The organism is Ruegeria sp. AM5 (assembly GCF_056540645.1).
Genome location: NZ_JBQFXC010000015.1, coordinates 1 through 57,196 on the forward strand (window position 1 = coordinate 1; position 57,196 = coordinate 57,196).

The following is a 57,196-nucleotide window of genomic DNA, read 5'->3' on the forward strand; positions in this document are numbered from 1 at the left end:
CGAGAACACAGCCGATCCGATCGCTGATGAGGATGGGTCCTACACGCCTGTCAATTTTGCGCCTGATGCGGTGGATGACGGGCTGGTGACACCGGTGGGCGCGGCGCTTGTGATCGATGCTGCTGCGGACCTGCTGGCCAATGACAGCGATCCGAACGGGGATGCGCTGACCCTGACCGGCGTGACGCAGCCTGCCAACGGAACCCTGACAGACAACGGAAACGGAACCTATACATATACTCCAAATGCCGGCTTCAGCGGCACCGACAGCTTCGACTACACGGTGTCGGACGGAGAATTCGCCGATACAGGGACCCTAGCTATTGCCGTCGGCAATCCAATCGATGTTTGGTACGGACTCAATCAGAGCTTTGGTGGACCCGGCGAAGGGCAAGAGGCAATCAACATCCTAGGCAATGTAGGAGGCAATGTTCAGACGCTGACCTATTCCCTGAATGGTGGACCAGAGCAGGTTCTGTTGATAGGAGCTGATACTCGACGTTTACATAATGACGGGGATTTCAACGTCGAGATCGACTTTTCGGAACTCGACGGATCAAGTACTGATGATGTTGTCACCATTACTGCCACGTTAGCCGGCGGTGCCGTCGTGAAGCGAGATGTGGTTGTAGATTATGAATCCGGCACTGCTTGGAATCCTAATTACAGCATCGACTGGGATGCGGTGACCGATGCTCAGGATGTTTTACAAATTGTTGATGGCACTTGGTCTTGGGATTCAGACGGTATCCGACCGGTCGATCTGGGATATGATCGTCTTCTGGTTCTGGGCGATGATAGTTGGGACAATTATGAGCTCAATATAGCCATCACCATGCACGACATAAACGTTAATGACCCCGTCGGGGTATCCGAGGCTTTTGCGGTTGGGTTACTGTGGGGCGGGCATACCTACGGCTCAGGCGACACTCAGCTAAGTACTGGATATGAACCCGGTGCATCGTTTACGTATACGCATCTGTTCCGGAATACGAGCTATCATAAGTTTTCTGAATTGGTAGGTGTGCAGAACTTTGATTTACAAGAAGGCTTGACCTACAACTTCACCGTTCGGGTCGAACAGATCGGTATCTATGACCGGCTTTATAGCCTCAAGGTCTGGGAAGAGGGCGCGGCTGAGCCGGCGGACTGGACCCTGCAATCCGTGGAGACCTTCAGCTTGGACGAGGCTCCGGCGACTGGGGGCATTTACCTCAACGCACATTATTATGACGTCACCTTCGGCGATCTGACTGTCACCGAGATCACCGGCAGCGATATCATTCAGGGCGACGACAGCGCTGAGGTTCAGGTCGCCGTCGATACCGGGAGCGTCACGCCAGGCCAGAGCGAGGTGGATGTATTTGTCGGTGCTGGCGGTGCGGATGTCTTTGTCTTCGGGGATGCGAACGGCACCTATTACGACGACGGGGTCGGGGCTGATGCGGGCGAGGATGATTATGGCTTTGTCTATGATTTCATCTCGGGCACCGATCAGGTGCAGTTGGCGGGCGTTGCCGCGGATTATGTGCTCAGCACGGATGCGCCGGGCCTTTCGCCGGGCACCGCGATCTGGCGGGTGGGCGAAAATGGTGATGCTGACGAGCTTGTCGGCCTTCTGAACAGCGTCTACGGGCTGGATCTCAACAGCGATGATTTCATCTTCACGGATACGCTTTTGGTCTGAGAAAGGTGTAAAATCACCATGTTTCCGCTAATTGGGATACGGTATCGAGTAAAATATTGTCAGTTTCCGGAGGAATGCCTCATTTCATAAAATTGGCCTATTTCTTTGCCAGAGTCTCTTTGGCAAGCTTACGATTACATTTGTGTTAACGGAGAATTTCCATGAAAGTTGCAATTCTCGCCGGGGGCAAGGGAACGCGTCTGGCAGAGGAGACCTCGGTCAGGCCCAAGCCAATGGTCGAGATCGGAGGTATGCCCATCCTGTGGCATATCATGATGACCTATTCTCATTACGGGTATAACGATTTTGCCGTCGCCCTTGGCTATATGGGCAATTACATCAAGCGTTACTTTGCGGAATACGGGACGCTGGCGGGCAATATCACGGTCAATATGGGACATCCTGAACCGGTGGTGCGCCACGATCAGGATCACGCGCCCTGGACCGTCGATCTGATCGAAACCGGTGGAGAGACCCTGACCGGAGGGCGCGTCAAGCGACTGCAGCCTTATATGGGCGACGGAACTTTCATGCTGACCTGGGGCGATGGCGTATCGGATGTGGACCTGCACAAGCTGCTTGCCTTTCACCGCAGCCACGGCAAGCTGGCGACGATCACTGCGGTGCGTCCGCCCGCGCGCTACGGTCATATGCGCTTTGAGGGCAACCAGGTTGTTGCGTTCGAGGAAAAGCCGCAGACAGCCGAGGGTCGGATCAACGGTGCTTTTTTCATCCTCGAGCCGCAGGTCTTTGACTACATCGAAGGCGACATGGTCATGTTCGAACATGCGCCACTGGAGAATCTCGCCAAGGATGGTCAGCTGATGGCATATCCTCATGATGGTTTCTGGGCGGCGATGGACACCCTGCGCGACAAGCACAATCTGCAAAAGCTGTGGGATTCCGGTGAACGCCCCTGGGCGGTTTGGGAGAAATAATATGCGTGTATTGGTAACTGGTCACCGTGGGTATATCGGTGTGGTGCTGACCCCCATGCTGGAGGCAGCCGGACATGAAGTTGCGGGTATCGACAGCGACCTGTATGAGCGCTGCACTTTCGCTCCGGGCGGAGAGATGCCGCAAGTACCGACGATCCTGAAAGATATCCGCGATATTGAGGCAGCAGATTTGCTGGGCTTTGACGCCGTCCTGCATCTGGCCGCACTGTCGAACGATCCGCTAGGCGATTTTCGACCCGAAACCACTTATGAGATCAATTTTGAGGGCACGATGAGTGTAGCCCGCGCCGCCAAGGCAGCCGGGGTGTCGCGGTTTGTGTTCTCGTCCTCCTGCTCGAACTATGGCGCGTCGGGCGCGGATTTCATCGACGAGAACGGAGCCTTCAACCCGGTCACACCTTATGGCGAAAGCAAGGTCAAATCCGAGCTGGCGCTGGCCGAGATGGCGGATGATACCTTCTGCCCGACCTTCTTGCGTTCGGCCACGGCCTATGGGGTCAGCCCGCGCATCCGTTTTGATCTGGTGCTGAACAACCTCGTCGCCTGGGCGGTGACCACGGGCAATATCCATATGAAATCCGATGGCACGCCCTGGCGGCCGATCACCCATATCGAAGATATCAGCCGCGCGTTTCTGGCGACGCTGGACACACCGGTCGAAAAGATCCGCAACGAGGCCTTCAATGTCGGCGTGACCGAGCACAATTACCAGATCCGCGAATTGGCCGAGATCGTGGCCGATGTGGTACCGGGTTGCGAGGTGACCTTTGCTGATGATGCTGGCCCCGACAAACGGTCCTATCGGGTGAACTGCGACAAGATCCAACGGGTGATGCCGCATTTCAAACCGCAATGGGATGCCCGCAAGGGCGCGCAATCGCTGTATGAATCCTATCTGGCGCAGGACCTAACGCTGGAAGAATTCGAAGGCCCCCGCTATCAGCGGATCGGCCATATCAAAAAGCTGATCGCCGATGATGTCATTGATGTGGCCCTGAAGCACACCAAAAACGGAGTGTCTTCGCGCACCCCTGAAAACGTGCAGGAGGCCGACCCTTCGGATTTCGTGGCCGACAGCGCCAAAGTCTGCTGCATATCCTGCGGCCATAAGGGGTTGTCACCCATTCTCGACCTCGGTCTGATGCCCCGTTCGGACGGTCTGCTGGAAGAAAGTGGGCTGACGCATAAAGAGTCATTGGTCCCGCTGCGTTTGGGCTATTGTCCCGATTGCACTCTGGTTCAGCTGCTGGAAACCCGCCCGCCGGAAGAAATGTTCGGTGACGACTACGTCTATTTCTCGTCCTACTCCGAAGATCTGCTGAAGCATTCCCGCGAAAACGCGCTGGAACTGATCGAGAAACGCAAGCTCGGACCGGATAATCTGGTGGTCGAGATCGCGTCGAATGACGGCTATATGCTGCAGAACTTCAAAGGCGAAGGCATCAACGTTCTGGGCATCGATCCGGCCTCGCAACCCGCCACGGCAGCGCGCGAAAAGGGTATCGACACGGTGATCGACTTCTTCGGCACCCGCGTGGCCGGCGAATTGCGCGCACAAGGCAAACGGGCCGATATCATCATCGCCAACAACGTGGTGGCGCATGTGGCCGACCAGAATGATCTGGTGGCAGGCATGGCCGAGCTGCTGGCCGATGACGGGCAGGTTGTGGTCGAATTTCCCTATGTCCGCGACATGATCGATTTCATCGAGTTCGACACGATCTATCACGAGCATCTGTGCTATTTCTCGGTAGGGTCGGCCAAAACGCTGTTTGAACGGCACGGGCTGTATCTGAACGATATGCGCCGGGTGGCGATCCATGGCGGGTCTCTGCGGCTGTTCTTTGGCAAGGCCGCAGCGCCCACGCAGGCTGTTGCGGATATCTTGGCCGAAGAACATGAACTGGGTCTAGACCGCTTTGATTACTACAAGACCTTCGGGGCCCGTGTCCGGGCCTTCCGCGATCAGGCGCGCAAGCTGGTGGGCAATCTGAAAGCCGATGGCAAGCGCATCGCAGCCTATGGCGCGGCGGCCAAGGGCACGATCATGCTGAACTTCCTACAGCTCAACGACCGGACCATTGAATACGCGGTGGATAAGAACATCCACAAGCAGGGCAAATACATGCCCGGCGTGCGTATCCGCATCGATGAGCCCGAAAGATTGATGGATGATAATCCGGATTATGTAATAATTCTGCCCTGGAACTTCCGCGACGAGATCATTCGCCAGCAGCAGGCCTTCCTGCAGGCCGGCGGCAAGTTCGTTGTACCGATCCCGGAACTGGAAATCGTCGAATCCTGACGGCGGAGGGCATATTTATGACTGAACTGACCTCTTGCCCGGCCTGTGCTGGGCAGACCCTGTCAGAGATTTACCGGCTGGACGCCATCCCGGTGCAAAGCTGCATTCTGCTGGACACCGAGGATGAGGCGCGCAATTTCCCGCGCCATCCGCTGGTTCTGAAATTCTGTGACGATTGCGGCTTTGTCTTCAATTCCGTTTTCGATCTGTCCAAGGTCGATTACGCCTCGACCACCGAGGAAAGTCAGCATTTTTCCGGCACTTTCAACCGTTTTGCCCGTGATCTGGCGGCCGAGGTGGCCTCGCTTTACGATCTGAAAGGCAAGCGCACGCTTGAGATCGGCTGCGGCAAGGGTGAATTTCTACAGGAACTGGCGGATCAGACCGGCACGATCGGTCTGGGTGTTGATCCCGGTTTCATCCCCGAACGCCTGCCCGGCGCGGATGGGCACGAAATCACCTTTCAGCGCGAATATTTCGACCCTGCCACCATCGCCGAGGCCCCTGATTTCGTCGCCTGCCGCCACACGCTGGAACATATCCCCGAGGTCGGCCGGTTCATGGACGAGATCGCGCAGGTGATCGGCGAACGCTCGGATGTGGGTGTCTTCTTCGAGACCCCGGATGTGTACAGGGTGCTTGCGGAAGGCGCGTTCTGGGACATCTATTTCGAACATTGCTCGTATTTCACCCTGGGTAGCCACGCCCGGCTGTTCCGGCGGGCCGGGTTCGATGTGACTAAGCTGTATCTGGCGTATGACGATCAATATATCATCCAGTACGCGGAACCGGCGGCGGGCCGTCCGGTGTTGGCGCATGAGGATGATCTGGACGCGGTGCGCGCCCTGGCCGCGGCCTTCCCGCAGAAAGTGGCCGAGATCCGCGCCCACTGGACCGATTTCGTGCGATCGCGCCATGGTGCGGGCAAGCGGGTGGCCATCTGGGGCGGTGGCTCGAAGGGCGTGTCTTTCCTGACCACCAATGATCTGGGGGCTGAGGTGGCGCAGGTCATCGACATCAACCCGTTCAAGCAGGGCAAATACTTACCGGGCACTGGGCATCTGGTTTCCAGCCCTGAAAGCCTGAAAGACGCCCCGCCCGACACGGTGATCGTGATGAACCCAATCTACCTGCCTGAAATTGGCGCGCAACTGGCCGATATGGGCCTGAACCCGGAGCTTGTGGCGGTATGACCATAACCTTTCCCCTCTGCACTGCGGAGAACGCGCAAGATATCTTTCGGTTGGATCAGGTGCCGGTCATCTGCAACCAGCTCTGGCCTGATGCCGATGCCGCCCGCGCTGCCCCTGCCGGAACGGTGGATCTGAAGCTCTGCCCCGAAACCGGGTTCATCTGGAACGGTGCTTTTGATCCCGCGCGCATGGTCTATGCGCCGGGCTATGAGAACGCGCTGCATTTCTCGCCCAAATTCCAGGCCTTTGCCGAAGAGCTGGCCGCCGGTCTGGTGGACCGTCACGGCCTGACAGGCAAACATGTGGTCGAGATCGGCTGCGGCGACGGGCATATGCTGGACCTGATGGCCAAAAACGGCGTGGCCACCGCCACCGGGTTCGACCCCTCGATGGACGGTCAGCAGACCCCCTTTACCGCCCGAGACAATGTCGAGATCGTGGGTGAATATTTCCGCTCGGATCAGCTGGACCGGCCCTTTGATGCCATCCTCTGCCGTCATGTGCTGGAACATGTGGATGCGCCGGTGCCGCTGATGACCGATATCCGCCGCGCCATCGGGGATCGCGATGTACTGATCTATTTCGAGGTACCCAATGCCGGGTGGATGTTGGATGCGGTGTCCATGTGGGACGTGATCTATGAACATGTGGGCTATTGGAGCGCGCCTGCCATCACCGCCCTGTTCCGCCGCACCGGGTTCGAGCCGATCTCGGTCAGCGCCGGATATGGTGAGCAGTTCCTGATGGTCGAGGCCAGACCCACCGCGCCCCAGCCCGAGTATCTGGATCCCGGGGCTGCCGACATCGCCCGCGCCGCCCATGCCTTTGGCCAGGCCGCCACTGCGGAACTGGATCGCTGGCGCGACCGGCTGTCCGGGTTCGAGGGCAATGTGGTCATCTGGGGCGCGGGGTCCAAGGGGATCACATTCGCCAACGCCTTGGGCAACGCGGCCCGACCGCTGGCGGCGCTGGTCGATCTGAACACGCGCAAACACGGGCTGGTGGCTCCCGGCGTCGCCCTGCCGGTGATCGCCCCCGAGGCCCTGCCCGGTGTCAGCCCCGATCTGGTCCTGATCTCAAACGCGCTTTACGAGGCCGAGATCACCGAACAGGTGCGCAGCATGGGCCTGAACCCGGATTTCGCCGTCATCGCGGGATAGGACATGGCGGTCGAGCACAAGAATATCGCCATTTCCAAAAAACTGGTCGCGATCAATTCCCTCAGCTCGGTGGCCGCCAAAATCGTGAACTTCCTGGTGCTGATGTGGGTCTATCAGTACCTTTTGGCGCGCCTGCCTGCTGCGGAATTCGCGGTTCTGCCGGTGGTCACTTCGCTGATGGTCTTTGCGCCGCTGTTCTTCTCCTTCTTTTCGGGCGGGATCAGCCGCTACATTCTGGACGCCTATTCCAAGGGCGATTTCACCGAGGTTCGGCGGATCGTATCATCTCTGTTCCCGACATTGCTGCTGGCCAGCGCGGTTTTTGTGCCGGCCGGGCTGATCTTTGCCGCCAATATCGAAAAGGTCTTCAATATCATCCCCGAGATGGTCTGGGATGCGCGCCTGATGCTAACCCTGCTGGTCACCAGCTTTGCGGCGCAGATGGTCATCATCCCGTTCAGCACCGCCTATCTGGTGCGGCAGCGCTATGTTGAGCTGAAATCGCTTGAGATCGCCCGTGATCTGCTGCGTGCGGCGCTGGTCGTGGTGCTGCTGTTGATGATCGATGCCTCGGTGCTGTGGGTTGTGGTGTCGACATTCGTGTCCGAAGTGGCCTTTACAACGGTTGTGCTGCTGCGGTCGCTGAAACTGGTTCCCGAATTGCGGATGCAACGTGGACTGTTCAGCCTAGCCAAAGCGCGCGAGCTGATTTCCTTTGGCATGTGGACCACGGTCGGGCGGCTGGGGGCGATCATGTATACCAACGCAGCCACGCTGCTGCTGAACCTTTATGGCACCCCGGTCGGAGTCACCAGCTATCACATTGGTGCAACCATATTCCGGCAGATGCAAAGCACGGTCAGCCTAGCTGCTTCGCCGCTGCAACCTGCCATCACGGCGATGAATGCGCTGGAAGACCGGCAGAGGTTGGCTTCGACCGTATTGCGGGGCGGGCGCTATGCGCTTTGGGCCTCAATGGCCATTGCTACGCCCCTGTCAATTTATGCAGATATTTTTATAAATCTCTATCTCGGACCCGAATATGCTGAAGCTGGCCTGATCATCATACTCTTCATGATCATTTTTCCATTCTCACACGCCACTGCATTGCTTCCGATCACCTCGACGGCAATGGCCAAGGTGCGTGAATTCTGCCTTCCAGCCTTTCTGTTCCAGTTAGCCGGCCTAGTCTTGATGCTGATCTTTCTCAGGGTTTTCGGCTTAGGGGCCGTTGGCGCGGTGGCGGCTCTGACACTCATCACCATAATTGCCCAACTGAGTTATTTCTGGGGTTTTTCCCTGAAGCTAATCAATGTCCCACTCGGGCAGTTTGCCCAGAGCGTGCTGATGCGCGGCCTGATGCCCGCCGCCTGTGGCGCGGTTGTCTGGGCGGGATTGAGATTGATCCGGGCACCCGAGGGCTGGCTTGAACTGTTTTCCTACTGTTTCGCAGGTGGGGTGGTGTATCTAATCATATTGTACAGTTGGGGGTTAGACCAAACAGAACGCCAACAATTGGGAAAGCTTCATCAACGCTCGTGATGATGCCATAATCTGGATTTAAAAGAGTAACCAAGATAGCTTCTGCACAAGACGGCTTCTAGGAGAAAATGTTATGAGTACAGTTTTTATTGGATTGCCCGTCTATAACGGCGAGGATTTTCTCGAGACTGCTCTACAGAGTCTCGTGGATCAGACTTATTCCGATTTTAAGATACTGATTTCCGACAATGCCTCGACCGACGGAACACAAGGGATCTGTGAGCGCTTTGCTAACAGCGATTCTCGGATTACCTATCACCGACAAGAGAAAAATCTGGGTGCGGCGGGAAATTTCAACTTCTGTGTCGAACAGGCCCGGGGCAAATATTTCAAATGGATGGCTCATGATGACGGGTGCGAACCGGAATATCTTGAGCGATGCGTCGAGATGCTGGAACAGGATGACGAGATCGTTATGGCTCAGGCACGTGCCAAATGTATTGATGACACCGGGACTGTCACCGGCAACTATGAGCGGGAGTGGGACTTTAGTCACTCCGACCCAGTGGTCCGATTTTCGCGAGCAATGGCACTCAATCATTCTTGCGTAACTGTGTTCGGCGTAATGCGGTTAGATGTGTTGAAAAAAACTCCAGCAATTGCTCCATTTGTTGGATCAGACCGCGCCCTGCTGGCGGAACTAGCATTGAATGGTCACCTGAAATATGTGCATGATGAGCTTTTTCTATGGCGAGACCACAAGAACCGCTCGGTACGGCTTGGCAACCGTAAGCGCTTAGCAGAATGGTTCGATTCCAACACGACAAGCATATTTCCAGCATTGTATATTCAACAATTCTGGGCAAACCAGAAAGCAATATCTCGCGCAAATTTACCATTACTGACCAAAGCAAGAGCTGTCGCGTCGACACTTCGTTGGGCACTACAAAATCGTCAAATCTGGATTATAGATCTGCGTTCTCTAGGAGGAGCAATAATACGTCGTAACGCTTAGTGCATGAGGCAGTGAATTTGAGAACTAATATGAGCATTAGTGTGTCGGAAAAACGAACCAACTTCACAACTAGTGTGGTCGGTAAATCCCAAGTTCGTCTCCCATGGCCGATCCTAATATTTCTAATATCTCTAGTTTTCCCGTTTTTCTTCCAAGTGGGACCAATTCTCCTTACTCCATATAGAGTAGTACTAATAATATTTTTTTTCCCATGCCTTTCGATGTGGCTTAGGGGTAAAGCTGGGCCGGTTCGCATCGCTGATATTGCTCTTTTCTGCATGTGCCTATGGTCTGCCCTAAGTTTTTTTAAGCTCCACGGAACTGGCGTTGCAGTAGAGGCCGGAGGAATTGCACTCGTCGAAACAATGAGCGCTTATTTACTCGCTCGCTGCTTTATTCGCCAAGCAGACGATTTCTATGCATTAGTGCGTTTTTTGTTTTATCTTATTGCTTTATTGTTGCCATTTGCATTGTATGAAACACTCACATCCAAAAATATATTATTGGAACTAGCCAACAAAATAGGTAATGCGCATGACACTGTCTTTAAAGAGCCGCGCTGGGGGTTTGATCGCGTCCAAACAGTATTTTCGCACCCAATCTTATTTGGTATTTTTTGCGGCGGCGCCCCTGCATTGGTCTTTTATGTCCTCGGGTACAATACTACAATTACGCGGCGACTTTTTAAAACAACATTGGTAACATTCACCGCTCTACTATCATTGTCATCAGGGCCAATGACCTCTCTTGTAGCACAGCTTTTACTAATTAGTTGGGACAGAACTTTAAAATCTATAAAAAGAAGGTGGTATATCTTATCTAGCGGTATATTGTCTATTGTTGTAGCAATCGAAATTGCAGCTAATCGATCTACGCCGGAAATTTTTATCTCCTACTTTGCGTTCAACTCACATACCGCATCGAATAGAATAAGAATATGGCAATTCGGCACGATGTCCGTCGAAAACAATCCACTTTTTGGAATTGGCCGCAATGAGTGGGTGCGTCCATATTGGATGAGCGGCAGTATGGATATGTTCTGGCTGGTGCCCGCCGTAATTCATGGCCTTCCTTCAGCAATTTTTTTACAGTTATCATTTTGGGCTCTATTTCTCTCGATCGCATTAAAGAAAGATTTGGGAGATAGAGAATCTAGTTATAGAAAGGGATATCTAATTTGTATGGTTGGCTTCTTTCTAGGAGGCTGGACAGTACACTACTGGAAATCGATTTACGTGACATTTATTTTTCTTCTCGGGAGCGGTGCGTGGATACTCGACGCAAGCAGACCAAAAAAAGCGTTCGAATCCAGTGGCTCAATTGCGTCCGAAGTGCTTCCTGAAACAATCACTAGCCAGGGTGAAGACTCGGACAACCCGAAGAAACTTATAGCATCAGCAAGAAATACCAGTACTAAAGTAGAACGTAAAAAAAATAGAAATAGATATACAAGGTTTCCCAGGGTAACGAAATGACTTACATTCAAATTATCGCCTCACAATTGAAAGCAAGTGTGCCTTATCTTTATCAACGCCTTACGCTACAACAGATCTTAATATTCTCGTTACCTCGAAGCAAATAGAGGGTCCGTTATTGAGTGTTCCTTTGTAGCTTAGGGAGATGCATGGTAATGCACGTTTCAGTAATTTTGCCAACTTACAATCGAGCGAGAGTCCTTAGACCAGCTTGTGAGAGTGTTTTATTCCAATCTTTTAGGGACCTAGAGCTAATTGTTGTCGACGATGCGTCTACCGAAGACATACGGTCAGTAATTGAATCTTTAAACGATGTTCGGGTGCGTTATGTCAGGCACGAATCAAATCAGGGAGCATCCGTAGCCCGAAATACAGGCTTACAATTGGCGCAAGGAAACTTTATCGCATTTCAAGATAGTGATGATCTTTGGTTGCCGGGTAAACTTGAGCGCCAACTTTCGTTTTTCGAAAGTTTACCAGAAAATGTTGGAGTGGTGTTCGGATCCAAAATACTATATGGTAGAGATGCTTATCACAATTATGGTTCTGGACATGTGACGTGTGCGCCGCCTCCAAAACAGCGTCTTAGCTTACAAGAAGATCAAGTAAGACGTTTTTTAGACGGTAATCGGATCAGCTTACAAAATGCGATATTTCGCAGAGATTGCTTCCCTACCAAGAGGTGGTTCGACCCGTGTGCTAAAGCAAATGCAGACTGGGAGTTTACATCACGATTGGCGCAACACACTAAAATTTTTGAAGACATCGAACCAGTGGTGATAGCTTTTATTTCCGGAGATAGCATTTCAACTAGTTTTCGGAAAAAAGGTCTGGGGCTCATAAGAATATTAAAGAAAAACAGAAGTATCCTCGAAGAAAATCCAGATATCTATGCAAAGAATTTGATTAGACTATCCAGCATAATGTGGCGCCTTAAAAAGAAGCGTATCGCCAGACGTCTAGTTTTACTTTCCGTTTCTAAAGATCCCGTCACTAGTTTACCCATAATTTCAAAAACTATTGCTAAGAAATTGATTTACCTCCTCCCGAGATTAACCAGGCATCTTAGCGATACACTGATAAAAAAAAGGCGCTGATTTTAATAGATTCAAAACTCTAAAAATTAATGCTGTACTGCGTGCTTTATGACTCAAAACGGACCAATAACACATCTGATCTTGCTAGTTCTCTGGCTCCAGTTCTGAAATTAGCTGTTCAAGCCCAACAAAATGGGAAACATCAACTGGCAAAACTACATCTGCCGTCATAGGATCTGCAATTCCTTCGAAACGCGCGCAATTAAAGGTTTGCGTGTCGCATGACAAAAGCATTTCATTGTAAGGTTCAAACCAAAACAGGCGGTTGTTTATTGTATTACCTAATATTAACGGATCCTGCGATTTATATAAACCTTCCAGCGTATTAGGTTGCAACTCACTGGTAATAGATCCGACTATATCAGGAAAGCGATGCGATCCAATAAAAAACTTATGTTTTTCCTTTATTCCAGACGGATGCAAAATAATTAGAGGGAGCCAATTCAACATAACTTGATCTTGTAATCTGCTTAAGTAGGGAAGCTCCCTCGATTCATCCGAGGTTATTATTACCACGGTGTTTTTTAATAGCCCCCGATTCGAGAGTCCGTCAAGCAAATCTCCTATCGCTGCATCGAGGTATGCGAGAGCGCGACGACGTGAAGACGGTTCGGTGGTCATGAAATCATCTGGGACATTGTATGGACTGTGTGTACCAGTCGTAAGAACCGAGACGAACCAGCGTTTATTTGGAGGAATACTGTCTAAGTAATCCAGTGTGTGTTCAAAAAGTGCCTTGTCGTCTATCCCCCACGCATTCGACGAATACCCAGTACTTAAAGTAGACCCGCCAAGCGATTCAGAAAAGCCGATTCTCGGCAATATGTCTCCCTTTGACATAAAATCCAAAGGTGCGCTTTGTAAAAATGCTGTGTGATACCCTGCTTCAGAAAACTTAAAAGGTAACGCGTTATGTGCAATTTTTGATCCCGGCTTCACTTCGAGCCATTTTAACTTTCCAGATACAAAATATGGAAAATCTCCGGTTAGAGTCGTATATAATCCATTAGCGGTTATCAGCTGATTTGCCGCATATCTCTCAAATGATATATTGTCGTCAGCTAATTTGCGAAGGTTTTTCATCCCTCCCAAATCCAAGCTTCTAAATGATAGTCCCTCAAGATATAAAATTAAAATATTATTCTCAGCAGCCTCCATTGTGATTGCTGGGGTCTTTTTAAACGCAGATGCAGGGAACTTTCGAAAATCCGGTTCAGGGGAGCCTGATATCTCATTTGGAAGGAGTGGATGAGATTGAACCCAAGGTGGGTGTAAAAAGCTGAAACTCGGTATTATTATAATAGAAACGATGAGGATAGGTGGCACTAAAATAAGGCCCACCCGTCTAAATGGCCGTACACTCAATAAGAAATAAGCAGAGATCCCTGCCGTCAACAAAATCGCCACTCTCAGTAATAGCTCAGCTGTTGTTTGCCCTTTAATAAAAGTTGCACTCATGGCGTTGTGTGCAGTTGTCAAGTCAATGTGAGCGAAGTTGTATTTTATGTGCTCTACATTGATTGAGAAATAAATTGCGAGCACTGCGATCGTTAATATGTGTACTCTTCTACCAATAATTGGAAGGCACATAAGCGCAGCCAGTAAAAAGGAAAAAATTATATCAAAGCATATCCCCCTCAATAAGCTAGAGCCGAAAGATGACAATAAAATTTTCATACCATCTAATTTGTCTAATGGCATATACAACGGCACGAATGTATCACGGTAATAAGATAATAGAGCAAGAAATCTTTGACTTAAGCACAGTAATGCAACCGCAAAAAAAACAGGAATAAATTTTTTAATAAGTCTATTCGTATTATCTTTCTCAGACATCCGAACCCAATCTCAATCACATACCAAGAACATACTTGAACGACTAAAAATATCATGTTCTAGGACGTTATGACAATATCGAACTCCACACCCTTGAGTTCAGGGCTTAAAAATTACAGTTTTGTGAAAGTGATTGTAACTTTTGTCTCGACAATGGTCGCACTTTTGGGTTGTTTTGCGCGGCCCCCAAGTAGGGAGCACGCCTTTTCTCTTCAAACCTTCTTTGAACTGATTGGCGTTGCAGTTCCAGTCTCTGGACCTTCAATCCATGTTTAGCAGGCTTCCAGGTCCCGCTTTAGCCCTCATCCTGTCTGTTAGAAGAGCACTGTGCCAAAAAGTTTCTACTCGGTTCAGGTCAGTTTCAGGGGCAAGGCTGCTATAATACTGTATGCTCTGGACATAAGATGTCAGATTAGGTCAAGTTCTTTTTGAATTAGGTAAAAGAAACGGGAGCCTTTCGCTTAATGATTGGTGTAGTTATTGTGACGTTTCGATCCGCGGATGTGATTGAGGCTTGTTTAGACAGTCTAAAATCGAACCATTTCGATCTACGAATTGTAATCTGTGACAACAACTCACCGGATCAGACTGTCGATGTGATCCGTAGCTGGGCGGATCAAAACGCACTTCACTTGGCGGAAATGACACCTTCTAGTGTAGGCGCGCATGATTCCGTTACCTTATTACATACAGGTGGTAATCTTGGTTTCGCAGGCGGTGTTAATGCGGGGTTGAGTTTCCTCATGAAAGATCCTGACATTGATCTGTTTTGGATACTCAACCCAGATTGTGAGGCGCTTCCTCACACCGCTGAGCATTATGCACAATGTGCTTCCAAAATTGGTTCATTCTCAATTATGGGTGGACGTATTTTTTACCACGGATCAAGTCCGCGGCGCATTCAGTCTGATGGCGGTCGTATCTCTCGTTGGTCGGGGGTTTGTCATAACGTCAACGCAGGAAAGCTAGAAGATGAAGCCGAATTTCCGTGCGTAGAGGATATTGATTACATCTCGGGAGCTAACATGTTGGTTTCCCGCGCCTTTGTACATCAAGCGGGCCTATTGGAAGAAGATTATTTTCTTTACTATGAGGAAGTGGATTGGGCAGCGCGCCGCGGAAATCTTCCTTTGGCTTTATGCCCCGAGGCTACAGTCCTCCATCATGGTGGCACCTCCATTGGATCAGGTACATTGACACGGCGACCGACCCCATTTTCAGAGTACTTTAACAACCGCAATCGAGTACGTTTTATGCGCCGGTTTCGGCATATAATGCTGCCAATCTCCTGGTTAATTTCGATGTTGCGCATAGGAAAATTGATTCTGATTGGTTCAAAACAGGAAGCTTGGGCCGCATTTTGCGGCTTGAATGGTCTGACCCCCCCGAGGGATATAAAATGCACTATTGCGCTGGATGACCAAGAACGTGCATTTTCCAAGACTCGAGCTCACTGACATTTTCTAAGCAAGTTTCTGTTCCAAGATTTTAGTGATCGGCGTTCATAGCTTTGTTGCAGAGTTTTGTACACGCCGAGTTGTTTGGCGATCACAATTCCGCTTCTGACGACGGGTTCTGTTGCGAAGTTTCTGATTGAACGAAGAGTTGACACCGAACCTGCGGCTTATGCCGCCAGTTCTGCAAATTGACGAAATGGACAGATTCCGGGCGTGAGTTGACCTTTGCGGATCATGTTCACGACTTCAATTCCATTCAACGTCGCCGTTGCCGAAGAAAAGGTTTTGAACCCCATCATCGGACGAGTCCGTCGCTTAATGAAGCGGTGATCCTGTTCCACGATGTTGTTCAGGAACTTTCGCCTCACCATCTCAATTGGGATTGGGCAGCCAAAGCCCTTGAGTATCTTGTTGATCGCCTTGATGCCTGCGGTGTTGGCCCCACTTTTGTCGATGACAATCTTTCTGGGAAGGCCGTTTACCTCCATCATTCGAGCGAAGAACCTCGTGGCTGCTGGCTTGTTTCGGCGCTGCGAAAGCATGAAATCAAGCGTTTTACCGTGCTTATCGACTGCCCGGTACAGATAAACCCAAATGCCCTTCACCTTGATGTAGGTCTCATCCATTCTCCAAGAAGGGTCGCAGGTCGCTTTTCGGCGACGCGCAGTTTCAGCAATGGCGCAAGAGTATCGCGTGACCCAACGGTTCAGTGTGGTGTGATCAACTGATACACCGCGTTCCGCCATGATTTCTTCCAGATCCCGATAGGAGACACCGTGTCGAACATAGAAAAACACTGCGAATAGGATCACTTCTTTTGGATACTGAGCACCTTTGTAAGAAACCATGGACCAACCTTAAACTGGATAATGCCGTTCCCCACACAGGCGCTAACGCCACAAAGGTCAATGGTCAAATGTTTGCAACAGAGCCTTCTGGGGCCGCTGGTGGCGTGTCGATTATGCAGTGGTCGAATTGTGCCTTGGCCGCGTCTAGTGTGGCTCGTAGCGCATGTGGGGCCGGGTCGCGGTCCAGCATCGCCGGGGTTTCAGCTTCGCGGCTTTCCCACCATCCTCTGAGTGAGCCTTGTGGATCCAGATCGAGGCAAAGCACCTTCTGGCCATCCAAGGCAGCGGCCACGGATAGATTTCTACAAAGCGTTGTCTTGCCTGCTCCGCCTTTCTGGGCGGCTATTAGTACCGTTTTCATAGTTCGGGACGCTATCGCAAATGTGCGAGGCCGCAAACGCATAAATTCATAGCCACGCATTTGCGTGAATACGTAAATGCAAACATATGTATAAAAACATAACGGACGTAGGGTTGTTATACACCCTAAGATTACCCCTAGGATCGAGAGGCCCACGCTATGAAATTCGTCACTTACCTTCGCGTATTCACCGAACGCCAGGGCCAGAGCGGTTTGGGGCTGGAAGCGCAACGCGCAGCGGTGGCGGCGCACGTCCTGGACCGGGGCGAGGTCGTGGCAGAATTTGTCGAGGTGGAAAGCGGCAAGCGTGCAGATCGTCCTGAGTTGGCGCGTGCGCTGGCAGAGGCAAAACGGGCAAGGGCCGTGTTGCTCATTGCGAAGCTGGATCGTCTCGCTCGCAATGTGGCTTTCGTTGTAAACCTTTTGGAAAGCGGGGTCGAGGTCACGGCGGCGGATATGCCTGAGGCGAACCGCTTTGTGCTGCACATCATGGCCGCAGTCGCAGAACAAGAGGGCCGCGCAATCTCAGAGCGGACCAAGGCGGCGCTGGCGGCGGCAAAAGCGCGGGGGGTCAAACTAGGCTGGTCGATACCTGAGAGGGCTTCTGAACAGCGTCAGGCGGCACGCAAGGGGGCAGCAGTGAACAAGGCGCGTGCCCTGGCCTATGCTGAGAACGTGTTGCCAGTGGTCGAGCAGATTAGGGCAGGCGGCGCATCCCTTCGCCAGATCGCGGCAGAATTGAACGCGCGGGGGATCAAAACCGCACGGGGCGGCAAATGGCACGCGACCACGGTGCGGAACATAATAACGGCGCATCCAATCCCTTACGCGCGTGGTTTGGTGCAGGATGTCGCCCTTCGTCGCGACCGATGCAGAGGTCTAACGCCGCTCTAACGCTGTGCCGAGGATGTTCATCGTCGGCCCAAGCGCCCGTGCACCATTCACGGTCAGGTGGGCGGCGTCGAAATAGATGAAGGCACCGTCCCGCATCGTTTGGCAGATCCCGTCAGGGCAGATCTGGTCCGAGAGCCGCACCACACGATAGTCTTCTGCGATCTGGTCAATGAAGCGCGATGTGATCCGAGTGATCTCGGCCACGTCCTCGAGGGCGAAATCACACACAGATGGGTCCGCGCCGATCCAAGTGCGTATCGCCAAGCAGCGGCCAATGTTTGCCCCTGATTGCGGCGTCGGCGATACGACAATCGGCTGTTTGCCCATGGCTTCGATCATAGCCAAGGTCTTGCGAAAGAGCGCCACTCCAAGGTCAAGCGAGGACTTCTGAAGCTCTCCCTGATGCAAGACCTGCCACTCTTCCGAGACATAGGCCCGGAAGGGCGAGGACAGCACCACATATTGCACCGATGGGGTGTTTCGAAGCCACTCCAGCACGTCGTCATTGAAGGCCGCACAGGATCGGCTCCAGGCAAAGCCAATGTTTGACGTGTAGGGCGCTGTCGCGGCAAAGGGCCCGCAACGCGGCAGGGTCAGCTGCGCGACGGGCAGCGTCCCTTCGGTACTGGCCAGCACCGCGGGCACGATGTGCTGGGCAAAGGAATCCCCCCAAACGGCAATCACGGGATCGGGCCCGGTTTGGCAGAGCGAGCCGGTCAACGTCGCCGGCCCGCAATCGCGCGCCAGCCCATAGACCGGCCGAAACTGCTCATCGAGATAGGCCGTCAGCGCGGGATCGTTGAACCGCCCCCAAAAGAGCCCGGCTTTTGTGAACCCCGAATAGCCAACGGCCATGAAGGCCGCCGAGGCGACCAGCGCGGCCGTCAGTACCCGCCTACGCGCGACCGTGGCATCCCCGGTGGGACGGCGCCGGAACGGCTGCTCCACAAACCGCCAAGAGAGCGCCGCGAGCCCTAGTGCCAGAACCGAAAGCCCCAGCATCAACCAGAGCGGCGGTTCGTGACCGACCCGAATACGGGCGAAGGCAAACACTGGCTGGTGCCAAAGATAGGCGCTGTAACTAATCAACCCAATCGCAACCGGAGCCTTAAGCGACAGCACGCGCGCCACCCATGTGCCCCGGGCCGCGAAAAGGATCACCAGCACAGATCCAATCACCGGCACCACCGCATAGATGGAAGGAAACCGAGTAGCATCGTCAAACAAGAAGATCGACGAGACGATCATCGCCAGCCCGAGCCCGGCGAGCCCCTCGCTGCGCTTTGGCCCACCGCGCACCAGAACCAGGGCGCACAGCGACCCACACAGCAACTCCCAAGCCCGCGTCGGCAACAGGTAGAAATTCGCCCGTGGGTAGTACCACGACGCATATTCAGCCAGCACCAGGCTGCCGAGCGCAATCACGACAAGGACCGAGATCGTCACCCGATCCTTGAACCGCAGAAGCAGCAGCAACAACAGCGGAAAGAGCAGATAATATTGCTCTTCGACGGCCAAGCTCCACGTGTGCAGCAGCGGGCTCTCCTCTGCCTCGGCGGCGAAGTAGTCACTTGCGCGCCAAAAGTGCACGTTAGAGGCGAAAACGAAGACCGCCATCAGGCTGCGCGCAAAGTCTTTCTGCTGAACCGGGATCATCCAGGCCATCACGAACGGCACGCAGCAGAGGCAGACGAACATCAGCGCGGGCAAAATGCGGCGGGCGCGCCGTTCGTAGAACGTCAAAAGCGAGAAACGGCCCTCGCGGATCTCGGTGTAGAGGATCGTCGTGATCAAATACCCCGAGATGACGAAGAACACATCGACGCCGACATAGCCGCCACCAAACGCCGTCACCCCACCGTGGAACAAGATCACCGGCAGCACGGCCACGGCCCGCAGGCCATCAATCTCACGGCGATACTTCATAATCCAGTCCAAACCCAAAACACACGCTCTTCACGTTAGCGATAGTGTAGAACCAGCCGCTTGAAAAGCAGCAACAGTGCTTTTGCGCTGCTGTCGGGCCCCACGCGGTACGCTGTGATTAGGCCTTGATAACGAGCGGCATATCCTTCGCAGCGCTCGGCACGTCGCTGGACCGGCCAGCGGCGCTGACAATCTGAGGTCGCCACCCCATCGCGAAACAGAGTTCTACGGAAACATTAAGCAGAGCTTTATTCTAGTATTTCTGGTGGCAGCATATCCTCAACCGTACCAGTAATCCGCGCTTTACGGTCTACGCGGGGGCGCTGCAATTCAGCGTAAGCGGCTTTCTGTCCCTCAATGTCCTTCGCGCCCCAGCCGATCAGAACGCCGGTGACGCGCCGCCCCGTTTTCTCAGGCGCCACCGTCACAGTGAAGTCAGACAGGGCGTTCACTTCCACAAGGGCAGGCTTGATCGCGTATTGGTTCAGATTGCCATAGGTGGTCAGCTTGTCGGCTTCTACGCCTAAGAGTTCCCGGAAGTCATCCAGTGCGAACCGTTCAGTGAACACGTGCTTGAGCCGTACACGCCGCGCCACGGCTTCATAGAGCGCCAAGGCATACTTCGAGGTGAATGCGCGCAGGACTTCCAATTCCAGCTTTGCAAAGACCGTGGAATCCTTGAGCAGCAATGCCAGTTCTGGCGGGATCGAGTATTTCAGATTACCCCGTTTCCGTTTCGGGTCTGACAGGTTGTTCCATCCCAATAGCTGCACGCGGTCTGTTGAGCCGTCCGGGCGCTGGATCGTCACCACCGTTGTCATGAGCGCCTCAATCGAACGCACAAGCCGGTCATTGCTATCGTGGGTTTCCCGCAGGTCTGCCAAGGGGATTTCAAAGCGCCGGTTCTCTGAGGCCAGATCAGGCCCGAACGCATGGCGTAGCAGGACATTGAACAAGCGCCGGTCTGCCAAGATCAGCTTGGCTGCGCCCTTCACCTCAATAAGTTCGGCAGGCTTCACCATCTCACCCATGTTCGGGGCAACATCGAGCGGGTTCTGTTGCGAAGTTTCTGATTGAACGAAGAGTTGACACCGAACCTGCGGCTTATGCCGCCAGTTCTGCAAATTGACGAAATGGACAGATTCCGGGCGTGAGTTGACCTTTGCGGATCATGTTCACGACTTCAATTCCATTCAACGTCGCCGTTGCCGAAGAAAAGGTTTTGAACCCCATCATCGGACGAGTCCGTCGCTTAATGAAGCGGTGATCCTGTTCCACGATGTTGTTCAGGAACTTTCGCCTCACCATCTCAATTGGGATTGGGCAGCCAAAGCCCTTGAGTATCTTGTTGATCGCCTTGATGCCTGCGGTGTTGGCCCCACTTTTGTCGATGACAATCTTTCTGGGAAGGCCGTTTACCTCCATCATTCGAGCGAAGAACCTCGTGGCTGCTGGCTTGTTTCGGCGCTGCGAAAGCATGAAATCAAGCGTTTTACCGTGCTTATCGACTGCCCGGTACAGATAAACCCAAATGCCCTTCACCTTGATGTAGGTCTCATCCATTCTCCAAGAAGGGTCGCAGGTCGCTTTTCGGCGACGCGCAGTTTCAGCAATGGCGCAAGAGTATCGCGTGACCCAACGGTTCAGTGTGGTGTGATCAACTGATACACCGCGTTCCGCCATGATTTCTTCCAGATCCCGATAGGAGACACCGTGTCGAACATAGAAAAACACTGCGAATAGGATCACTTCTTTTGGATACTGAGCACCTTTGTAAGAAACCATGGACCAACCTTAAACTGGATAATGCCGTTCCCCACACAGGCGCTAACGCCACAAAGGTCAATGGTCAAATGTTTGCAACAGAGCCAACCTGAGTGCTCGTCAATCTCAGTTCAAAGTTTGCGACACAACCCTTGCCTATGCCTGGAATAACCAAATCTAGATTATGCGCATAATTCAATATTTTTGATTGCTACATTTCTCTTTCCGGTAAATCACTACTATACCTGATAAGTATCGCTTATCAGGAATGATTGATTTAGGCGCAAAATTACGCAGAATGGGTCCATGAACCCCCCTGCCCCATATCTGCCCGCCTCCTCCCCTGCCCTATCCCCGGCCGATCAGGAGGCGCTCACCGATCTCTATGTGCGCGGCACGCCTGAAAACACATTGCGGGCTTACGAACGCGATCTGATCTACATCACAGCCTGGAAGTCTGTTCGGTTTGATGCCGCTCTGGTCTGGCCGGAGTCAGAGGCCACGGCGCTGGCCTTCATTCTCGATCATGCCCGCGATCTTGAAGATGCGTCAGAAGAGGACATCGCGCGGCAGGTGGCGGAGGCGCTGATCGCGCAAGGGCTGCGCAAGTCCCTCACCTGCCCTGCCTCCTCGACGCTGGACCGGCGCATCGCCTCCTGGCTGGCGTTTCACCGGATGAAGAACCTCGCCTCGCCGTTCGATGCGCCACAGGTGAAACAGGCCCGTGCCAAGGCGCGGCGCGCTGCGGCCCGTCCCCCGGCCCCGAAATCGCAGCACCCGATCACGCGGGACGTGCTGGAACAGCTGCTGGCCACCTGCCGTGGATCGCATCGGGATTGTCGCGACCGCGCTATCCTGATGTTGGGTTGGGCCTCAGGGGGTCGGCGGCGGTCGGAACTGACCGGGCTGATGCGGGAAGACGTGTCGCTTAAGGAATTCGACAAGACCGGCGTGGTTTGGCTTTCTCTGCTGGAAACCAAGACCACAGCCAAGGGCGACACCCCGCGTCTGGTACTGAAGGGCCGCGCGGCGCAGGCTCTGGTGCATTGGATCGAGGTCGGTGAGATCGAGGACGGGCCCCTGTTCCGACCGATCTCCAAGTCCGACCGGGTTTTGACACGCCGCCTCTCACCGGACGCAATCGCCCAGATCGTCAAGCGGCGGGTGAAGCTTGCCGGACTGCCCGAGGGATTTGCCTCGCCGCATGGGCTGCGCTCAGGGTTTCTAACCCAGGCTGCGCTGGACGGCGCCCCGATCCAGGCCGCCATGCGCCTGTCGCTGCATCGGTCTCTCGCACAGGCCCAGAAATACTACGATGATGTGGATATCGCAGAGAACCCGGCGGCGGATCTGCTGGGGTAGTTTCATTGCCTACGGGTCCGCACGGGCACCTCACTGACAAAGTCATCCTAGAAACTCTTGCCTCTTCAAATTCACCCTTGGCGGCATGACAGGATAAGGTGCTTGTGTTACAAATCGCAATCTGCCAATTGGCCCGCGAGTGCAAAATTACCTAAACAAGCATCTTTGCTCTGGCTGATCCCGAAGTGCTTCCGACCACGGGATCAAACAGATATTTGCAAGACATTCTGAAGCTGCCGGAAGAAATCGTGCCAGACCGATAAACAGTCACCCCACTGCCCGCTTGCGCACCCAACCCAGAAACGCGGCATCCGGCTTCCGCAACCGTGGCGTGCCTGACCGGACCCAGACCCCGCGCCATTCCGCTTCCAGCCCGTAGACATCAACACCGGGCATGAGACGGCGCGCCTCTTTCAGGGTTTCCGCATCCAGTACCGGCGGAGGTATGTCCGGCTCAATCAGCCCTGCACGCGGAGTAAACCGGATCAGATCCCCCGGATTCTCGCGCATCTCGTAATCGGGCAAGTGGTCCGCTTCGATCATATCGCGGAGCATCTTGCGAAAAACACGCCGCGGCGACGCGCTGCCTGACTTCTTCAAAAGCGTGTCCACCGAAACCGCCCAACCAGGCTGACGCCCGCAATGTTTGCGCGCCAACTCGTAAATCCTCCGTTCCAGAGGTTTACGCAGACGAAAGTAATCACGCGACAGCGTAAGCACGGATTTCGACAACACCGCCCGATATAGCCAGTCGGACAGGGTCACCGCCACACTGACCATCCGGCCTCCGCGGGTTTTGCGCACAATCTCCCAGCTTTCGATCAAACCAAAACCCGTGGTGGTTTCTTCTTCTCCTGTGACGATGTTGGTGGTGATGCGAGTGCCCGCCAACCGTTCGAAAGCCTCGCGCAGCCGCCGGTAGGCATCACCGCTGGTCTCACGGTTGGTTGCCATCAGCAAATCATGCGCCTTCAGCTGCAACGTTCGGCTGACCGTACGTCCGGCGTTGATCGCCGCCATAAGCTGACTGATGCAGAAAATCAGGATGTCTTTGTCATGAATCGTCGCCAGCCCTTTGACCGACGGCGTCACTGTGATTTGCACACCGTTGTGCTGGTATTCCAGAATGCGGCGATCCGGACGGGTCGCCAGCGAGAACAGCGGGTGCTCCATACTAGCGAGATCATCCTTGGGAATCGCGTCAAAAACATCGCAGACGAAGAAATCGCCCTGCTGCGTGCGGTCTGGAAGAAGACCCCCGACCGTATCTGTAACTGCCCTGCCCATGGCCCTCTTTCCTGCAGCTCTCTTTCGGAGCCTTCCTGTCGAACCGTCATCCGACTCGTTTTTTCGTGGTTTTAGTGACACCTATCGTAGAGTTATCCACAAACTCGCACAACGGGGGTTCAGAGTCACCAGATCGGGGGATCAGAGTCATTATATCGGGGTTTCAGAGTCAGTGTGTGAGAAAAAATATAGGTCAATTATCTGATATAAAGCAATAATTTAGGCCGCGAGGGAGTCCTTAACAATATATAACACAAAAATAACTTAAAAAGAAAATCCGCAACATCCTGAGATGCGTTATATTCGCACCATTATCCCCTTATTTTGCTTAGAAAAATCAGCTCTGTACGCATTTCGCTTTCATGTGCCGTGTTTTTGCGTATCATAGGGAAAAGGCAGTACATCAGGCGGCGATCACCATGGCTAAGGACGGAACTCCCCTTCCCCCCTATTTCAATATTGATCCAGATTCCGCACTTGCAGATTTGGACTTACCCACAGGCTCAGACGATTTTGAAGCCATTGCTCAGGCTTGCGCCCAAGGTCGAGCCGATCTTGCCAGTCGGGGTTTGAGTGATGAGGGGCATAAGTCTTTACGCCTGTTTTCCACCTGGGAAATCACCCGCTATTTGATCCCTGTTGCTCAAGCGCATTTTCGCCGCGTTCTAAAACAAAACCCTGACCTGCCTCAGGGACGATCCGAAACCGAAGGTGGTGCCAAGTGGTTCAGTCTGGAGGAGGTGTTGCGCCTGCGGGCCTTCTTCGGTGCGCAGGGCTCGAAGTCAAAGAATTATCTGCCTTATCGACCAAAGAAACAGCCTGCCAAATTGGTTGCGGTGGCCAACTTCAAAGGTGGCGTAGGTAAGACATCCACTGCAGCGCATCTGGCAATGTCCGCCGCGCTTGATGGGTATAAAGTACTTGTCGTCGATCTCGACAGTCAGGGCTCAATGACTTCGATCTTCAGTGGTCATGTCGAAGATGAATGGCAAACAGCCTTTCCCTTGCTGGCCCGTCACTACGGTGAATATCTGCGTATAGAAAATCAACGGCGCTTGGATCGTGGAGACCCACCGCAGCCGCTCGACGACACATTGAGTGCGGCTTTGGAAATGACAGCGGAAGATGTCATTCAAAAAACACACTGGCCTAATATCGATCTGATCGGAGCACAACTAAATCTCTACTGGGCTGAGTTCCAAATCCCGGTCTGGCGCATGCAGGCGAGAGGGTGGAAACTTTGGGACGCATTAAGCGACCGGTTAACAGCTGATAGTGTGCTGGAGAACTATGATCTTGTTTTCATAGATACTCCCCCTGCCTTGGGCTATCTGACTATAAACGGTCTGTCGGCAGCCGATATTCTGTTGGTGCCGCTTGGGGCCTCCTTCTTGGAGTTTGATTCTACAGGGCGGTTCTTCAATATGTTGCATTCGACATTTGCCAGCATTGAAGATGGTGAGAATGTTGCAGCTCGAGCCTTGGGGCGACCTGAAATGGCATTCGAATGGGATGCTGTCCGCGCGGTCATCACCCGATATGACGGAGCCCAGCAAGGGGAGCTTTCGGCTCTGATGCAGGCCTATCTGGGCAAAACGCTTTCTCCACACCGACAGGATTTCACCGCTTTGATCGGACAAGCTGGCGAACAGGTAAGCGGAATTTATGAAGCTGACTACCGCGATTTCAACCGTGAAACCTATGCGCGCGGCCGCGAAACATTCGACGCGACTTATGCTGCATTCAAGCGACTGTTGATCGGTGTCTGGCGCCGGGACGAACTGGTTGCGCAACAGGCGGCAGAATAACGATCCCGGGACAAAACACTATAGGGCATGTGAGGAGAAGCAGAGATGGCAAAACGCAAGCGATTGACCCCAGCCCAACCGAGCTATCTGAGCGCGGTGCCCGAGGTGAAATCTGCACCATTAGGGACCAATGCGGCGCCTATCGCACAAGTCGCGGGAGAAGCGTCAACCGTAGCCGCGCTTGAAGAAGTTACCCAGGCCTTGCAAAGCGCCCGAAAAGAAGGGCGCATGATTGAGATACTGCCTTTGGAGGCTATAGATGAGCGTCATCTGGTGCGTGACCGTCTTGGGCAAAACGAAGAAGAAATGACTTCATTGCTGGACAGCCTGCGTGCCAGAGGGCAGCAAATGCCCATTGAAGTTGTAACATTGCCGGATGCAAAAGGACCTCACACCCATGGCTTGATCTCGGGATGGCGACGCTTGACAGCACTGCGCAGGCTTTATCTGGAAACCTCGGATCCCAAATTCGCACATGTGAAAGCGATGGTGATCACTCCGGACACGGCTCAGGATGCTTACGTGGCGATGGTCGAGGAAAACGAGATCCGGGTGAATCTAAGCCACTATGAGCGCGCACGGATTGTTGTCAGAGCTATGAAAGAGGGAGTCTACCCAACGCGTAAAGCAGCCCTACAAGGTTTGTTCGGTAGTGTAGCCAGATCAAAACGATCAAAGATTGGTTCGTTCATGGCACTGGTAGAAGCGTTTGATGCAGACCTCCATTATCCTTCTGCGATCAACGAAAAGCTTGGCCTCGCACTGTGCCGAGAAATATCATTGGATTCCGAGTTTTCTGAACGATTGCAGCAAATGCTTCGTGACAGCTCCAGAGGGAGTGCCGAAGCCGAAGTTATGCTCTTATCTTCGGCTTTGGCTAAACGCGAAAGATGTTCTAAATCTCGAGGAGCACTTAAGAAATCGCCACATTCTGAATCGCACAAACTTGAGACAGATTCCGCAAAAAAAGAGGATACGCTGACCTACGCTTTGCAGGGGGTTGAAGTGCGATTTACCCCAAATTCGAGACGCATTGAATTGGTAGGCGATGCGGTTTCACATCAGTTTGCTGCCGCGCTACAGGAGTGGTTGCAAAAGCAGCTGTAATTAGCAGATGTTTCGCGCGCGAAACATTTATTGCTTGCCTTTATCGACTCCAGTCGCCTTCCGTTTGCTCAGATGGGCGATTGAACAACACTTGCAGCATTCTGCGTGCTCGATGAAATCTGATCTTTGTGAGACAAAGAAATGCGAGACGCCTTTCTTTCAATCCCTTTATGCGTTTTGAAAACGCTAAAGTAGCAAGTTCCCCTAATGGTGATGCTGCAAGTAAACAGGCCTTGACCACCCAACGCACCTTTCCAAGTGGCTTGTCGGCGAGATCAGAATAGTCATGAGCTATATGCCGGTCCCATTTTCCTGCAAGCTCATCGAAAGACTTGCGAGCCGGATGATAAACGATCATGTTCTCGACATATGCGATTTTAAAACCTTGCGCCGTGGCGCGTAGCCCCCAATCTCGGTCTTCTGCAGTTCCAAGCCCAGCAAATGGCCCCACCGTCTTGAAAACATCTGATCTCATAGCAAGGTTGCCGGTGCCGGAGAAGCCTTGAGCAATGTACCGCTTGTTGCGATACGCATAAAGACGTTCATACGGCTCCAAAAAGGTGGGTTTTGCGGGGTTCGCATATTCGACTTGAACATCTCCGCCAATTATCTGGGTCCCAGGATTTTGGAATGATTTTTCTATTGCTGAGATCCAACCTTCATGAGCATGGCAATCTGCATCTATAAAGGCCAAGATATTACCTTGGGCGCTGGTCGTCCCGAGGTTGCGGGCTGGGCCCGGTCCTGGTGTTTTTTGTATTAAAAGTGTTGCGTCGGGGAAGTTGGAAAGAACTTCCGTAGGGCTTTGTGTTGAGCCATTGTCTACAACAATAATCTCCAGTTCGGATGTAAAATCTTTTTGGCTTTGTAGGCTTTTTAAACAGGCTATTAGATGCTCAGGCTGATTGTAATGTGGAATGATGATGGATATCAGCATCGGACACCCTGATTTTGATCTCTCAATAACTCTGTTTTGGTTTGGTTAGTGTCCATAACTTATCAATTGTATATTTTATCGATAGGGTGTGTGTTTACTGGTCTCTAGGTGACATCCAAGAAGACTAGAATGGGACAAAACGCGCTAACCCTCTCATACTCTGGTTCATAAATTCGATCAGCCGTTCATCCGCGTCGGCTTCGGTTTCGTCTGGAGCAATCGGAGTAATGTAGCGGACCAGTGCACCGTCCGTGCGGCCCATCATGATACTGTCCATGACGACGCCCATTTTAACCTGAAAATCATTGGTCTGACGTTTTCCGCGCTGTTCGAACCAATAATATACGAGTTGCTGGTTTGAACCTTTCTGAATAACTGCGCGGATCACATCGAAAGTACCATACCCTTCGACATCTGGATTTATTTCAATAGTGTTAAGGCTGAAGATTTCCCAGCCGTCGGCCGGCAGGCACACTTCCGGGGAATGAATGTAAGATCCTTCAGTTTGCTTGTCATAAAACGCTACGAACATGTTGACGTAATCTGGTTCTCCAGATCGAGTGTATATCACATTTAGGTATTCGGTAGCATCCAGGGATTTCTCAACTTCGGGCTCCAACCGAACGCTCGACCCGGACCACTCATCAAACTGCTGTGGGAAAAGGGCAAACGGTTCACGATCAATTTGTCGGATGTCAGAGGTAGGCTGCAAGGCCCAGGCTGCTGAAACAGTCACTGTCAAAAGTGTTGCAACTGCCAATGCACGTGAGGGGCGGATCGAAAGAATTTCAGCCAGGATCGGGACAAAACCATGTGTGTCTAAGTCTATTGCTTCGGCAAGTGGTTTTGGATTTGGAGAGAGGCGCTGCAATGCAATTGCCATGGTAAATAGAATTGCTATGCAGATAAGAAAAATCACCCAGCCTTCAAAAAAGTGTAAGAAGCCTTCTGCAGCCGCGATACCATAACTGTCCACAAGAATTCCGATAATTCCTATCCTGACCGAGTTCATTAATATGGTCAGAGGGACAGCAGACAAAAGTAAGACTAACTTATGCCAAAGGGGGCCACGATAGAGCAGCGCGAACAGATAGGAAAAACTGAGGATTGGAAACAAATAACGTAACCCAGAACAGGCCTCAGCAACTTGCAGCTTGTAGACTCCCAGATCAATTATGTTCCCCTCCAGAAAGACGGTTACACCTGCTAAATCGACCAGCCAGACACCTATTACGGAGGATACCCACTGAAGAAAAATTGTTAATTTCCAATACAGAAACTGTGGTAAAGGCAGCATGAACACTAGATGCACCACAGGCAATTGATGATGCCATCCGCGTTTCCAGCCAAAGATGCTCAACACCACCCCTCCGATCCAGACGATCATTGCATAGGTTACGATGTCGGGAATGCGGGTTAGATTTCCGAAGACCGCCAACATTAAAGCGGCAAACACGATGATTATTCCTGGCCAGCGATCCGTCACATGCGGGTCGGGTGGTGGCAGTTGACGCATTTCTCGGAGGAAAAGATACAACGAGATGACCGGGATCAGGGGGCCGTGGCTATACTCGGGTGTCGACCAAGCCTGAACCAGTGAGACAAGGCCGATCCAAAAAATCGGCACAGACCCCACCATAAGCAATAAGAACCAGGCCAACCCCGCTGGGTTTATCGTGGGTAGGCCATATGAGTATGAGTCAAAATCGCGTGCGTTAGGCATATAAACTAGCCGTTTTCAAACCAATACTAAAGCCACTAGGAAACGAGGATACTCCGGCTCTGCTGGAGAGCATCATAGGTTCGAGCCGCTGGGAAAGCGAGTCTTCTCGTTGTCAACGGGTTGTGAAGGTCCGCGAAAGTGTGAAGAAAACCTCGTTCGACTGTGTGCGAGGATCGCTTTCGGATTCGTAGTTTATATATTCATAGCCAACTGAAAGATCCCAATCTTCGGTAATCTCACGTACATATGCAGTGCGAAATGTTCCGATCTGGTTGTTTTCCGCGCTGCCAATTCCAATTGAGGAAACGCTGGCATAATCAAGATTGAAGGTCATGAGGGAAAGCGGATTGATGGCGACTTCGTAGCCCAGAAAGGCGCGGGTGCGACGGGTTTCCTGGCTACGGTCATTGGTACGATAACTGCGATCAAATCCAACGGTTAGTCTGGTACGCGACCGTTCGTGAACATATAGGACGCTACCGATTGGGTTGGTATCGCCCAGCGGTCCACGTGTAAATCCCAGGCTTGTCTCAAGCTCACCTAGTGGCAATTCAAGATCGCGCGCGAACAGGATTGTGTTGCGGCGTCCATTGATACTTAGATTCGACCCAAACTCGACCCCGGCGCTGCCATTGGGCAGTTCGCGAAGCAGCCCTAGACTTCCGACCACTCCGCTTTCACGTATGTCCGGCCCGAACTCTAAGGTTTCATCAATGTCGGTGTAACCAATCGTAGCCTCAAGCGCAGTCGTTGGGTCAATATCATATGTCAGCGAAAAGTCGGTGAACCTGCTGGTGCGATCTGTGCCTTCTGTATCCTCTGCTTCATAGTCCTCTTGTGCAAAGGTCAGCCGACCTTCCAGTACCGGCGAAAACCTAAAGCGCCCAAACACTTCATTAAAGGTGGTCTCGCGGTCAAAAAGATCAGGATCAGTCGTGTCGTCATAATCGATGCGTGAATAATTCGAAGATAGGCCAACACCAAAAGGATCGTTCACCCCTGTTTCAAATTCCAATCCTGCGCGGGTCGCTTTCCGGGTCCCGTCGTCCAGAATGAGTTCATCATCCGTATTATCAAAATCTTCGTCGATGCGTCTCAGGGGGTCTTCAAAGTTCAGATCAATTTCACTGTAACCCAAATTTAAATCAAGCAGACTGTTGGCCCCGAAACGACCATAGTTGAATGCTGCAGAAGGTGCGTCGAATTCAAACCCACTGGCTTGTTGGGGAGTATCAGAAAATCGAAAAATGCCGCTAAGGCCAAGTGACAGCCGATCCAGAGTTGTTTCTTTCAGCAGATCATAGGTTACGGTATTGTCCCACAATGTAGTGGTTCCCGGTGACGGTTCGTCCAGTCCGAAGTTGTCGTTAGCCCGCAGAGACGAAGAAATGCCGAAGCTTTGGGTTATCCCACTTGCTTCAGTCTCTTGAGGCGTCGCGGGTTGGGCTGCAGTAACGATGTAGAGCGCCAAGAAAATACCGGTCGCCCTTTTGCTGCTCATCCTCATTCGGATATCTTCCGTTTATTCTGTTTATATATTCACTAACGCTGTTGCTGTGTGAAATCATTCATGAAGCGTGCGGCAACAGCGCCTGTCTTTCCGGACGTAACGTTAAAGCCACAATAGCCGTAGAGACATTGTATTGTTGATTGGCGCTTAGGAAGAAATGTGTGTGCAGAACTCTACCCAGAAGAATGGGCGAAATCTCAAGAAAATTGCTACTATTTTGAATAATATCACTTCAGAGTGCCTACAGGCCTAAATAGATATCAAGTGAATTCCAAAGAAGCACCTCGATGAGGCGTGTGAGCTGTGGGGAGTTAGATGAAAATAGAAGACACGCATTTGTCAGGCGTGCGTATTCTTTGTCCTAGCCGTTTCGGGGATACCCGAGGTTTTTTTAGCGAAAGTTGGAACCGCAAGGTCCTATCTGAACATGGGATTGACCTGGAATTCGTGCAAGATAATCTTTCTCTCTCTGTCACTTCGGGGACGGTCCGCGGCCTGCATTTTCAGGCACCACCTCACGCACAAGACAAGCTGGTGCGCTGCGGACGTGGCCGTTTGTTTGATGTCGTCGTCGATATCCGCAAGGGATCACCTACTTTCGGGCAATGGTTTGGAGTTGAATTGTCGGCTGAGAATGGGCGCCAACTTTTAGTACCAAAAGGTTTCCTGCACGGGTTCGTCACGCGCGAGCCCAACACCGAAATCTGCTACAAGTGTACCGACTATTATGCGCCTGATTGCGATGGCGCGGTGCGCTGGGACAGTTGTGGCATTGACTGGGAACTGACCGACGATCCGGTTCTGTCCGAAAAAGACGCCGCCGCTCCGGCCCTGCCCGATTTCGACAGTCCTTTTGTGTGGGAGGGTGCTGCGTGAAAATCCTTGTGACCGGCGGGGCCGGGTTCATCGGATCGGCTGTGGTCCGGCAGGCCATTGCCGCAGGGCATCAGGTGATCAATCTGGACGCGCTGACCTATGCCGCCTGTCTCGACAATGTGGCGAGCGTGGGCAATTCGCCCAATTATGCCTTTGTAGAGGCTGATATTCGTGACCGTGCAGCGATTGATCGGGTCTTTGCCGGCCATAGCCCGGACGCCGTGATGCATCTGGCGGCGGAATCCCATGTGGACCGTTCGATCGACGGGCCCGGAACCTTTATCGAGACCAATATCACCGGCACCTATACATTACTTGAGGCCGCGCGCGCCTACTGGCAGCGGCAGAACCGGCCCGAGGGCTTCCGCTTTCACCACATTTCGACCGATGAGGTGTTTGGCTCGCTTGGCGAAAGCGGTGCGTTCACCGAAGAAACGCCTTATGACCCGCGCTCGCCCTATTCGGCCTCGAAAGCGGCCAGCGACCATCTGGTCCGCGCCTGGCACGAGACCTATGGGTTGCCGGTGGTGCTATCCAATTGCTCGAACAATTACGGGCCGTTTCATTTCCCCGAGAAACTTATCCCGGTGGTGATTCTGAACGCCTTGGCGGGCAAACCAATCCCGGTCTACGGCAAGGGTGAGAATGTGCGCGACTGGCTGTATGTCGAGGACCACGCCGACGCGCTGCTGACCGTACTGCAGAAGGGCAGGGTGGGGCTGTCGTACAATATCGGCGGCGAGAACGAAGCCCGCAACATCGATCTGGTGCGCATGATCTGTGCGATCTTGGATGCAAAGCGCCCCCAAAACAGACCCTATTCCGAACAAATTACCTTTGTTGTCGACCGCCCCGGCCATGATCTGCGCTATGCTATCGACCCGACTCGTATCCGTGATGAGCTGGGCTGGCGTCCCTCGGTCACGTTGGAGGAGGGGCTGGAAAAGACGGTGCAGTGGTATTTGGATAATGAAAGCTGGTGGCGGCCCCTGCAGGACCGGGACGGCGTGGGTGAGAGGATTGGTCATCCGATTGGGGGAGAAGGATAAATGCAGATAGGTTTTGCTACACTACTAGGCGATCCTAAGGACCCTAAAACATGGTCAGGGACGCCTACATTTATTTCACGAGCGCTAGAAGAAGAAGGGGCAGAAATCCATTACTTTGGCCCATTTTCTTCGCCGGGCCTATTTTCTACCAAGGTGAAAAATAAAATTCGCCGCAGTCTTGGCTTATCAGGCTTATTACCTGGAAATTCGTTCGCAGCGGCCGGGGCTTGTCAGCGGAGCCTTGTGAAGCAGTCTCGAGGCTTGGACTTGGATATACTGATGTGTCCGGCCGGCTCAGCAGTCATTGCCAACTTGGAGATAGAAACCCCAATTGTATATTCTTCAGATGCAACTTTTGCTTTGATGGCGGATTATTACCCTACGTACTCCAACGTCTCCGCTGCGGCCAGAAAGCAGGGAGAAATACTCGAAGCTCGCGCAATTGAACGAGGAGATTTGCTTTTGTACCCAACCCATTGGGCTGCAGATTCTGCGATCAAGGACTATGGCGCATCAAGAGACAGAATCCGAGTAATTCCTTACGGGGCAAACATTGATATCCCACCTTCCCGTGAAACGGCCCTTGCTGCTCGAGAAGATGGCCCTGTTAAACTTCTGTTTGTCGGGGTGGATTGGGAGCGCAAAGGTGGCAACATCGTAGTGGCTACAAGCGATGCTTTGAACGCTAGAGGCATTGATACTGAGATTACGGTCATCGGTTGTATACCGCCTGAAACAGTCCAGCGGGACAACATGAAAGTTTTTCCATTCCTCAGAAAATCTGTCCCAGAAGAAATGCGCATTCTTGAGGATTCTTACGTTGACGCCGACTTCTTTTTCTTGCCAAGCCGTTCTGAATGCTACGGTATCGTTTATTGTGAAGCTGCCGCTTTTGGGTTGCCAAGTATTGCCGCTGACACGGGTGGAGTATCGGAAATTGTTCGAAATGGGGAAACAGGAATATGCTTGTCGCTTGACGCAGAGGGGCCAGAGTATGCTGACGCTATTGAACGGTTGCTAGTGGATTCCAAAACGCATCAAGCAATGCGTCAAGCTGCTCGGGATGATTATGAAACCCGATTAAACTGGTCCGTTTGGGCAAAGCAAACAATCGCAGAGACACAGCCTCTTCTCAGGTAACTTAAAACAAAGTGATGTTGGTATGTTTCTTGTATTTGGACAGAGTGGTCAGGTAGCGCAAGAACTCTCCAGATCGGGTGGAATTATTTGTTTAGGACGCAGTGACGCAGACCTCTCTGAGACAAAAAACTGCTCTATGATCATTCGTGCGCAGAGCCCTCAAGCAGTGATAAATGCTGCAGCCTACACGGCTGTGGACAGCGCCGAGGAAGATGAAGTACTGGCGACAATCGTCAACGGTAAGGCCCCTGGAGCAATGGCCGAAGCGTGTGCCGAACTGGGTGTGCCATTGGTTCACATCTCGTCAGATTATGTCTTCGATGGTAGTGGGCACGCACCCTGGATGCCCTACAATGCGACTGCTCCGCTAGGGGCGTATGGGCGGTCGAAGCTTTGGGGCGAACAGGCTGTGACCAGCGTAGGGGGGTGTTATGCAATCCTGCGCACCTCATGGGTGGTCTCGGCGCATGGTGCGAATTTTGTAAAGACCATGCTGAGGCTGGGCAAGGAACGTGACCGGCTTACCATTGTTGCCGATCAGATTGGTGGCCCAACTCCGGCGCGCGCCATTGCGGCGGCTTGCATGGAGATTGCCAGGCAGCTTGTCGATGATCCGAGCAAAACAGGTACCTACCATTTTTCCGGGGCTCCAGATGTCAGTTGGGCCGAGTTTGCGCGCGAAATTTTCAAACAGTCAGATATTCCCTGTGAGGTGGTGGATATTCCCAGCTCGGACTATCCGACCCCGGCCAGGCGGCCTTTGAATTCGCGGTTAGATTGTTCAATGTTAGAGACTGTTTTTGGCATTCCCCGCCCGGATTGGCGGCAAGGATTGACAGATATTTTGAGGGATTTGGGAGAGATCTGATGACACAGCGTAGGGGGATCATCCTGGCAGGTGGCAGTGGTACACGACTTTATCCGATCACTATGGGTCTGTCGAAACAACTGCTGCCGATCTATGATAAACCGATGATCTATTATCCGCTCAGCGTGCTGATGCTGGCCGGTATTCGCGAGATCTGCATTATCACTACGCCACAGGATCAGGAGCAGTTTCAGCGCACACTGGGGGACGGATCGCAGTGGGGCGTAACACTTAGCTACCAGATGCAGCCCAGTCCCGACGGGTTGGCGCAGGCCTATATTCTGGCCGAGGCGTTTCTGGCCGGCGCGCCATCGGCGATGATCCTCGGCGATAACATCTTTTTTGGCCACGGGCTGCCAAAACTGATGGCTGCCGCAGACGCCAAATCCTCAGGGGGGACGGTGTTTGGCTATCACGTGGCCGATCCCGAGCGCTATGGCGTGGTGGCCTTTGACGATGCAGGCCGAGCGCGCGAGATCGTTGAAAAGCCGAAGATGCCTCCTTCAAAATATGCGGTGACGGGACTCTACTTCCTGGATGCCACGGCTTCCGAGCGTGCACGGGCAGTGAAGCCTTCGCCACGAGGCGAACTGGAGATTACTGATTTGCTGCAATCTTATCTGGAAGAGGGCGCGCTGCAGGTTGAAACGATGGGGCGTGGATATGCCTGGTTGGATACGGGCACCCATGCCTCGCTGCTGGATGCGGGAAATTTCGTACGCACTTTAGAGGAGCGGCAGGGATTGCAGACCGGTTGCCCCGAAGAGGTTGCCTTTCAAAAAGGATGGATCAATTCAGATGAGCTAACCCAACAGGCAGAAAAATTTACCAAGAATGGCTATGGGGAATACTTGACTCGGTTGCTGACATAGGTTGTGGAATTTGCCTCTGCGCTTGTTTGCAACATGAGGCGAATCCCAAGAATTAGTGTGTTTATTCGAACAGGCGTCGTTGCGGAACGACGATTACATCACCGGGTGTCAGGACGGTGTTGCCCGCGATGCTGGGTTTTTTGCCGGTGCGGTGGAAATCATAATTCATGACCTGATTGTTTCTGCGTAACTGGATGCGCTTGGCTGCGGCAAATCGGGTTAGGCCGCCCGCTTGTGCCAAAGCCTGCAACAGTGTCGTACCCGGTCTCGCATCGATCAGGCCGGGTGCATTGACTTCCCCCATTACATAAATTTCATCCGTATCTGGAATGGTGGCCGTGCCGGATAACGTGGGTAAAGCTCTTGCTGCAACAGCGACATAGACATTGGGGGGAGACTGGAACTGTGAGGAAAGGTTGGAAGTCAGGTCACCGCGGATAGCGGCAACAGATCGACCGCCTGCTCGAACGGCTCCAACGAATGGAAAGTTGAAGGAACCGTCGGGCAACACCAGAACATTCCGGTTGAGGCCGGGATCCTCCAAAACCTCGATTCGCAGTGTGTCGCCGGGGGTCACTTGATACCCGCTCTGTGCTTGCGTGACAGTTGCGGACAGGATCAAGCTGAGAAGGCCGATCAATATTCTTAGCATCTTATGTGTCCTCGAAAACTGAATTTCTTATTGAGCCTAGCGCGGATGACGAGTCCATGTAAGACATCCGTTACGCGTCGAGTTGGTGTTGTGGTGAAATTGTTCCGCCTTCTGAATCAGTTACCGTCCTGAGTTGGGGTCGGCAAAGCGGCCATCGCGTCCTGCACTTGCCGGGCAAGATCGCTGGACATTTGCAACCCGGCGATCTGTTCAAAGGTAGTCAGCGCCTCTGTGTTGCGACCGAGCGCGGCATAAGTTACCCCCAAATGATACAGAACGGTGGCTTCCTCGGGCAGTTGATGGGCCGCGAATTGCAGATGTTTCAAAGCTGCCTCGTAGTCGCCTCGCCGATAGGCGATCCAGCCATATGTATCGTTGAAATGTGGAACCGTACTGTTTTGCAAGCGTCTGGCAATGCGATAGGCTTGGTCCAAGCTTTCCGCATCATCACTATAGCTGGCGAGCAGGCTAGCCAGATTGTTGGCGACAATCTCCGAATTGCTATCCGCCGCATATAGGCTTTTGTAAACTTCTATTGCGCCTTCAATGTCGCCTTCCGTTTCTAACAAACCGGCTTGCAACCATCTTAAATCCGTACTTTCGGGCAAGGCCTCAATTGCCTGTTCCAAAACTTCGGTCGATTGTTCCGGATTAGTGTTGGACAGCAGTACATAGAGAGCCACCCAAGTGCGCTCACTATATGGTCTTTCTTCGAGCAGCGCGCGATATAGAGCGACGGCTTGGTCCTGCTCTCCGAGGCCTGCCAAAATTGAGGCTTGAAGGAAACGGAGCATGAAATCCGATGGGGATGCCTCCAATGCGTTTTCCAAATACTCTCGAGCAGAGTTAAGATCCCCGTTGTCTACGTGCGTGCTTACTATTCCAATCTCACTTACATAGTCCCGGCTGTTCTCTCCGTCTGCGATCTCTCCTAGATAACTTAGCAGGGTGTCGTTCTGACCTCGGGCGCTAATTAGGTTGGCAGTCATAACCTGAGCTGGTTGCCGACCCGTCTCACCTAAAGCTTCCAGTGTGTTAATGACGGATTGTGCTCGTTTCCAATCTTCTTGATGAATATGAAAATGTCCAAGTAGAGTCAGCAGTTGAATATTGTTCGGCTGACGTGTTAACGCATCGTTCAACACACTGACTGCGAGGTCGTGCTGTCCTTCACTGGCCAAGAATTCTGCATAACTTTTGGCTTCGTCAGGAGCACTATTCGACGCTTCGACGGCCAGAGACATCATATCTGCCATCAGATTCCGATTACCGTCGCGTTCGTGCGCCCTAGCCAGCAATGTCATTACTTTTGGGTCTCTGGGACTGTCGCGTAGCGCTGTGCGCAATAGGATAATGGCATCGCCTGCACGGTCCTCTTCAATCAGATGGCTTGCCTTGATCTTGATGGCTTCGACATGGCCCGGGTCTTCTGTCAGCACCTCTTCCACAAGAGGGTAAGCCTCGACCGGGCTACCCGTTGCAAGCAGCATATGCGTTAGTACGATCTTTGCATCGTTCAAATCCGCTGAAGGTTCTGATCGGTTGATAAAGGCTTGCAGATCGGCAATCGCCACTTCAGGCTTGCCCGCTTCCATCAGCTGGCCTGCGCGTAGTGCTTGGTAAAGCGGCTCTCGAGGCAAATCTTGGGCAAGCATTTTGTCCACTTCTGCTATGGCAGCTTCAGGACCTTGGCTCGACGAAATAAAGCGTAACAAAGCCATCCGGCTTTTCGTGCCATCTACTTGTGAGTCGATACGTTGACGCAGAAATTCTTCTACGGCTGTTAAATTACCATGTGACATGTACCAATCGACAAGGCTCTCTTGAATCTCATCATCGGCGGGAAACTGGCGAACCATTTCCTCAAGGGTCCAACCAATTTCATCAGTTCTATTAAGCCTATCTAGAACACCTAGACGTAAATTATAAAAACCTCTCGTGTCAGGGGATACGGTGATGGCTGCGTCCAGCGCATTCAACGCGGCAGACCAGTCCTTTCCCCTAATTCTTTCATTTATAACAATGAAATGGGGGATCACTAAGTCAGGGGCTTCGACTGTTAGTGCCAGCCCTTGTTTTGCAGCGGCTAGTATCGCTGCTTTGTCGTCTGCTGCGATGGCATCGCGATAAGCTATGCTGGTTAGCACAGCCCGAACAATTGGGTCTTGTGGAGCTTGCTCAGCGGCCACTTTAATGTGCCGCTCGACCTCGTTCCAATCTTGGTCCAATGTTGCCATCTGCGCCAAAGCGCGCCGACCTTCTAGATTGTTGGGGTATTGCTCCACCAAGCGTAGATACTGGCTGTAAGCTTTAGATATGTCGCCAGATTCGCGGTGCATTTTTGCATAAGCAAGCCGTGCCTCTTTATGTTTATCATTTAGCTTGAATACATTGCGGAATTCTACAGTAGCCCTGGCGAGATCGCCGTTTTCCAGATACTCCAGAGCAGCTTGATAATGCTTTTCTGCCCGCTCTTCAGCTGAATCACAGGCAGTTAAAAGAAAAAGGGCCGCCCCTAAAGAAGCGCCCCTGACAATCTGTTGTATCATGCTCGCTTTCCTGTTGCCCCTGAGCTACGGTGCAGTTTCATTGAAAGTCAGTCAAGAAGGATTGATTGGCCTCAATGCCCGGTACATCGCACAATAACACCTACTGTGCGTATCAGGATCGAAAAATCTTTCGCAGGAGACAATTCCGCCAAATAGCGCGCGTCATATTTTGCGCGTGCCGCAAAGCTAGTCATGTTGCGGTCAGAGACTTGCCATGGCCCTGTAATGCCCGGATCCAGATGGAAATAGGCTTGACCTGGATAGAGCGATCTCTGATCGATCATCATCGGGCGCGGTCCGACAATGGACATGTCGCCCTTAAGTACATTCCAGAGCTGGGGTAATTCATCCAGGGAGGTTCGGCGCAGAAGCTTTCCAAATCTTGTAATACGAGGATCACACTTTAGTTTTTGGTCTCTTTCCCATTCTACACGCGCCTCGGGGTTCTCGGCTAAGTATCTTGCTAGCCGTCTGTCGGCATCTGCAACCATGGTTCTAATCTTGAACATGCGGAACGTCTTTCCGCCTCGACCGACACGCTCCTGTATATAGAATGGATTACCTCCGTCGCGCATCACCAATAGAGCCATGACGGCAATCAGAAACAGTGAAAACGGTGCTGTGAGGATAACAAAAAGAAAATCAAAAACACGCTTACCCGCGAGGGAATAAAAAGTCTCTTGCGATTCTACTGGATAGTTCGGTGCGTTCTGATCAACTCTATCCACACCCTTAACGTAAAACGTCATAATCAACACACTCCGGCAATAACACGACCACAAAATTGTGATCTGCCTACTCATTACACCTCGGGCCACACAGTATGCTTTCGAGTGACCACAGAACTATACTGCTTCTGTCTCAGAATGCAGTCATCGTTTCTTAACTATAGCAAATTTTTATCTGATTCTCGCCATATTTCAATCGAAATTTCTAGTTTTTGGAGGCGTCTTCAGAGAAGTTATTCAAGGTATGTAAGTAGTTACATCGAATATGCGGTGCGTTTATGTTCGTGTCTTCCCCTTCTTCGCGCAACAATCAGGCTGAATTCGTCCTTATTGTTGTTTTTTCTGGAGGTTTTAGAGTTTGCCACCTAGCGCACGACGGAAAATGCCTAGCATATTCTTTAAGTTTGACCAAACACCCGCGCTCGCCGCGTTGTATGCGAGATTGAACCCTGTGAAACGTGGCCAAGGCCGTCTTAAGATACGAAGAGCGAGAATGCGGCTAAATGCATAACGTCGTTTTTGTGTTTGACCGGGTTGGATGCGCTCAAGTCTGGAGATATCAAATTCAGAGAGCGTAATACGGTTTTTACATACGGCCTCTCTTATTAGTGCCTCTCCTTTCTCTGTTCGGCTGATTATCAGGCTGATGCCATCTCGCTCTTCAAACAGAGGATAACCTTTGTCGTCTGTCTCCCAAGCGTCGGCACACACAATGTCAGCAAGCCCTCCGGTACCGTCTGGGCACAGCTTGCATCTGAGTTGAATATGTTTGGACAATATTCCACCCCAACTATTTGCATAACTCATTTGCTTTTGGCTGCCATCTCGGCACGTCGCTGTGGCAAAACCGGGCCATCCATTGCCTCGGTAACGGAAGGAAGCGACATTTCCCTCTTCGACTTCTAAAGCCGACAGAATTCCCCGGGCACCGGAAAGGCTTGGCACACCTGCGCAAAAGAATGACAGCATATATGGAAAACACTCTGTTATTCTCGGATCTATATTTTCCATCGATCGAAGTGCTGCAACATCGCAAGGCTTCCCAACAAATGCGTACCTGCCACCGCTTTCGATGCATTCCTGGACTTTCTCCAACGGTGCTGAAGGTGCATACCTTGATCCTGCGGCTTTAGATATTGCGACTGCGTCTGCATTTAGAGCAGTTCTGTTGCCAATAGGTAATTTAGAATCCTCTGTAGTTTGCAAAACAGAATCTACAGCGCCGGTTTCTACGAGGTGAACCAAAAGAGCTGACAGTCCCCCGCCGGATGAGGCCTGGTGACGCAAATCGGCGTCATTTGCATAACCCTGGTACACTCCGGTCGTTGGACCCCATAGTTTGTGGTGGGTGCTTGGATGAAGGGCTTGGTTGTAGCCCAAGCCGGGGCAAACCGCGGCGACGGCTTCTTCCTGCTTGTTAGTAAGTGGTTCTTTTTGAACGGGGCGAAGGAAACCGTCTGGAGAAAGTGACATTTCTAATGCACTTGGAGCCAATGCAACGCAAGCGCCACATCCTGCACAGAGCTTTCCTCTGGCTATTCTATCAAGTGTAGGGGATGACACGCTGCCGTTTTTTGAAGGCATTAATGCAAACCACGAAGGCAATCAGTAACAGCGAGTTCGTAGGTTTCGAGACGCTCTAAACCCTGTTTAAGAGAGATTTTTGTTTGTTGGCGCAGCGCCTCTCTATTTTCGAGGGCATCTCGAAACTTGGTAACAATTTCTTCCGTGCTGTCTTCTGTGCAATCTGCAATAACATCATACCCCATGGACGAGAACAGGCCCGCAAATTTTCGACTGTAGGCCATGGGGAAAACCGGAACACCGGAAGAGAATGCTGCGATGCACGCGTGCATGCGGGCACCGGCGAAGAAGTCCATTCCAGAAATGTAAGATTTGGCATCGCTTGGATTTGTAAATTTTGGCGCCAGCGTGATGTTCGGGAATTTTTCTGCTAGTTTCTGATTGATTCCATAGTCGTCCTCAGTGTTTCCCGGCTCTGAGTTTACATGGGACACAAGATGAATCTCATATTGAGGATCAGAGCTTAACCAATCCAGCAAATTGCATATACAGTCTGCGTAAGATGAATGCAGGCTAAACATGTTCTTTCTCGAATATCCACCATTGAACAAGAGGCCAGAAACATTGAGACCCACTTTGATCTTTGCTTCTTGAACATTATGCGGGCATTTCGATGGGGTGAAAGATAGCTTTAGGGCAACGTCACTCGCCTCAATAACTGGCTTGGTAAATCCAAGTTCACGAAGAAATTTTGTGGACAAGTCATCGCGACTGGCAACGATCTTTGAGCGCTGGATTAATGCGAAGGCGATCTTTTTTACCCCATATCTTTTAAAGGGGCCAATTGTTTGAGGGCTGAGAATAAGCGGACGGCGCGCCAGAAGGGTTAAAGCCTTAGAGCCAGCGACTATAACAAAGCGTTTTAGGCCATAAATATCGGTGAAGCTGTCGCCTCCGCCAATATCAAAGACAATGTCGCAGCTGCGCAAATAACTGTAGAGGCCGCCGACCGGCTTCACAAAATCTTTCAGCCGAAGCCCTCTAAACTCGATATCCTCTCTTTGGAGGTAGTTGGGGTTTGGGTCGGACCAACCTAGAATAATGAATTCCGGTACTACACCCGCCTGCCGTGCGGCCTTCTCGATAATTTCCAGATTGGAAAGTGTGAGAGCCCCAACCCCTAGATTAGCGGAGTTTATGGAGTGCCATAGTAGGCCGATACGTAATTTCTGTGTGGAATGCGCCATCTAAAAATTCATTTCTGCTTATTGGCCTGTTGTTCAACATATTACATAGCGAAGAGAGTGCGGCGTGCCCAGACAGAGTCTGCGGAGAAAACTTGGATCAAAATAGGCAAAAATCTTCTTGCAGTATTAGCGTCTTGGCGAGTCCTTGCTCAGAATGGTGCCTTCTGGGGGTCTACAAGTTGCCGCAATTGGAACCAATTGTTATGCGATCTTAGATTTGTTGCCGAATGAGGGGCAATGAGAAAGACGCTGCAGCAAGGCGGAGTAAGAATCGTTTGTAAGTTGCTGCAGGTAAAAAGTTTTCCATGTGTTGGGGATGCACATGGAAGTCAGTTTTTCTCCCACACGAGGATAAGCGGGTGAATGACCAAGTGTCAGACGCCGCTTTATTGAGGTTGGAAAGGCCAAGGTGCGCTCATGGGGATGCGTGATGGCCAACGAAGAGAGCAAGATACGCTATGAATGAGATTTATGTTTCAAGTGCATCTGAATTGATGACAGCGCTATCGTCGGCGAACGGCGGAGATGTAATACTTCTTGAGCCAGGTAGTTATGGGGCTGTGAATTTGAGCAACATCAAATTCAATAACTATGTTACCTTACGATCGGCTGACCCTGACAACGAAGCCGTACTGCAGAATATAGACTTCAATAACTCAAGCCATATCCGAATTGATGATCTGGTCGTGGATAAAGGGCCTAATTCTGGGGCTCGGTTGATTGATATTCGTGAAAGTGATCACATAGATATCGTTAATTCTGAGATTATTGGCGATGGTCCAACTAGTGGTACTTATGGGATATACACCAAAACTGCGAATGATATCACTATAGCAAACAATTATGTGCATAATCTGGACGTTGGTATCACGACGTTCTCTGCTAACGATGTGACAATAAAAGAAAATTATGTCGACTACGTCCACTCAGACTATTATAAGTTTGGAGGCGTTCAGGATGTTCTATTTGAGAACAATACTGGGGGCGGCCATACTTATCCCAATAGCTTAACCCATGCCGATTTTGTACAATTTCAGGGGTCGGGAACAGACGTTGTAATTCGTGGAAATGTTTTCTTGGCTCAAACTACTGAGCGACCGCAGGGTCTTTTCCTTGGGGATGAAAACTTCAAAAATGTTCTTATTGAGCAGAACATAATTTATTCCGGAAAAATAAATGCAATTCTTGTAGGCGATGGTACCGGCATCGTTGTGCGAGATAATACAGTGCTGTCGACGCCAAATCTGGGCCACAAAGCTGCTTCTATTCGCGTTCCTGAGGGTTCGGTCGTTGAAAATAATATCTCCAGTAGCTACGCTGGCGGCTTTTCGGGGTCGAACATAGTAGCACAATACGATGATCCGAGCGATGTAAACTACTACAATGATCTGTTTGTGAATGCGGATAAGGGGCTTGGTGTAACGCTTGAGGACCTTAGACCGATCCCAGGTAGTGTAGCCGAGACTGCCGGGGCTTATGACCGGTTGATGGAGTTGCTTGATGGTACACCTTATGTACCGGAGCCTAGCGATCCAACTCCAGTTGATCCGACCCCAGAAGTTCCAGATGCAGACAAGGGCGATGGAGTAGACGAAGGCACAAACGACAACGCAGAAGACAGTTTCGACCAGGGTCAGATCGAGTTTGATCAGATCGAGGGCGCAGCTTTCAGCATGGTGGGAACCAAGGGCTTCAGCAATACAGCTGATGTTGTCGAAGTGGCCCATAGCAGTGATTTGGCCCTTGATGCGGGCACTGTTGCGCTCAGCTTCAACGCAGACACCGTTTCCGGCACAATGGGTCTGGTGTCCAAAGATGCAAGCTACTACGGCGGTGGCGGCAATCACCTGGTCGCTTATATCCAAAATGGGACTCTAATCGTACGTTTTCAGGATGGTTCTGGAGATGAGATCGCACGTATTGGTGGGATCAAAGCGAATACAGACTATGATCTTCAGATCTCATTTGGGAACGGTGAAGTTGGTGTCTGGTTGGATGGTGAACAAGTCCACTCAGCCGATTTCGAAATGTCATGGGAAAGCAATGTCGAGCATTTCCAGATCGGAGCATTGGGGTGGGCAAGCCAATCTGGCCAAGCCGGCTTCCGCAACGCCTTCGACGGGGAAATTTCTGACGTCGTCGTCGTGGAGGGTGTGTGGGAACCTGATCAGATACAAGATTTGATCCAAAATGCTCAGCCGCTACCAGACGAAAACCCGGTTCCACAACCGGACGCTCCGAGTGAACCCGAAACACCAGTTACTGAACCCGAAACACCGGTTGCTGAGGGTGACGCAAATACTGTTTTTGAAACGGCAGAAGCCGAATTCAATGGTAAGACAAGTAGTATCGTTAACTTGGAGCACGATTCAGATCTTGAGTTGGAGGAAGGCACAATTGCATTTATCTTCAACGCAGATGACCTGAAAGGTACTCAGGGCCTGTTGTCCAAAGACGCTAAATATTACGCCGGCGGCGGCAACCACCTGTCAGTTATGCTTAAAGGGGACGATCTGGTTCTGCGTTTCCAAGATGAAGACAGTGATGCTTATTTAACCTTCGAAGACCTGCAAGCCAATGAGGACTATGAAGTTCAGACTTGGTTCGGAGACGGCAAAATAGGCTTGGCTGTGAACGGAGAGCTAGTGGCTACTAAGGACTTTGACTTTGACCTGTCCGGCAACCAGCAGAATCTGCAGCTTGGTGGTCTTGGATGGGCTAGTTCCAATGGTGGGGACGCAGTGACCAAAGCCTTTAATGGCACAATGACCGAAGTTGCTATTTATGATGAGGTCCTGCCCATCGTTGATAGCGGTGACATGATCCTTTGAGGATAGGTCATAGAGTAGAACTAAAAGCCGCCGGGGTTTCCCGGCGGCTTTTTGGCAGGGAAAGGCGTTAAAAAACAGATCGTTATAGTGGGGTTAGACTATTATTAGGCTCGCAGCTTACGAAAGATACATAGCATTGCCATAGGAAGAGCAATCACAAAGAAACTGGAAATACCTGCAAGGAAATAGACAAGTATTGCAGACAACAGTCCGAAGCCAGAGAGCAACATCAGAAGCGCTGCGACACTACCCGTCAGAGCGGCTAGTACGAGAACTCCCATATCACATCTCCTCATTGGACTTAAGTTTGTCGGCTTAACACCTTAAAGTAGAGTAACTCTACTAAAAATCTAATAAGAAAATGTGTCAAAAAATGTCAAACTGAGAGTTTCAATACCTCACCACAATAAATAAAAGGGCCGCTTCAAAAGCGACCCTTCGTAATTATCGTACATCTCTATATGGGCTTTATGCCATCTGACGCCGTCTGCGTACTAAGGCCAACCCGCCCAAAGCACCTATCAACATTAAGCCCGCAGCAGGAAGGGGCACAGGCGAAGCAGTGACCAAGTTCTGGCGGCGGTCCCGATATCTATTTTCGTTTTGAAGGTAGCTAAGGTCCCACTTCTGGTCACCGCCATAATTGCTGGCTGCTGTTAAGTACTGATTTGCCAGGGAAACAACATCTGCATTATTTGATGCTTGGAATGAGCCTGTACCAACATCATAGTCATCATCATAAACTGCATTCCAGAGCGCAACTTGAAATGCAGCAGACGTTTTGGAGTCACCTGTTGCCAAAGCTTCACTATAATTTGCGTCAAAGATTGCTTGGATTCTGCTCAGCGCACCGCTTGCCAAGGCTATTCCTCTTGTGAACGGATTGCTCGTTATAGAATAATAGTTATCGCTTCCACGTGGAGACCGGGCGGCCAAATCCAGACAAAATGCAACAAAATTCCCAAAAACGCTGTTTGGGGTCGTCGTATCAGTCAAACTAAAAGCCCCTGAAGAAACACTGCCGGGCTGAAAACCAGAAACGTTGAGCCGGACGCTCTCATAGTTACCTGCTGCCGGTCCATTCATTGTGAAAGTGAGGGCAGAGACAGGTCCACCAAGCGTAACTGCGGCGACCACCGCTGCGACTAAAATTTTCTTAATTTTCATCCTAAGATCACCCCGTACCAACTAGGCAACAAATAACGTTCCGCAGGCGACATAGGGCTCGCTTACGACACACTCATAGAGAGTGTATCCGGTTCCTCGTTCTTTCGGAAGAATTTTCTTAATTTTGACATATTTTTACAAATGACTGTCAGCAGCACGTTTGAAAGATTGGCAGCAACGAGAGTATTTTATTACGGAGGTTTCCGAAATATAGCATGATTTAAGAGGCTTACCTTGTTGGCGCAACGTATTTAGTAGTGGTATACCCTCTCGCTATCGATGACACAGCCCTCGAATTTTTGTCGCCAAAATGGAGACAAAAATGCCCCTTGCGAGACATTGTGCCAAGAGACTTTTTTGCTGTCAGATATGAAGGATATTTTCACCGATCGGACCGGGTTCGCAGATTTTCACTTAGAGCGCCCAGTGCCCTAAGTGGTATTTAGTCGGATATATCTGGATTTTCTGCGGTTTACTTGGGCAAATTGTGGATGCAAATATTTGCGTGATTTCACTGAACGCTGCTTAACGTGTTTACTTTGGGGAGACTGATTTTAGTTTGGATTCTGTTGAAAGTCAGCTCAAGCGAATAAAAATGCAACAAGATGAACGAAAAGGACGGCGCCACGTGAGTGCACGCAAAGTTCTGATTGTAGTGGAAAATCTTCCTGTTCCTTTAGATCGTCGGGTTTGGTTGGAGGCAACAGCGTTGGTGACCAACGGCTATCAGGTTAGCGTGATCTGCCCAACCGGACGGGGTTGGGATAAAGAATATGAAGAGCTTGAGGGGGTACACATCCACCGATATCCCGAGCCGCCGGAAGCGCATACAGGTGCTTTTGCCTATGCGCGCGAATGGGGTTCAGCGCTGTGGCATATGTTCCGCCTTGCAGATCAGATCTGGACCGAACGTGGGTTCGATTTGATCCACGGGTGCAACCCCCCGGATCTAATATTCCTTCTGGCGTTGCGATATCGGCGGCGAGGCGTGCGGTATTTGTTCGATCACCACGATGTTTGTCCTGAGTTATTCGAAGCAAAGTTTAACAAAAAAGGCCCTCTTTATCAGGCTATGTTGTTTCTTGAGCGTCAGACATTTCGTGCTGCGGACGTGTCCATCGCAACCAACCAGAGCTTTCGCGACATAGCGATACAGCGTGGGGGCATGGCACCAGAAGATGTGTTTATTGTGCGTTCGGCCCCAAAAATCGAGAAATTCAAGCTGGGCCCGGCGGATACGGAGATTCGAGCAAAAGCCGGGACACTTATCGGTTATGTTGGTGTCATTGGTCAGCAAGAAGGTATGGATTTGCTTGTGGCTGCAGCTGCACATTTGATCCGCGAGTTGGGCTTTGATGATGTCCATTTCATGATTGTAGGTTTTGGTCCGCATCTTTCTGAAGTGCAACGAGACGTAAGCGAGCACGAGTTAGACAAGTATTTTACGTTCACCGGCGCTCTATATGGGGATGATTTGTTACGGGTGTTGAATAGCATAGATATTGGTGTCAGCCCGGACCCCAAAAACCCGATGAACAACATTTCGACAATGAATAAAGTTATGGAGTATATGACGCTGGAGAAACCGGTGGTTCAATTTGACCTTGAAGAAGGTCGCGCGTCGGCTGCGAATGCATCTCTTTATGCGAGCGCCAACGATCCCGAGGATTTTGCTACTCAGGTTGCGTGGCTCATTGAGCATCGGGAGGAAGGGCGTGAGATGGGACGTAAGGGGCGGCAAAGGGTGCTAAACGCACTTAGCTGGGAACATTCTGTGTCACATCTTCTGGCCGCGTATGATCGCGCCTTTCGGAAGATTGAAGAATCTCGGATTGTCTGAATACCCGAGCCGTAATCACGCTTGAGGTGTGCGATTCGTTCTCAGAGGTGGGTTGTCTGTCTCTTCGATTTCAGGGACAATCGGGCGCCAAGAGTGCTTTAGATCAAAATTGGAAACAAAATATTAACTCAAATCGATGCGCCTTGACGCCTATCTCTTTAATGTTGGCCATGGAATCTCCAACTAATGAGAAAGTGGTTTGAAGAGAGTTTGCCCAGGGTAGGCGGGTAGAGCCGATATTGCTACAATTGTGCAGCATATGTACCACTTAGGCGTTGCAAGGTATGAAGAGCAATTTTTCTATGATGTGCAGCGCATGCCGCGCGCTATCCCTATATTAGGTTTTGTTGGTTGAAAAAGTTGTCAGGCGTATGAGTTCAAGTGATCTTTATGTTGAGCATTTTGGGTTAACCGAGCGACCTTTTACCCTCTTGCCTGATCCAAGCTTCTTGTTTTGGTCAGAGCCGCATAAGCGCGCCTTTATGGTTCTGGAGTTCGGCCTTTTATCGCGCGCACCGATCACCCTGATCACAGGTGAAATAGGGTCGGGAAAAACGACTCTTATTCAGAAATTGCTGAGTCAGATGGACGACGATACCACCACTGGGCTGATTTCAAATGCCCAGCGTGGGCGTGGCGAGATGTTGCAGTGGGTTCTGAACGCGTTGGACGTTCAGGCCAACCCTCGTGCACCTTATATACAACTTTTCCAGAAGCTGCAGGAATTTCTGGTTTCCGAGTATGCGGCGGGCCGTCGCGTGGTTCTAATTTTCGATGAAGCGCAGAATCTGTCTCGCGAAGGTTTGGAAGAACTGCGCATGCTCACCAACGTAAATTCAAATAAGGATGAACTGATACAACTGGTGCTGGTAGGGCAACCTGAATTGCGAGACATGGTTTTGGATCCCAATATGCGTCAGCTTGCCCAGAGAGTAGCCGCCAGCTTCCACCTTCCAGGCATGAATCGCGCAACCGTTGCAGATTATATCTCGCACCGATTGAAAGTAGCGGGAGGCACCGGGGAAGAGTTCTCGGAGAAGGCGTGTGATCTGGTCCATCACGCAACTGCAGGTATTCCACGGCTGGTGAACCAGCTTTGTGAATTTGCTATGTTATACACGTGGAGTGACGGTGTTGCAGAGGTCTCTGAAAAGGCCGTGCAGGCCGTATTGGATGATGGCGTCTTCTTTGGTGGTTTGTCGCTACCTGCAGGCGAACAAAAGCAGGAATTTAAGGTGCTGAAACTCGGAAAAAATGAACGCGTGCCCCCGGAGGAAAAGACGGGATGATCATACAAGTTTTCAATCTGTTGCAGGCTATCTCGCGGCGGAAAGGCTGAACGTGGATATTAAGTACTATTGGTCGATATTTTCGCGGCGTTTGCCGGTTTTTGTGCTGGTCGCCACAGTGATTAGTGCAGCTTCGATCATTGTCGCATACTCTTTACCGCCAGCCTATGTTTCGGAAATGAAGTTGATTATCGAGGCACCCAGGATTCCTGACGAACTTGCGGCGTCTACAGTTCGAACCCCAGCCCAACAGCAGCTTGAAATTCTGGAGCAACGGTTGCTGACTCGCGCCAACTTACTGGAAATAGCCAACGATCAGAATGTCTTCGCGGATATTTCAGATATGACACCTGACAGGATTGTCGAGGCTATGCGGGCGCGTACAACAGTACGTGCTAGCGGGCGGCGTGATCCGGTCCCGTTGATGCAAGTTGAATTCGAAGCAAGATCGGGTTCGATAGCAGCTGGCGTGCTCAACGATTATTTGAGCCTTATTCAGCAGGAAGATGTGGAATCTCGCACTGGCCGGGCATCACAAACACTCGAATTTTTTGAACAAGAAGTATCGCGATTGAGTGAGGAACTGGCCGAGCGCAATGCCTATCTTCTTGCGTTTAAGACCGAAAACTCGGACGTCTTACCGGAGAGCCTAGATTACAAGCTCAGCAGGCAAACGCTTCTTCAGGAACGTTTAGCACAGCTTGATCGCGAAATCATCGGACTGACAGACCAAAGGCAAAACCTTGTTTTAGTATTTGAAGCCACGGGGCGTGTGGGCGGATATTCTGGAGCAGCACAGTCTTTGGAAAGTCAGCAATTGGAAGGTCTCCGGCGCCAGCTTAATGAAGCCTTGGTTTTATATTCGGAAGAAAATCCACGTGTGAAACTACTTAGAGCCCGCATTACTGAACTGGAACAGACAGTTCTCCCCCTGGAAGCTCAGGGGGAGGCCACCGGTAATACCTTTTTGGATGCACAACTGGCCGAACTTGCATCCCGTATCAGCGTACTGAATGAGCAGAAGCAATCAGTTCAAACCCAATTGGAACAGCTGACCACTAAAATCAATCGCACGCCTGCTACTGCGATTCGAGTTGAAGAATTGACCCAAGATCGGGACAATATTCAGCAGCAATACAATTTAGCAGTTGATCGGTTGTCACGGGCCAGCACAGGTGAACGTATAGAGGTGACCGCGCAAGGGCAGCGTGTATCAATTATTGAACCGCCCGTTGTTCCAAGCAAGCCATCAAAGCCTAACAGGGCTATGATCGCCGGCGGTGGTAGCTTTATGGGTATTTTGGCGGGTCTGGGCTTAGTAATCCTGCTAGAGTTGCTCAACCGCTCAATCAGGCGGCCAGAAGATCTGACGACCCATCTCGGGATCACCCCGCTAGCGACAATTCCGTATATCACGACACCTGGTGAGAAATGGCGCAGGCGTGGATTAAAAGGGGCTTTGCTTACCGTCATTTTGGTTAGTGTGTCTGTCGGGGTTTACGCACTTCATACTTACTATCAGCCGTTGGATCTGATTGCTGACCAGGTCATGGACAAGATCGGCGTGCGATGGTGATCAGCGGCCTGAGAAGCTCTGATCGGAAAGGGTGATGATCAATGGAAAAACTGCAGGCTGCCATAGAGAAGGCCCGCGAACAGCGCCAGAAAGTAAAACAGCCTCAACACGTTGTTGAGCAAGAAAGAGTGCAGGGTAAAACCACGGATCAAGCAGCGGGGGAGCTTTGGGAAAGCTTGGCGGAGGTCACCGTGTCTCCGCAGATTATAGCTCGGAACCGCCTTGTTGCGAGTTCTCAGGGGGCGGCAGCCGTGCCTTTTGATATGCTACGTACACGCATCTTACAGCAATGCAGGCTAAACAGTTGGAAACGAATTGCTCTGGTTTCACCTCATAGTGCATGTGGAAAAAGCACTATAGCGGCGAACCTTGCCTTCAGTTTTGAGCGCCAGTCCGATTTACGTACCATGGTGTTGGACCTTGATCTGCGGCATGGCGGATTGAGGAAAATACTTGACCAGAATTGTACACATACAATGGGTGATGTGCTGCAGGGTACAATACCCTTTTCAAAGCATGGACAGCGTCTTGGTAAAAACCTGGCGCTTGGGTTCAACAGCAAAACTGTCCGTAACGCCGCAGAGATTTTGCAAAGTGGTAAAACCTCCGAGGTGCTGGAAGCTCTCGAAGATAAATTCAAGCCGGATATCATGCTGTTAGACATGCCCCCCTTGATGGAAGTTGATGACAATTTCGGATTTCTTGGGAATGCCGATTGCGCCATTTTGTTGGTTGAAGCAGATCGTACGACCATAGAGCAAGCTGATTTTGCTGAACGCCAGCTTGCAGAACTGACGAATGTGATGGGCGTTGTTCTAAATAAAACCCACTACGCGGAAGGGGCGTATGGGTATGGGTACGGGCACAGCTAGGCAGCTTGACGGAATATTTTAACTGTAACGAATGTTGGTATCGAGGAGACAGTAGTGATTATTCCGGTCATTTTGTGCAGTGCAACGGGAGCAGCGCTTTGGCCAAGCTCACGGCTATCTCATGCCAAGCAGTTTATCGAACTGGACGGACGGAATAGCCTTTTTCAAAATACCCTTCGGCGTGTTTCCGGACCCCAATTCACAAGCCCCCTGCTTATTGCCGATCAAGAGTGCCGTTTCTTGGTTGAAGACCAGACGAAACAGTTGGGAATAGTCCCTCAACGCACCTTAATAGAGCCAGTGCCGCGGGGAACTGCATCGTCAATTCTTATTGCTGCATTGAGCATCGAGAAAACCCCCGATGCGTTGATGTTGATCTGCCAATCTGATCGCAAGGTTTCAGATGACGTTTCTTTTTGTCAGACCGTCATGATGGCGGCAAGTGCGGCCCAGAACAGAGAGCTGGTGGTGATCGGAGCCAGGTTTGGCGGTTTAGCGTCTGATGTTGATCATATGGAATTGGAGGGTCAAGCAGAGCCAAGGCGTGCGCTTAAAGTGATCGGGTTTAACGGGCTGTCATATACCGAAGCAGCCTTACATGTTTTGGCAAACACCGGTACGTATCTGTTTCGTGTTGATGACATTATCGCAGCCTTTCAAACATATGCTCCAGAATTGGTCGATCTGTGTCGTCAGGCTTTGGAGCGAGGCCGTTACGATCTTGATGCCTTGTGCCTAGACAATGAAAGCTATGAAAGTCTTCCAGTCGCTTCGATCGAGGGCGCGATATTGGAAAACGCCGACAATACTGTAGCCGTCCAGCTGGAAACAGACTGGTCTGATCTGGAGGGGTGGGAGCGTGTGCATGACATCATGCCGTCGGATGAAAACGGTGTCACCTGTATGGGTACGGCAACCGCTGTTAACTGTGAAAATACCCTGTTGCGCAGTGAGGAAGACAGCGTCCGGTTGGTCGGATTAGGACTTAAAAACATTGCGGCTGTTGCAACCCGTGATGCAGTCCTGGTTGCTGACATGGATTGTGCGACGGATGTGGGGGAGACTGTCGTCGCGCTCCAACATCAGGGGGTGGCTCAAGCTGCTGAATATCCGCGGTTCCATAGGCCTTGGGGGTGGTATGAGACGCTTTGTTTGGGAGATCGTTTCCAAGTCAAACGTATCATGGTGAAACCCGGTGGAATTCTCAGTTTGCAAAGCCATCACCATCGAGCCGAGCATTGGGTGGTGGTCGCTGGTACCGCGCGGGTTACGGTAGGTGACGACGTTAGGCTGCTATCAGAAAATGAGAATATTTACGTTCCTCTGGGCGCGGTTCACCGAATGGAAAACCCAGGGAAACTTCCCATGTATCTTATCGAGGTGCAGACAGGTGCCTATTTGGGTGAGGATGACATAGTGCGTTATGAAGATGTTTATAATCGCACCTAATATAGTGAGGTAGTTTTTACGGTCTGCGAATGCACAAAAATATGCCTGGCTTCGTGAGCGTCCTATGCGGTTGACTGGCTTGGGTAAGCATCACGCCTGTGTGAAGTGAGATATCATATAATAAAGCATATGGTGAGCTTGGCTGCAGAGAACTGCCAAACTGTGTTATAGTAGGCAGATGTTTAGAGGGCGTATCTTCAAACACGTTGCTCTAAGGGTGCTGTTAAATGGTTGTTGGGTGATGAGAAATGTCAATTAGCACAATTTGTGTCCTAATACATACTTTGAAAAAGTTGCTTGGGGCGGCTGAAGCTTCAGTGTTAGAAGCGCGGAAACGCATCAGGATTATTACAATAACTGTGTGGAAGGTCGCTGAATATCAGCGCAGGTGATGTAAGATTTGGCGGCAGCCAGTGTTTGTATGGTTTTTTGGGGGTAAAGATGTCTACGCCGTTGTTGGAAAGCGGACCACACGATTTTGATGGCAATGTATCGAATGCGGTGGTTTTAGCGCATGATCCTTCATATTTATTAGCTGAAGGAACACTCGGCTTTACTTTCACAGCGGATGCGGTGGATGGTCGGCGGTCTTTGCTTTCGAAGGATTCCAGCGGCTACGATAATGGTGGCCATGTAGGAGTCTTTATCGAGGACGGGCAGGTTGTTGTCCGTTTTCAGGATCAGACAGAAACATACACAGTTGAAACGGGAGCCCTGATCGAACCTGGTCAAATGTATCATTTGGCCGTAACCTTCGGCGCCGAGGGCATAGTTGTCTATGTGGACGGCATTGAACAAGCCAGTGATCCATACACTGGCGGTCTGGTGGGTAACGAAGAGCCGATCGTAATTGGCGCAAATCAATGGGCCAGCGGTAACGGCGTAGCCAACAAACTACGTGATGGTTTTGATGGCACGATAGTTAGTGCTGAAATCTACGATACTGCCCTTGATGCTGCAGAAATCGCAAATTTAAGCACAGAAGCGTTGAACGATGCTCCTGTGGCTGGCGATGACTCATTGCTGGCTACACTTGATACACCTTTGTTAATCGGTGGCGCGGCTGATCTCTTGAATAATGATAGCGATCCGGATGGGGATTCGATCAACCTGCTTAGCATCACACAACCGGCCAACGGTACGTTAAGTGACAATGGTGATGGGACTTACATATACACCCCGGATTCCGGCTATGTTGGGGCTGACAGTTTTAGCTATACAATCAGTGATGGGCAGGGGGGGCAAAGCGTTGGAAGTGTATCAATTACGGTGGCTGATCCCAACAATACAGCGCCTGTCACTTCGGACGATGCCTATACGACGAATGAGGACACCACTTTAAACGTTGCTGCTGCGGGCCTCCTCGCCAATGATGGCGACTCTGATGGCGACGTACTCACACCAACGGTTGTAACTGGCCCAGCCAACGGTAGTTTGACGCTCAGTCCAGATGGAAGCTTCAGTTACATTCCGGACCTAAACTTTGCTGGCGAGGACTCGTTTACTTACGAAGTTGTAGATGGCCGCGGCGGAAGCGATACGGCAACTGTGACTATTACGGTCGATCCCGTGAATGATACTCCTGTCGCAGATAATGCGGCCTTCATCGCCAGGGACACAGCGTCCATAGGCAGCGTTGTGGGCACGGTTTCAGCGTCGGATGCCGATGGCGACACGTTGACCTACCAGATTATTGCGGGCAACGATGACGGAGCTTTTGCGATCACAGCTACCGGTGTGATCACGCTTTTAGATCCTGGTATTCTCGACCCTATCGCCGAGCCCTATCGCCAGTTGACTATTGAGGTCTCCGATGGGGCACTCGCAGATACCGCAACGATAGACATCAATGTTCTTGACGGCTCAACACCTGCCCCTGGAGAAATTATTTCGGATGATTTTGCAGGAGGGTCTCTTGCTGCAGACTGGGCATTTTCGGGCATAGCAGGCAATGCTTATCTTGATGCCACCCCCACAGACGGCTTCCTTACTATCGTGTCGCCTGCAGACACTCCTGTAAGTGCTTCAGATTTTCTGACGACACCACGTGTTCTACAGGATGCTGCGGATGATGATTTTCAGATTCAAGCCGGTTTCCTGACGGAGCCCAGCCAAACCTTTCAGGAACATGGTCTTCTTGTTGTTCAAGATGATAACAACTTTATCCGGTTCGACATCGCCTTCACATCGAATTCGGTTCTCAGGTTGATAGTCGGAGTCGTTGAGAATGGATCGACCGACTATCGACTGTTCCAGGGAATTCCTTACGGTAGCGTGACCGACTTTAGAATTTCCCGCGTTGGGGATAGCTGGACTTTCGAAACTTCGAATGATGGTCTGAACTGGAGTACTGCTCTGGAAATAGATCACGCGATGATGGTTTCTCAGGTCGGCGTCTTTGCAGGCAGTGCGTCGAAAAACGGCTTCACACCAGGCTACACCGCGCAGGTGGATTACTTCGAGAACACAGCCAATCCGATCGCTGATGAGGATGGCACGATTTTACCAGTCGACCTTTCACCTGATGCGGTGGATGACGGGCTGGTGACATCGGTGGGCGCGGCGCTTGTGATCGATGCTGCTGCGGACCTGCTGGCCAATGACAGCGATCCGAACGGGGATGCGCTGACCCTGACCGGCGTGACGCAGCCTGCCAACGGAACCCTGACAGACAACGGAAACGGAACCTATACATATACTCCAAATGCCGGCTTCAGCGGCGCCGACAGCTTCGACTACACAATCTCCGATGGCACCGAGACCGATACCGCGACGGTCACCGTCACGGTAAATGATACGACCCCGCCGCCGCAGAGCGGTATCGTATCGGACGACTTCGCTTCGAACGTGCTGGGGGCCGCGTGGTCCATTCAGGGCCCTGCGGGTATTTCTCATGCATTGGGTATCAATGCGACGGATGCCTATCTGGAACTGGTGACCCCGGACGGGTCCTATGATGTCTGGGATTCGAATAACGGCGCCCGCGCGATGCAGGCGACGGCCGATACCGATTTCCAGATCGAGACCCGCTTTCTGACAACTCCGACGGACAAATATCAGCTTCAAGGTCTGTTGGTCGAGCAGGACGCCGACAATTGGCTACGATTTGATACCTATTCGGACGGCAGCAAGCTTTATGTGTTTGCAGGGATCACCGTGGACGGCGATTCCAGCCAGGCTTTCCGGACGGCGATCCCGGGTGGTACCGCACCATACTTGCGGGTGACACGCACCGATGACACCTGGGCCATGGAGTATTCAGTGGATGGCGCCACATGGGTGACTGCGGGCAGCTTCACCCATGAGCTGACTGTGACCCAAACCGGCGTCTTTGCCGGCAACACCGGGTCTGCCACAGGCTTCACCGCGCAGGTGGATTACTTCGAGAACACAGCCGATCCGATCGCTGATGAGGATGGGTCCTACACGCCTGTCAATTTTGCGCCTGATGCGGTGGATGACGGGCTGGTGACA

Annotated in this window: 43 protein-coding genes; 26 read left to right on the plus strand and 17 right to left on the minus strand. The window is 51.6% G+C overall.

The features are described 5' to 3' along the window. From ACR0AH_RS19570 to ACR0AH_RS19610, 9 genes are all read left to right on the plus strand, one after another. A partial coding sequence (locus tag ACR0AH_RS19570; protein WP_480593340.1) for a cadherin-like domain-containing protein occupies positions 1-1,687 on the plus strand: 1,687 nt, incomplete at its 5' end. A gap of 161 nt (positions 1,688-1,848) precedes the next feature. Further along, a complete protein-coding gene (rfbF, locus tag ACR0AH_RS19575) occupies positions 1,849-2,625 on the plus strand; it encodes a glucose-1-phosphate cytidylyltransferase (protein ID WP_170802998.1) in 777 nt (258 codons plus the stop codon). Between the two features lies 1 nt (position 2,626). Further along, positions 2,627-4,951: an NAD-dependent epimerase/dehydratase family protein gene (locus tag ACR0AH_RS19580; protein WP_480593342.1), complete on the plus strand. Its 2,325-nt coding sequence runs from the start codon at positions 2,627-2,629 to the stop codon at positions 4,949-4,951. A 17-nt stretch (positions 4,952-4,968) separates the two neighbouring features. Next, a complete protein-coding gene (locus ACR0AH_RS19585; protein WP_480593344.1) occupies positions 4,969-6,144 on the plus strand; it encodes a class I SAM-dependent methyltransferase in 1,176 nt (391 codons plus the stop codon). After that, the gene (locus ACR0AH_RS19590; protein WP_480593346.1) at positions 6,141-7,304 is read left to right on the plus strand and encodes a class I SAM-dependent methyltransferase; all 1,164 of its coding nucleotides are present in this window, start codon (positions 6,141-6,143) and stop codon (positions 7,302-7,304) included. Before ACR0AH_RS19585 ends, ACR0AH_RS19590 begins: the two co-directional genes overlap by 4 nt. A gap of 3 nt (positions 7,305-7,307) precedes the next feature. Next, complete coding sequence (locus tag ACR0AH_RS19595; RefSeq protein WP_480593348.1) at positions 7,308-8,846, plus strand: MATE family efflux transporter; 1,539 nt, start codon at positions 7,308-7,310, stop codon at positions 8,844-8,846. Between the two features lie 73 nt (positions 8,847-8,919). Beyond that, entirely contained in the window at positions 8,920-9,801 is an 882-nt protein-coding gene (locus ACR0AH_RS19600; RefSeq protein ID WP_480593350.1) for a glycosyltransferase family 2 protein, read from the plus strand. A gap of 221 nt (positions 9,802-10,022) precedes the next feature. Further along, on the plus strand, positions 10,023-11,276 hold the full coding sequence (locus tag ACR0AH_RS19605) for an O-antigen ligase family protein (protein WP_480593352.1): 1,254 nt from the start codon (positions 10,023-10,025) through the stop codon (positions 11,274-11,276). A gap of 155 nt (positions 11,277-11,431) precedes the next feature. Further along, positions 11,432-12,373 (plus strand): glycosyltransferase family 2 protein, encoded by a 942-nt coding sequence (locus ACR0AH_RS19610; RefSeq protein WP_480593354.1) that lies wholly within the window; start codon positions 11,432-11,434, stop codon positions 12,371-12,373. Positions 12,374-12,457: 84 nt separating this feature from the next. Here the strand turns inward: ACR0AH_RS19610 and ACR0AH_RS19615 are convergent, their stop codons facing one another. Next, positions 12,458-14,209 (minus strand): LTA synthase family protein, encoded by a 1,752-nt coding sequence (locus ACR0AH_RS19615; RefSeq protein ID WP_480593356.1) that lies wholly within the window; start codon positions 14,207-14,209, stop codon positions 12,458-12,460. A gap of 464 nt (positions 14,210-14,673) precedes the next feature. Between ACR0AH_RS19615 and ACR0AH_RS19620 the strand changes: the two genes are divergently transcribed. Then, on the plus strand, positions 14,674-15,666 hold the full coding sequence (locus tag ACR0AH_RS19620; protein WP_480593358.1) for a glycosyltransferase family 2 protein: 993 nt from the start codon (positions 14,674-14,676) through the stop codon (positions 15,664-15,666). A 167-nt stretch (positions 15,667-15,833) separates the two neighbouring features. On the opposite strand, the gene ACR0AH_RS19625 is transcribed toward ACR0AH_RS19620, so the two are convergent. Continuing rightward, a complete protein-coding gene (locus ACR0AH_RS19625) occupies positions 15,834-16,514 on the minus strand; it encodes an IS6 family transposase (protein ID WP_480593360.1) in 681 nt (226 codons plus the stop codon). A gap of 64 nt (positions 16,515-16,578) precedes the next feature. Continuing rightward, the gene (locus ACR0AH_RS19630) at positions 16,579-16,875 is read right to left on the minus strand and encodes an AAA family ATPase (protein WP_480593362.1); all 297 of its coding nucleotides are present in this window, start codon (positions 16,873-16,875) and stop codon (positions 16,579-16,581) included. A gap of 159 nt (positions 16,876-17,034) precedes the next feature. Here ACR0AH_RS19630 and ACR0AH_RS19635 point away from each other — a divergent pair, with 159 nt between their 5' ends. After that, a complete protein-coding gene (locus tag ACR0AH_RS19635) occupies positions 17,035-17,769 on the plus strand; it encodes a recombinase family protein (protein ID WP_480593363.1) in 735 nt (244 codons plus the stop codon). On the opposite strand, the gene ACR0AH_RS19640 is transcribed toward ACR0AH_RS19635, so the two are convergent. The 3 genes from ACR0AH_RS19640 to ACR0AH_RS19650 all read right to left on the minus strand — a co-directional run bounded on the left by ACR0AH_RS19640 (position 17,755) and on the right by ACR0AH_RS19650 (position 21,480). Beyond that, positions 17,755-19,695, minus strand: a complete 1,941-nt coding sequence (locus ACR0AH_RS19640) for an acyltransferase family protein (RefSeq protein ID WP_480593365.1) — start codon at positions 19,693-19,695, stop codon at positions 17,755-17,757. The two genes, ACR0AH_RS19635 and ACR0AH_RS19640, sit on opposite strands and share 15 nt — an antisense overlap. Positions 19,696-19,943: 248 nt before the next feature. Further along, positions 19,944-20,726: a replication initiation protein gene (locus tag ACR0AH_RS19645; RefSeq protein WP_480593367.1), complete on the minus strand. Its 783-nt coding sequence runs from the start codon at positions 20,724-20,726 to the stop codon at positions 19,944-19,946. A 73-nt stretch (positions 20,727-20,799) separates the two neighbouring features. Continuing rightward, positions 20,800-21,480, minus strand: a complete 681-nt coding sequence (locus ACR0AH_RS19650; protein ID WP_480593360.1) for an IS6 family transposase — start codon at positions 21,478-21,480, stop codon at positions 20,800-20,802. A gap of 285 nt (positions 21,481-21,765) precedes the next feature. On the opposite strand from ACR0AH_RS19650, the gene ACR0AH_RS19655 reads away from it, so the two are divergent. Next, positions 21,766-22,821 (plus strand): tyrosine-type recombinase/integrase, encoded by a 1,056-nt coding sequence (locus ACR0AH_RS19655; RefSeq protein WP_480593369.1) that lies wholly within the window; start codon positions 21,766-21,768, stop codon positions 22,819-22,821. Positions 22,822-23,088: 267 nt separating this feature from the next. Here the strand turns inward: ACR0AH_RS19655 and ACR0AH_RS19660 are convergent, their stop codons facing one another. Next, positions 23,089-24,108, minus strand: coding sequence for a replication initiator protein A (locus ACR0AH_RS19660; protein WP_480593371.1), 1,020 nt, complete (start codon positions 24,106-24,108; stop codon positions 23,089-23,091). Between the two features lie 419 nt (positions 24,109-24,527). Here ACR0AH_RS19660 and ACR0AH_RS19665 point away from each other — a divergent pair, with 419 nt between their 5' ends. Together ACR0AH_RS19665 and ACR0AH_RS19670 are read left to right on the plus strand one after the other, a co-directional pair. After that, positions 24,528-25,916 carry an AAA family ATPase gene (locus tag ACR0AH_RS19665; protein ID WP_480593373.1) on the plus strand — a complete coding sequence of 463 codons (1,389 nt, stop codon included), beginning with the start codon at positions 24,528-24,530 and terminating at the stop codon, positions 25,914-25,916. A gap of 45 nt (positions 25,917-25,961) precedes the next feature. Then, complete coding sequence (locus tag ACR0AH_RS19670; RefSeq protein ID WP_480593375.1) at positions 25,962-27,023, plus strand: ParB/RepB/Spo0J family partition protein; 1,062 nt, start codon at positions 25,962-25,964, stop codon at positions 27,021-27,023. A gap of 40 nt (positions 27,024-27,063) precedes the next feature. On the opposite strand, the gene ACR0AH_RS19675 is transcribed toward ACR0AH_RS19670, so the two are convergent. The 3 genes from ACR0AH_RS19675 to ACR0AH_RS19685 all read right to left on the minus strand — a co-directional run bounded on the left by ACR0AH_RS19675 (position 27,064) and on the right by ACR0AH_RS19685 (position 31,184). Further along, entirely contained in the window at positions 27,064-27,960 is an 897-nt protein-coding gene (locus tag ACR0AH_RS19675; protein WP_480593377.1) for a glycosyltransferase family 2 protein, read from the minus strand. A 124-nt stretch (positions 27,961-28,084) separates the two neighbouring features. Further along, the gene (gene xrtD, locus ACR0AH_RS19680) at positions 28,085-29,587 is read right to left on the minus strand and encodes a VPLPA-CTERM-specific exosortase XrtD (protein ID WP_480593379.1); all 1,503 of its coding nucleotides are present in this window, start codon (positions 29,585-29,587) and stop codon (positions 28,085-28,087) included. 208 nt (positions 29,588-29,795) lie between these two features. Next, a complete protein-coding gene (locus ACR0AH_RS19685; protein ID WP_480593381.1) occupies positions 29,796-31,184 on the minus strand; it encodes a hypothetical protein in 1,389 nt (462 codons plus the stop codon). Between the two features lie 324 nt (positions 31,185-31,508). Between ACR0AH_RS19685 and rfbC the strand changes: the two genes are divergently transcribed. From rfbC to rfbA, 5 genes are read left to right on the plus strand one after another with little or no spacing between them, the layout of a single operon-like run. Next, positions 31,509-32,069 carry a dTDP-4-dehydrorhamnose 3,5-epimerase gene (rfbC, locus tag ACR0AH_RS19690; protein WP_480593383.1) on the plus strand — a complete coding sequence of 187 codons (561 nt, stop codon included), beginning with the start codon at positions 31,509-31,511 and terminating at the stop codon, positions 32,067-32,069. Beyond that, positions 32,066-33,118, plus strand: a complete 1,053-nt coding sequence (rfbB, locus tag ACR0AH_RS19695; protein ID WP_480593385.1) for a dTDP-glucose 4,6-dehydratase — start codon at positions 32,066-32,068, stop codon at positions 33,116-33,118. Before rfbC ends, rfbB begins: the two co-directional genes overlap by 4 nt. Then, positions 33,119-34,258 (plus strand): glycosyltransferase family 4 protein, encoded by a 1,140-nt coding sequence (locus ACR0AH_RS19700; RefSeq protein WP_480593387.1) that lies wholly within the window; start codon positions 33,119-33,121, stop codon positions 34,256-34,258. It begins immediately after the preceding gene. A gap of 22 nt (positions 34,259-34,280) precedes the next feature. Next, positions 34,281-35,126 carry a dTDP-4-dehydrorhamnose reductase gene (gene rfbD, locus ACR0AH_RS19705; RefSeq protein ID WP_480593388.1) on the plus strand — a complete coding sequence of 282 codons (846 nt, stop codon included), beginning with the start codon at positions 34,281-34,283 and terminating at the stop codon, positions 35,124-35,126. Further along, positions 35,126-35,998, plus strand: a complete 873-nt coding sequence (gene rfbA, locus ACR0AH_RS19710; protein WP_480593390.1) for a glucose-1-phosphate thymidylyltransferase RfbA — start codon at positions 35,126-35,128, stop codon at positions 35,996-35,998. Before rfbD ends, rfbA begins: the two co-directional genes overlap by 1 nt. Positions 35,999-36,059: 61 nt before the next feature. On the opposite strand, the gene ACR0AH_RS19715 is transcribed toward rfbA, so the two are convergent. The 5 genes from ACR0AH_RS19715 to ACR0AH_RS19735 form a co-directional block, all read right to left on the minus strand. Beyond that, on the minus strand, positions 36,060-36,650 hold the full coding sequence (locus ACR0AH_RS19715) for a polysaccharide biosynthesis/export family protein (protein WP_480593392.1): 591 nt from the start codon (positions 36,648-36,650) through the stop codon (positions 36,060-36,062). Between the two features lie 116 nt (positions 36,651-36,766). Beyond that, positions 36,767-39,199, minus strand: coding sequence for a tetratricopeptide repeat protein (locus ACR0AH_RS19720; protein WP_480593393.1), 2,433 nt, complete (start codon positions 39,197-39,199; stop codon positions 36,767-36,769). A gap of 71 nt (positions 39,200-39,270) precedes the next feature. Next, positions 39,271-39,948 carry a sugar transferase gene (locus ACR0AH_RS19725; RefSeq protein ID WP_480593395.1) on the minus strand — a complete coding sequence of 226 codons (678 nt, stop codon included), beginning with the start codon at positions 39,946-39,948 and terminating at the stop codon, positions 39,271-39,273. Positions 39,949-40,278: 330 nt separating this feature from the next. Further along, the gene (locus ACR0AH_RS19730) at positions 40,279-41,400 is read right to left on the minus strand and encodes a Coenzyme F420 hydrogenase/dehydrogenase, beta subunit C-terminal domain (RefSeq protein ID WP_480593396.1); all 1,122 of its coding nucleotides are present in this window, start codon (positions 41,398-41,400) and stop codon (positions 40,279-40,281) included. A 110-nt stretch (positions 41,401-41,510) separates the two neighbouring features. After that, positions 41,511-42,698 carry a polysaccharide pyruvyl transferase family protein gene (locus tag ACR0AH_RS19735; RefSeq protein ID WP_480593398.1) on the minus strand — a complete coding sequence of 396 codons (1,188 nt, stop codon included), beginning with the start codon at positions 42,696-42,698 and terminating at the stop codon, positions 41,511-41,513. 458 nt (positions 42,699-43,156) lie between these two features. Here ACR0AH_RS19735 and ACR0AH_RS19740 point away from each other — a divergent pair, with 458 nt between their 5' ends. Beyond that, on the plus strand, positions 43,157-45,529 hold the full coding sequence (locus tag ACR0AH_RS19740) for a LamG-like jellyroll fold domain-containing protein (protein ID WP_480593399.1): 2,373 nt from the start codon (positions 43,157-43,159) through the stop codon (positions 45,527-45,529). A 104-nt stretch (positions 45,530-45,633) separates the two neighbouring features. On the opposite strand, the gene ACR0AH_RS19745 is transcribed toward ACR0AH_RS19740, so the two are convergent. Continuing rightward, positions 45,634-45,810, minus strand: a complete 177-nt coding sequence (locus ACR0AH_RS19745; protein WP_480593401.1) for a hypothetical protein — start codon at positions 45,808-45,810, stop codon at positions 45,634-45,636. Between the two features lie 187 nt (positions 45,811-45,997). Then, positions 45,998-46,696 (minus strand): VPLPA-CTERM sorting domain-containing protein, encoded by a 699-nt coding sequence (locus ACR0AH_RS19750; protein ID WP_480593402.1) that lies wholly within the window; start codon positions 46,694-46,696, stop codon positions 45,998-46,000. A gap of 559 nt (positions 46,697-47,255) precedes the next feature. Here ACR0AH_RS19750 and ACR0AH_RS19755 point away from each other — a divergent pair. The 6 genes from ACR0AH_RS19755 to ACR0AH_RS19780 form a co-directional block, all read left to right on the plus strand. Further along, entirely contained in the window at positions 47,256-48,536 is a 1,281-nt protein-coding gene (locus ACR0AH_RS19755) for a glycosyltransferase family 4 protein (RefSeq protein WP_480593404.1), read from the plus strand. 371 nt (positions 48,537-48,907) lie between these two features. Next, positions 48,908-49,825 carry an ExeA family protein gene (locus ACR0AH_RS19760; protein ID WP_480593405.1) on the plus strand — a complete coding sequence of 306 codons (918 nt, stop codon included), beginning with the start codon at positions 48,908-48,910 and terminating at the stop codon, positions 49,823-49,825. Positions 49,826-49,877: 52 nt separating this feature from the next. Continuing rightward, complete coding sequence (locus ACR0AH_RS19765) at positions 49,878-51,401, plus strand: GumC family protein (protein WP_480593407.1); 1,524 nt, start codon at positions 49,878-49,880, stop codon at positions 51,399-51,401. A gap of 41 nt (positions 51,402-51,442) precedes the next feature. Further along, positions 51,443-52,273: a CpsD/CapB family tyrosine-protein kinase gene (locus ACR0AH_RS19770; protein ID WP_480593409.1), complete on the plus strand. Its 831-nt coding sequence runs from the start codon at positions 51,443-51,445 to the stop codon at positions 52,271-52,273. Between the two features lie 54 nt (positions 52,274-52,327). Then, positions 52,328-53,722 (plus strand): mannose-1-phosphate guanylyltransferase/mannose-6-phosphate isomerase, encoded by a 1,395-nt coding sequence (locus tag ACR0AH_RS19775; RefSeq protein ID WP_480593411.1) that lies wholly within the window; start codon positions 52,328-52,330, stop codon positions 53,720-53,722. A gap of 441 nt (positions 53,723-54,163) precedes the next feature. Beyond that, on the plus strand, positions 54,164-57,196 hold a 3,033-nt coding region (locus ACR0AH_RS19780; RefSeq protein WP_480593413.1), incomplete at its 3' end, for an Ig-like domain-containing protein.

Coding starts and splice junctions, on each gene's coding strand:
- ACR0AH_RS19650 (WP_480593360.1), bottom strand. CDS start 21,480: ATGGTTTCTTACAAAGGTGCTCAGTATCCAAAAGAAGTGATCCTATTC.
- ACR0AH_RS19725 (WP_480593395.1), bottom strand. CDS start 39,948: ATGACGTTTTACGTTAAGGGTGTGGATAGAGTTGATCAGAACGCACCG.
- ACR0AH_RS19630 (WP_480593362.1), bottom strand. CDS start 16,875: ATGAAAACGGTACTAATAGCCGCCCAGAAAGGCGGAGCAGGCAAGACA.
- ACR0AH_RS19750 (WP_480593402.1), bottom strand. CDS start 46,696: ATGAAAATTAAGAAAATTTTAGTCGCAGCGGTGGTCGCCGCAGTTACG.
- ACR0AH_RS19645 (WP_480593367.1), bottom strand. CDS start 20,726: ATGGGTGAGATGGTGAAGCCTGCCGAACTTATTGAGGTGAAGGGCGCA.
- ACR0AH_RS19720 (WP_480593393.1), bottom strand. CDS start 39,199: ATGATACAACAGATTGTCAGGGGCGCTTCTTTAGGGGCGGCCCTTTTT.
- ACR0AH_RS19605 (WP_480593352.1), top strand. CDS start 10,023: ATGTGGCTTAGGGGTAAAGCTGGGCCGGTTCGCATCGCTGATATTGCT.
- ACR0AH_RS19700 (WP_480593387.1), top strand. CDS start 33,119: ATGCAGATAGGTTTTGCTACACTACTAGGCGATCCTAAGGACCCTAAA.
- ACR0AH_RS19670 (WP_480593375.1), top strand. CDS start 25,962: ATGGCAAAACGCAAGCGATTGACCCCAGCCCAACCGAGCTATCTGAGC.
- ACR0AH_RS19770 (WP_480593409.1), top strand. CDS start 51,443: ATGGAAAAACTGCAGGCTGCCATAGAGAAGGCCCGCGAACAGCGCCAG.
- ACR0AH_RS19730 (WP_480593396.1), bottom strand. CDS start 41,400: ATGTCACTTTCTCCAGACGGTTTCCTTCGCCCCGTTCAAAAAGAACCA.
- ACR0AH_RS19595 (WP_480593348.1), top strand. CDS start 7,308: ATGGCGGTCGAGCACAAGAATATCGCCATTTCCAAAAAACTGGTCGCG.
- ACR0AH_RS19620 (WP_480593358.1), top strand. CDS start 14,674: ATGATTGGTGTAGTTATTGTGACGTTTCGATCCGCGGATGTGATTGAG.
- ACR0AH_RS19625 (WP_480593360.1), bottom strand. CDS start 16,514: ATGGTTTCTTACAAAGGTGCTCAGTATCCAAAAGAAGTGATCCTATTC.
- ACR0AH_RS19745 (WP_480593401.1), bottom strand. CDS start 45,810: ATGGGAGTTCTCGTACTAGCCGCTCTGACGGGTAGTGTCGCAGCGCTT.
- ACR0AH_RS19760 (WP_480593405.1), top strand. CDS start 48,908: ATGAGTTCAAGTGATCTTTATGTTGAGCATTTTGGGTTAACCGAGCGA.
- ACR0AH_RS19580 (WP_480593342.1), top strand. CDS start 2,627: ATGCGTGTATTGGTAACTGGTCACCGTGGGTATATCGGTGTGGTGCTG.
- ACR0AH_RS19685 (WP_480593381.1), bottom strand. CDS start 31,184: ATGAGCAGCAAAAGGGCGACCGGTATTTTCTTGGCGCTCTACATCGTT.
- ACR0AH_RS19715 (WP_480593392.1), bottom strand. CDS start 36,650: ATGCTAAGAATATTGATCGGCCTTCTCAGCTTGATCCTGTCCGCAACT.
- ACR0AH_RS19640 (WP_480593365.1), bottom strand. CDS start 19,695: ATGAAGTATCGCCGTGAGATTGATGGCCTGCGGGCCGTGGCCGTGCTG.
- ACR0AH_RS19665 (WP_480593373.1), top strand. CDS start 24,528: ATGGCTAAGGACGGAACTCCCCTTCCCCCCTATTTCAATATTGATCCA.
- ACR0AH_RS19610 (WP_480593354.1), top strand. CDS start 11,432: ATGCACGTTTCAGTAATTTTGCCAACTTACAATCGAGCGAGAGTCCTT.
- ACR0AH_RS19615 (WP_480593356.1), bottom strand. CDS start 14,209: ATGTCTGAGAAAGATAATACGAATAGACTTATTAAAAAATTTATTCCT.
- rfbA (WP_480593390.1), top strand. CDS start 35,126: ATGACACAGCGTAGGGGGATCATCCTGGCAGGTGGCAGTGGTACACGA.
- ACR0AH_RS19660 (WP_480593371.1), bottom strand. CDS start 24,108: ATGGGCAGGGCAGTTACAGATACGGTCGGGGGTCTTCTTCCAGACCGC.
- ACR0AH_RS19655 (WP_480593369.1), top strand. CDS start 21,766: ATGAACCCCCCTGCCCCATATCTGCCCGCCTCCTCCCCTGCCCTATCC.
- ACR0AH_RS19675 (WP_480593377.1), bottom strand. CDS start 27,960: ATGCTGATATCCATCATCATTCCACATTACAATCAGCCTGAGCATCTA.
- ACR0AH_RS19600 (WP_480593350.1), top strand. CDS start 8,920: ATGAGTACAGTTTTTATTGGATTGCCCGTCTATAACGGCGAGGATTTT.
- rfbF (WP_170802998.1), top strand. CDS start 1,849: ATGAAAGTTGCAATTCTCGCCGGGGGCAAGGGAACGCGTCTGGCAGAG.
- ACR0AH_RS19635 (WP_480593363.1), top strand. CDS start 17,035: ATGAAATTCGTCACTTACCTTCGCGTATTCACCGAACGCCAGGGCCAG.
- rfbD (WP_480593388.1), top strand. CDS start 34,281: ATGTTTCTTGTATTTGGACAGAGTGGTCAGGTAGCGCAAGAACTCTCC.
- ACR0AH_RS19585 (WP_480593344.1), top strand. CDS start 4,969: ATGACTGAACTGACCTCTTGCCCGGCCTGTGCTGGGCAGACCCTGTCA.
- ACR0AH_RS19735 (WP_480593398.1), bottom strand. CDS start 42,698: ATGGCGCATTCCACACAGAAATTACGTATCGGCCTACTATGGCACTCC.
- rfbC (WP_480593383.1), top strand. CDS start 31,509: ATGAAAATAGAAGACACGCATTTGTCAGGCGTGCGTATTCTTTGTCCT.
- ACR0AH_RS19740 (WP_480593399.1), top strand. CDS start 43,157: ATGAATGAGATTTATGTTTCAAGTGCATCTGAATTGATGACAGCGCTA.
- ACR0AH_RS19590 (WP_480593346.1), top strand. CDS start 6,141: ATGACCATAACCTTTCCCCTCTGCACTGCGGAGAACGCGCAAGATATC.